Origin of the sequence: Paenibacillus sp. GCM10027628 (assembly GCF_042676385.1) — a bacterium.
Lineage (GTDB): Bacteria > Bacillota > Bacilli > Paenibacillales > NBRC-103111 > Paenibacillus_E.
In genome coordinates this window covers 115,344-173,014 of record NZ_JBHTHA010000046.1, presented here as the reverse complement: position 1 = coordinate 173,014, position 57,671 = coordinate 115,344, and the positions used below count along the sequence as shown (strand labels likewise).

At 46.2% G+C, this 57,671-nt stretch carries 40 protein-coding genes and 1 pseudogene (2 of these 41 cut by a window edge); 2 read left to right on the top strand and 39 right to left on the bottom strand.

Features of this window, described 5'->3' with window-relative positions:
- From ACFQZT_RS28935 to ACFQZT_RS28910, 6 genes are all read right to left on the bottom strand, one after another.
- A protein-coding gene (locus tag ACFQZT_RS28935; RefSeq protein WP_379305798.1) for a malate:quinone oxidoreductase crosses the window boundary here: on the bottom strand, nucleotides 1-1,470 show its 5' portion. Its footprint begins 48 nt before the window's first position; the window shows 1,470 of its 1,518 coding nt (coding positions 1-1,470); the start codon lies at nucleotides 1,468-1,470; its stop codon lies beyond the left edge, outside the window.
- Nucleotides 1,471-1,880: 410 nt separating this feature from the next.
- Nucleotides 1,881-3,347 carry a glycoside hydrolase family 32 protein gene (locus ACFQZT_RS28930; protein ID WP_379305826.1) on the bottom strand — a complete coding sequence of 489 codons (1,467 nt, stop codon included), beginning with the start codon at nucleotides 3,345-3,347 and terminating at the stop codon, nucleotides 1,881-1,883.
- Nucleotides 3,348-3,499: 152 nt separating this feature from the next.
- Entirely contained in the window at nucleotides 3,500-4,978 is a 1,479-nt protein-coding gene (locus ACFQZT_RS28925; RefSeq protein WP_379305796.1) for a glycoside hydrolase family 68 protein, read from the bottom strand.
- Nucleotides 4,979-5,182: 204 nt separating this feature from the next.
- Nucleotides 5,183-6,463 carry an ABC transporter substrate-binding protein gene (locus ACFQZT_RS28920; protein ID WP_379305792.1) on the bottom strand — a complete coding sequence of 427 codons (1,281 nt, stop codon included), beginning with the start codon at nucleotides 6,461-6,463 and terminating at the stop codon, nucleotides 5,183-5,185.
- A gap of 26 nt (nucleotides 6,464-6,489) precedes the next feature.
- The gene (locus tag ACFQZT_RS28915; RefSeq protein WP_379305790.1) at nucleotides 6,490-7,680 is read right to left on the bottom strand and encodes a response regulator transcription factor; all 1,191 of its coding nucleotides are present in this window, start codon (nucleotides 7,678-7,680) and stop codon (nucleotides 6,490-6,492) included.
- A complete protein-coding gene (locus ACFQZT_RS28910; protein WP_379305787.1) occupies nucleotides 7,658-9,466 on the bottom strand; it encodes a sensor histidine kinase in 1,809 nt (602 codons plus the stop codon). The genes ACFQZT_RS28915 and ACFQZT_RS28910 overlap by 23 nt, the downstream gene beginning before the upstream one ends.
- Before the next feature lie 273 nt (nucleotides 9,467-9,739).
- Between ACFQZT_RS28910 and ACFQZT_RS28905 the strand changes: the two genes are divergently transcribed.
- Complete coding sequence (locus tag ACFQZT_RS28905; protein WP_379305786.1) at nucleotides 9,740-10,168, top strand: hypothetical protein; 429 nt, start codon at nucleotides 9,740-9,742, stop codon at nucleotides 10,166-10,168.
- A 132-nt stretch (nucleotides 10,169-10,300) separates the two neighbouring features.
- Here the strand turns inward: ACFQZT_RS28905 and ACFQZT_RS28900 are convergent.
- The 19 genes and pseudogenes from ACFQZT_RS28900 to ACFQZT_RS28810 all read right to left on the bottom strand — a co-directional run.
- A pseudogene (locus tag ACFQZT_RS28900) lies at nucleotides 10,301-10,513 on the bottom strand (GNAT family N-acetyltransferase); the annotation flags it as partial.
- Nucleotides 10,510-11,067, bottom strand: a complete 558-nt coding sequence (locus ACFQZT_RS28895) for a GNAT family N-acetyltransferase (RefSeq protein ID WP_379305784.1) — start codon at nucleotides 11,065-11,067, stop codon at nucleotides 10,510-10,512. The gene ACFQZT_RS28895 and the pseudogene ACFQZT_RS28900, both read right to left, overlap by 4 nt.
- A gap of 33 nt (nucleotides 11,068-11,100) precedes the next feature.
- Complete coding sequence (locus tag ACFQZT_RS28890) at nucleotides 11,101-11,751, bottom strand: formylglycine-generating enzyme family protein (protein WP_379305824.1); 651 nt, start codon at nucleotides 11,749-11,751, stop codon at nucleotides 11,101-11,103.
- A 59-nt stretch (nucleotides 11,752-11,810) separates the two neighbouring features.
- Nucleotides 11,811-12,179 (bottom strand): DUF4180 domain-containing protein, encoded by a 369-nt coding sequence (locus tag ACFQZT_RS28885; RefSeq protein ID WP_379305782.1) that lies wholly within the window; start codon nucleotides 12,177-12,179, stop codon nucleotides 11,811-11,813.
- A 26-nt stretch (nucleotides 12,180-12,205) separates the two neighbouring features.
- Nucleotides 12,206-12,859: a TetR/AcrR family transcriptional regulator gene (locus tag ACFQZT_RS28880; protein ID WP_379305780.1), complete on the bottom strand. Its 654-nt coding sequence runs from the start codon at nucleotides 12,857-12,859 to the stop codon at nucleotides 12,206-12,208.
- A 171-nt stretch (nucleotides 12,860-13,030) separates the two neighbouring features.
- Nucleotides 13,031-13,222: a hypothetical protein gene (locus ACFQZT_RS28875; RefSeq protein WP_379305778.1), complete on the bottom strand. Its 192-nt coding sequence runs from the start codon at nucleotides 13,220-13,222 to the stop codon at nucleotides 13,031-13,033.
- Nucleotides 13,223-13,327: 105 nt separating this feature from the next.
- The gene (locus tag ACFQZT_RS28870; RefSeq protein ID WP_379305776.1) at nucleotides 13,328-14,152 is read right to left on the bottom strand and encodes a phosphotransferase family protein; all 825 of its coding nucleotides are present in this window, start codon (nucleotides 14,150-14,152) and stop codon (nucleotides 13,328-13,330) included.
- A 63-nt stretch (nucleotides 14,153-14,215) separates the two neighbouring features.
- Nucleotides 14,216-15,142: an NAD(P)-dependent alcohol dehydrogenase gene (locus tag ACFQZT_RS28865; protein WP_379305775.1), complete on the bottom strand. Its 927-nt coding sequence runs from the start codon at nucleotides 15,140-15,142 to the stop codon at nucleotides 14,216-14,218.
- 115 nt (nucleotides 15,143-15,257) lie between these two features.
- On the bottom strand, nucleotides 15,258-17,897 hold the full coding sequence (locus tag ACFQZT_RS28860) for a winged helix-turn-helix domain-containing protein (RefSeq protein ID WP_379305773.1): 2,640 nt from the start codon (nucleotides 17,895-17,897) through the stop codon (nucleotides 15,258-15,260).
- Nucleotides 17,890-18,297, bottom strand: a complete 408-nt coding sequence (locus ACFQZT_RS28855; RefSeq protein WP_379305771.1) for a GNAT family N-acetyltransferase — start codon at nucleotides 18,295-18,297, stop codon at nucleotides 17,890-17,892. Before ACFQZT_RS28855 ends, ACFQZT_RS28860 begins: the two co-directional genes overlap by 8 nt.
- Nucleotides 18,298-18,445: 148 nt before the next feature.
- Nucleotides 18,446-23,566, bottom strand: a complete 5,121-nt coding sequence (locus ACFQZT_RS28850) for a carbohydrate binding domain-containing protein (protein WP_379305769.1) — start codon at nucleotides 23,564-23,566, stop codon at nucleotides 18,446-18,448.
- Nucleotides 23,567-23,613: 47 nt separating this feature from the next.
- Nucleotides 23,614-26,613, bottom strand: a complete 3,000-nt coding sequence (locus tag ACFQZT_RS28845) for a carbohydrate binding domain-containing protein (RefSeq protein ID WP_379305767.1) — start codon at nucleotides 26,611-26,613, stop codon at nucleotides 23,614-23,616.
- 498 nt (nucleotides 26,614-27,111) lie between these two features.
- The gene (locus tag ACFQZT_RS28840; protein WP_379305765.1) at nucleotides 27,112-28,107 is read right to left on the bottom strand and encodes a Gfo/Idh/MocA family protein; all 996 of its coding nucleotides are present in this window, start codon (nucleotides 28,105-28,107) and stop codon (nucleotides 27,112-27,114) included.
- A 19-nt stretch (nucleotides 28,108-28,126) separates the two neighbouring features.
- Nucleotides 28,127-30,982 carry a glycoside hydrolase family 2 TIM barrel-domain containing protein gene (locus ACFQZT_RS28835; protein ID WP_379305763.1) on the bottom strand — a complete coding sequence of 952 codons (2,856 nt, stop codon included), beginning with the start codon at nucleotides 30,980-30,982 and terminating at the stop codon, nucleotides 28,127-28,129.
- A 178-nt stretch (nucleotides 30,983-31,160) separates the two neighbouring features.
- Nucleotides 31,161-32,777 carry a response regulator gene (locus ACFQZT_RS28830; protein WP_379305761.1) on the bottom strand — a complete coding sequence of 539 codons (1,617 nt, stop codon included), beginning with the start codon at nucleotides 32,775-32,777 and terminating at the stop codon, nucleotides 31,161-31,163.
- Nucleotides 32,778-32,793: 16 nt separating this feature from the next.
- Nucleotides 32,794-34,524 carry a cache domain-containing sensor histidine kinase gene (locus ACFQZT_RS28825; RefSeq protein WP_379305759.1) on the bottom strand — a complete coding sequence of 577 codons (1,731 nt, stop codon included), beginning with the start codon at nucleotides 34,522-34,524 and terminating at the stop codon, nucleotides 32,794-32,796.
- Nucleotides 34,525-34,628: 104 nt separating this feature from the next.
- The gene (locus tag ACFQZT_RS28820; protein WP_379305757.1) at nucleotides 34,629-35,516 is read right to left on the bottom strand and encodes a carbohydrate ABC transporter permease; all 888 of its coding nucleotides are present in this window, start codon (nucleotides 35,514-35,516) and stop codon (nucleotides 34,629-34,631) included.
- A gap of 30 nt (nucleotides 35,517-35,546) precedes the next feature.
- Nucleotides 35,547-36,506: an ABC transporter permease gene (locus tag ACFQZT_RS28815; protein WP_379305755.1), complete on the bottom strand. Its 960-nt coding sequence runs from the start codon at nucleotides 36,504-36,506 to the stop codon at nucleotides 35,547-35,549.
- A gap of 86 nt (nucleotides 36,507-36,592) precedes the next feature.
- Complete coding sequence (locus tag ACFQZT_RS28810; protein ID WP_379305753.1) at nucleotides 36,593-38,197, bottom strand: hypothetical protein; 1,605 nt, start codon at nucleotides 38,195-38,197, stop codon at nucleotides 36,593-36,595.
- Nucleotides 38,198-38,436: 239 nt separating this feature from the next.
- Between ACFQZT_RS28810 and ACFQZT_RS28805 the strand changes: the two genes are divergently transcribed.
- Nucleotides 38,437-39,813 carry an extracellular solute-binding protein gene (locus tag ACFQZT_RS28805; RefSeq protein WP_379305751.1) on the top strand — a complete coding sequence of 459 codons (1,377 nt, stop codon included), beginning with the start codon at nucleotides 38,437-38,439 and terminating at the stop codon, nucleotides 39,811-39,813.
- A 73-nt stretch (nucleotides 39,814-39,886) separates the two neighbouring features.
- Here ACFQZT_RS28805 and ACFQZT_RS28800 read toward each other — a convergent pair whose 3' ends face one another.
- The 14 genes from ACFQZT_RS28800 to ACFQZT_RS28735 form a co-directional block, all read right to left on the bottom strand.
- Complete coding sequence (locus ACFQZT_RS28800; protein WP_379305749.1) at nucleotides 39,887-40,486, bottom strand: hypothetical protein; 600 nt, start codon at nucleotides 40,484-40,486, stop codon at nucleotides 39,887-39,889.
- 118 nt (nucleotides 40,487-40,604) lie between these two features.
- Nucleotides 40,605-41,618, bottom strand: coding sequence for a zinc-dependent alcohol dehydrogenase (locus tag ACFQZT_RS28795; protein ID WP_379305747.1), 1,014 nt, complete (start codon nucleotides 41,616-41,618; stop codon nucleotides 40,605-40,607).
- A gap of 283 nt (nucleotides 41,619-41,901) precedes the next feature.
- Nucleotides 41,902-42,735: an FAD binding domain-containing protein gene (locus ACFQZT_RS28790; RefSeq protein WP_379305745.1), complete on the bottom strand. Its 834-nt coding sequence runs from the start codon at nucleotides 42,733-42,735 to the stop codon at nucleotides 41,902-41,904.
- A 189-nt stretch (nucleotides 42,736-42,924) separates the two neighbouring features.
- Nucleotides 42,925-44,439 carry a glycoside hydrolase family 32 protein gene (locus tag ACFQZT_RS28785; RefSeq protein WP_379305743.1) on the bottom strand — a complete coding sequence of 505 codons (1,515 nt, stop codon included), beginning with the start codon at nucleotides 44,437-44,439 and terminating at the stop codon, nucleotides 42,925-42,927.
- A gap of 16 nt (nucleotides 44,440-44,455) precedes the next feature.
- The gene (locus ACFQZT_RS28780) at nucleotides 44,456-45,439 is read right to left on the bottom strand and encodes a PfkB family carbohydrate kinase (protein WP_379305741.1); all 984 of its coding nucleotides are present in this window, start codon (nucleotides 45,437-45,439) and stop codon (nucleotides 44,456-44,458) included.
- A gap of 33 nt (nucleotides 45,440-45,472) precedes the next feature.
- Nucleotides 45,473-46,309 carry a carbohydrate ABC transporter permease gene (locus tag ACFQZT_RS28775; RefSeq protein WP_379305739.1) on the bottom strand — a complete coding sequence of 279 codons (837 nt, stop codon included), beginning with the start codon at nucleotides 46,307-46,309 and terminating at the stop codon, nucleotides 45,473-45,475.
- A 12-nt stretch (nucleotides 46,310-46,321) separates the two neighbouring features.
- The gene (locus tag ACFQZT_RS28770) at nucleotides 46,322-47,230 is read right to left on the bottom strand and encodes a carbohydrate ABC transporter permease (protein ID WP_379305737.1); all 909 of its coding nucleotides are present in this window, start codon (nucleotides 47,228-47,230) and stop codon (nucleotides 46,322-46,324) included.
- 40 nt (nucleotides 47,231-47,270) lie between these two features.
- Entirely contained in the window at nucleotides 47,271-49,109 is a 1,839-nt protein-coding gene (locus tag ACFQZT_RS28765; protein ID WP_379305735.1) for a GH32 C-terminal domain-containing protein, read from the bottom strand.
- A gap of 158 nt (nucleotides 49,110-49,267) precedes the next feature.
- Nucleotides 49,268-50,890 (bottom strand): response regulator transcription factor, encoded by a 1,623-nt coding sequence (locus ACFQZT_RS28760; protein WP_379305734.1) that lies wholly within the window; start codon nucleotides 50,888-50,890, stop codon nucleotides 49,268-49,270.
- Between the two features lie 4 nt (nucleotides 50,891-50,894).
- Nucleotides 50,895-52,676 (bottom strand): sensor histidine kinase, encoded by a 1,782-nt coding sequence (locus tag ACFQZT_RS28755; RefSeq protein ID WP_379305732.1) that lies wholly within the window; start codon nucleotides 52,674-52,676, stop codon nucleotides 50,895-50,897.
- Between the two features lie 124 nt (nucleotides 52,677-52,800).
- Nucleotides 52,801-54,150, bottom strand: coding sequence for an ABC transporter substrate-binding protein (locus ACFQZT_RS28750; protein WP_379305730.1), 1,350 nt, complete (start codon nucleotides 54,148-54,150; stop codon nucleotides 52,801-52,803).
- A 134-nt stretch (nucleotides 54,151-54,284) separates the two neighbouring features.
- A complete protein-coding gene (locus tag ACFQZT_RS28745; protein WP_379305822.1) occupies nucleotides 54,285-54,725 on the bottom strand; it encodes a DUF441 domain-containing protein in 441 nt (146 codons plus the stop codon).
- A 97-nt stretch (nucleotides 54,726-54,822) separates the two neighbouring features.
- On the bottom strand, nucleotides 54,823-55,455 hold the full coding sequence (gene cdaS / locus ACFQZT_RS28740; protein ID WP_379305728.1) for a sporulation-specific diadenylate cyclase CdaS: 633 nt from the start codon (nucleotides 55,453-55,455) through the stop codon (nucleotides 54,823-54,825).
- Between the two features lie 192 nt (nucleotides 55,456-55,647).
- A protein-coding gene (locus ACFQZT_RS28735; RefSeq protein ID WP_379305726.1) for a helix-turn-helix transcriptional regulator crosses the window boundary here: on the bottom strand, nucleotides 55,648-57,671 show its 3' portion. Its footprint extends 220 nt past the window's final position; the window shows 2,024 of its 2,244 coding nt (coding positions 221-2,244); its start codon lies off the right edge, out of view — the gene reads right to left on this strand; the stop codon is at nucleotides 55,648-55,650.

Below are 57,671 nucleotides of genomic sequence, written 5' to 3'. Positions count from 1 at the left end.
ACCAAGCGTCCGTGCTGTTGAAGTATGAATTTCGCGGATAAGCTCTGGATTTTTCAATAGTGACACGCCATAACAAGGAATCATTTCTTTTATTTTCGGTTCCCAAGCTTTCATATGTTGCGGGAAGCATTTATTAATTACCTCAAGCATAACGTGAACTGCAGTAGAAGCACCTGGAGAAGCACCTAGTAATGCTGCAATAGAGCCGTCCGCGGCGCTAATAACTTCCGTACCGAACTGAAGTGTGCCTTTGCCGCCATCTTCAGTATCTTTGATTACTTGCACGCGTTGGCCCGCTACTACTAAATCCCAATCCTCGCTTTTGGCGCTCGGGATAAACTCTCGTAACTCTTCCATGCGCTTTTCTTTCGATAACATAACTTGCTCGATCAAGTATTTGGTCAATGGCATGTTTTTGGCACCTGCCGACAACATCGTTACTAGATTATCCGGTTTTACGGAAGTTACCAAATCAAACATGGAACCTGTTTTTAAAAACTTTGGTGAGAAGCCGGCAAACGGTCCAAATAGCAACGATTTTTTATTGTCGATAAATCTTGTGTCAAGATGCGGTACAGACATTGGGGGAGCTCCAACCTTAGCTTTGCCGTATACTTTTGCATGATGCTGCTCCACCACATCCGGATTATTACACACCATAAATATCCCGCTTACCGGGAATCCACCAATATGTTTTCCTTCAGGAATTCCGGATTTTTGCAGTAAATGCAGGCTTCCTCCCCCGCCTCCGATAAAGACGAATTTTGCAGTATGGCGTTCGACGTTACCGCTGTCGTTTCGTACTTTCAATTCCCATGAGCCGCCGCTAGAACGTTTAATATTATCAACGCTATGTTTGTATTTGATATCGACGTTTTTACTCTTTAAGTGATCAAACAAAATGCGTGTTAAAGCGCCAAAGTTGACATCAGTTCCGGAGTCGATTTTTGTTGCCGCTATAGGCTCATTCGATGGACGATCTTGTATAATAAGCGGAATCCATTCCATCAGTTTCTCAGGGTCATCGGAAAATTCCATCCCTTGAAACAGAGGATTATTGGACATGGCTTCAAAACGTTTCTTTAAAAACGTTACATTTTGTTCTCCTTGCACCAAGCTCATATGAGGCAATGGCATAATAAAGTCCTGCGGATTCCGTATCAGCTTGCTGTTTACAAGATAAGACCAAAACTGCATGGAAAGCTGAAATTGTTCATTAATTTTGATAGCTTTGCTAATATCTATAGACCCGTCTGGTTTTTCGTCCGTATAGTTTAGCTCACACAGTGCCGCATGCCCTGTTCCCGCATTATTCCATTCGTTAGAGCTTTCTTCACCTGCATTTTCGAGTTTTTCAAACACTGTAATTTCCCATTCCGGTACTAATTCTTTCAGGAGTGTCCCTAAAGTCGCACTCATGATCCCGGCACCAATTAAGATTACGTCTGTTTTAGTTTCTCTGTTGCTCATTATTACCATCCTTATATGCTAAAATTTGCAGAAAGAAGTAGTCGCTCCCGTTTAGGCGCTACAGCAAGCCAAAATGAGACCAAGTCACACATCTTTTCTGGATCATTAATAACCCTATTAAAATAATTACTTACTATTATATGATAGTTATAAGCGATACGACAAGAAGTGCGGCGAATTGTTAGAGGTCATATTAATCCGTATCCGTCCATTTCAGACTCTGCATATGACATCTAGCTATTATCTCTAGCTTTTACTAGATCTCAACAATATTTTGTTCGCAGCTAAATCAACGCTGTATAGGCATCATTTGTACTTTCATGGGCATAATAAAAAAGCAGCAACCTATCGTATATAACGAAAGTCGCTGCTTCAGCTTTGCAATTAAGTGCTAATCCAACCCAATGATCTTAGTTGAAGTGCTTGATTACAACATTTTTAAAGATCGCGGTGCCGCCTTCCGAAAAAAGGGTAATTCCTCGATCGTTTAATTCCGGGAAAATTTCATTAGAGAAAACGATGGTTCCATCATCCATAAAGACTTCAATACTTGTTTTATCGACGAGAATCTTCAAGTGAACGTTTTTCTTACTCACATCAAATGGTGCCTTACTTTCAACATATTTACCACTCTTGTCGGGCTGTCCTGTAAAAGCTCTATTGACATAAGCATATTGGCCTTCTATAAAAACCCCGACATCTACATGACGGGTTTTGTCTGTTGATTCTCGAAGTCTTAATCCTAGATTCTTGATCTCTGACCACGATATATCTGTTTCGAGCTGGTAAGAATCGCCTGTTATATGTAGAGTTTTAGAGCCATTAACCTCTATTTGTTTCAACAAATCCATTGTATTGGCCAACTGACTTATAGCTTCAATGGGTTGTGAAACCAAACGATACTTATGATCGCTTTCTTTTTTTAAATGAATTTGACGAACAATCGAATCCGTTCCGTTATACCCTTCTTGCAGCGTTGGCGCTTGATGGGGATAATCCCAATTATTCATCCAAGCCAAAGCATACCGGTGATTGTATTTATCACTGTCTTTACCTTCTTCAAACGTGACAGCTCCATACCAATCAAAGCCGTAATCTAACCACTGAGGATCACGTTGATCAGGGAAAAATTCCTTTCCATTAAAGTTTCCCGTCCAATAGGCGTAAGTGTTTGGTAGCCCTGCCGACTTCCCATTTGCACTGACACCAAGAATCCATTTATAAGTACCGTCATTCGCACGCATTAAATAAAGATCCGGACACTCTACAATTCCGATATTTTCTGTCATAAAACCACTCATATATTGCCAATCTTTTAAGTTCGGCGAATCATAAAAACCAATCTTCGTCCCTTCCGCCATCGCCATCACCCATTTATTATTCTGATGATCCCAGATGATTTTCGGGTCTCTAAAGTCTTTGGTGCCCGGATTCGGAATAATGGGATCGTCACGATAAGAAGTAAACGTTTTTCCTTTGTCCGTACTGTACCATAAATATTGTTCCTGTTTCCCCCCATCACCAGAGGGCTGTGTCACGATCGCAACAATAGCCCCTTTTCCAAAGCCTGCTGTATTTGTATCGTCCACGACGACTGAGCCCGTCCATGGATCACCATTTCTGTTCGTATATTTAGGAATGGCCACCCCTTCATCTTTCCAATGCACCAAATCCGTTGATGTCGCATGCCGCCATTCGGTTCCATTTCCGTTCGGATAATCATGATTATAGAGATAATAATACTGATACTTTCCATCCAAATAAATCGGCCGCTGAGGGTCATTTTTCCATTTGTCGGGGGTAGTAAAATGATAGCTAGCTCGGTATGTTGGCATAACTGAATCGAAAGTTTCATTCACCGCTAATCCTATTGTCATCAAAATAATGAAATAAATCATAACTACACCTATTCGTTTTGCTGCTTTCTTATGATTTGTCGTAACGTTCAAGGAGACACCTTCTCGCTTTGCAAAAAAGAAAACGCCGATTTACATCGGCATTTTCTTTTGCTTTTTTGAGATTGCTTTTATTATTTTTTGTTTTTCTCATTCGTATCAACCGTTAATTGACCTTGCGCAAGGATACTATCTTTTACGACTGAAGTTTTTGATCCGTCAATGTTCAGCAAGAAGCTCGGAGCAAAAGTGGAATGGTGATCTGGATAGAAACCTCTGTTTGTCATATAGCTTGTGATCACCACATTTTTACCGTCAGCTTGCGGAACTGCAAAGTGAGAGTAAGTCCATGTAAGGTCTTTAGGATCAAGATTCATGTTCAAGACTAGGCCGGTACCATTTAACGGTTTAAACGGTCCGGTAATGGAATCAGATACAAATCCTAACATGTATACATCATTCGCGCCAATGCCATCAATCGTCATTTTGGCTCCGCGTGAATCTGTGAACAAGTACCATTTGCCATTCATTTTAAAGATATTGGCGCGTTCAATTTCATCCGTTACTGTGTTCGATGCAATCAACGGTTTCATAACTTTTTTCAACGTATAATCGTCGTTTAATTCAATCATGCCCAGTGCGCCGTTAGCTAACTCAGCTGTACGTTTTAGAGGGCTTTGGAGCAGTTTATTCTTTTCAGCCTCGAAAAATTTATCGCTGCCGCCATAGTAAGCTTTGTTATAAAGCGATTCCGGTCCTTGGTAGCCAGTTTCCGTACCTGTATTTGCCTCAAACACAAGGTATTTATGACCTTTGTCTTCCACATAGTGAGGATCTCTTAATGTATGATTATCTGAACAGTTCTCCGCTTCGATGCCTTGCATCACATTTTGATACATTTTACCGTCGCCGTCAAAGATAGATTTGAAATCTTCTACGCCATCAATTTTCAGAGAGCTAGTATCAGGTTGCGATACATTAACTTGAGCCGTAGTCAAGGTTTGTTTACCGTAAAACCCGTGATTGGGGTCCCAGCCCTGACGATCTGTATAAAACAGACGAACTTTTCCGTCAGATGTTAAGGTAGCCGAACCTGACCACTCTTCTGCTTGATATTTCAGGAATGGATCGTTTGGTACGAATTTATCGCTATCTTTAAATACTCTTCCGGCATTTTTCCAGCTATCAATGGAAGTGTCGCCTACTTTTTGATAGAACATGTAAATAAACGTGTCCCATCCTCTTTTAGGGTCTCCTGCTAGTGCAAATACGATATTGTATCCATGATAATTTGCTACGGTTCCATCAGCGTTTTGCAGCGGCCAGCTGTCCCAAACATCGATATCGATCAAGTTGCCCTGATCATCATAACCTTTTGCCGAAGGAATGTTTTTTATTGGTGATGCATCGAATTGAGGTGCTTGAAATTGTGCACTCTTTTGTTGTTCAGGTATTTTCAACATATCCGCACGAGTAATGTGGGAAAATCCATAATTTTCTTTGTTATCGCTAACGTCTTTTTCTTTGGCAAATGCTTGAGCGCCACCTCCTACCAGCATTGCTGTAGTCAAGCTTACTGTCGTTGCTTGTTTAACAAATTTTTTGATGTTCATTACCTAACAACTCCTCTTCTTTTTATGTTTTTTTCTCTCCACAATTTGTATTTTAAGACTTAGGAGAAGTTATGAACATGTCGTACATTGATAGATTTGCAGGCGTATATTGATTCAACCGACACTCGATCCCAAGCACAAAATAACCCTACCGCCTTGATACAAAGTATCAGAGGCGAAAGGGTTATGAAAATGAAGATCCAATTATTTCCGCTCACCTTTTTTCCAGGATTTTTGGAGCTCCTGGAGCAATTGATCGCGGTTAAGCTGTTTGCCTACATAAGCTTGCATCGCATATCCGAATTCTTCTCTAGCTCCCGGAGGAAATTTGAACCAGTTCCAGGACAACGTCTTCTTCTCCTCGGAGTAACGAATAATATCGTTCACGAGCGGTCCTGAACGGTCCGTCTCTATATTTTTAAACGCAGAAATAAAATGGAATTGCTCCTTCATAAACGTTTTACCTTGTTCCGATGAAACCATCCAGTTTAAAAACTTTTTTGCTTCTTTCTTTTTCTCCGGTGAAGCTTCTTTATTGACAACCCAGTTATTGGATACGCCCACCGGCAAGGCATCGTTTCTGGCATCATCATTAATCGGAATGGGCAAAAAACCGATATTCATATTCGGCGTTATTTGATCAATCTTAGATTGAGCCCAGTTCCCTTGTTTAAGGATCGCCGCTTTGCCGGTGGCAAACAAACTGACTTCGGTATTATAGTCGGTCGTCAGAAAATCTGTATTGCCGTATTGAACAGTCAAATCAACCATTCGAGTCAAATCTTCGAATTTTTTGTTCCCTTCGATGGATTGCGTCCCGTCGTTCAAAGCTTGAATAAAAGCGTCCGGATCGTCCTGCTGGGCAAAAGCAATATTTAACATGAGAACGAAAAACCAGCTATCTGAATACCCGACTGCAAAGGGGGTAATACCAGCGGAATGCAGCTTTTCCGCCGCCGCCTTTAATTCGGTATACGTTTTTGGCAGTGACCCGATATCGGCCTTTGCGAATAAATCCTTATTATACATAAAACCGTAGCCTTCCAAATTAAAGGGCATCCCGTAAATTTTCCCGTCCATCTTCATCGGCTCAAGGGCCTCATCAACCACATTTTTCACCCACGGCTGATCGGATAAATCCTCCAAGTACCTTTTCCATGCCTTCGCTTCTTCGTAACCGCCGTTAGGAAAAATATCGGGACCTTTATTGGCCGCAAATCTTGCTTTCAACTCGGCCAGGTAGTTTGCCCCTCCGCCAAAGGTTAAAATATCCAACTTAACGTTTGGATTTTCCCTCTCATATTCCTTTGCCATCTGCTCGAACTCCGTGGAAATTTCCACTTTGGGATTAAGCACCTCCAAAGTGATGTTCTGATCAGCGCTTATGGAATCCAATTCCTTCACAGAACGATTGTCCGCCCCGCATGCAGAAAGCGATAGGGTTAGCAACCCGGCTACAATGCAATGAAAAACCTTGATTATCATGATTCCCCCTCGTTATATGTACAAGCTTAATGAGTCAATCCCAGTTCCGTTATTTCCCGGTTTCCCTCCTTATTCCGATATTCAAGAGGCGTCATGCCAACCAATCTTTTAAACAATTTCGAAAAGTAAGTTTCATCCTGGTACCCGAGCTTTAAAGCAATCGAGTACATTTTCTCGTCCGTTTGGCTTAACCATCGTTTGGCTTGCTTTATTCTTAATTGAATCACGTAGTTGGATAGGGTCATCCCTATTTCTTGCTTGAATCGTCGCGAGATATGTTCACGGCTCAGGAAGAACCGGGTTGACAGTTTGTCCAAACTTAACTCTTGCATATAATGTTCATTCACAAATGCAACAATGTCATGCATGCGCCGGGCATCATCCAAATCCGTCAAACGATGTATGGCTCTGAATTTTTGCTCAGCCATCGCCCTTTGCGCAGATTGAAAAGATTGCGGGAGTTCTTCTAGTGAGGTCAGTGAAAGGCCGCTAACCAGACGAACTGGAATATGAATGTGCTGGGTAATCCATTCCTCTATCGGGAAGAATTGGCCGTGAACGGAAAGGATCACACAGACATTAGGGTCATTCTGAAGAGCATAGACATTCCCCCATTTCCGAGTAACCAGTTCATCTGTTAAATGCTGGAGATAGGGATCCGAATGATGGGTTTGGTAAAAATATATCAATGTAAAATCGTAAACGTCCGCTTGCGGAAGAGACGAGGCAATTTCTTCGTGATCATAAAGTTCCCCGTTACATGCTGAGGTAATCCCCCTGTTTAAGCGAAGCTTCATCACCTCTTCATAGAAGCCCGGCTCTATATTCCTACGTTCTTCCTCTTCTTTCTTCCAGGTTTCAACCGCTCCCGCAAGTGTTTCATTTAACATTTCATTTTCGATAGGCTTCAACAAATAATCGAAGCTCCCATGCTTAATCGCTTTACGCATGAAGGAATAGTCGTCAAACCCTGTAATCAAAATCACTTTTCCCGGATAGGAATTGGCATCCAGCCATTCGATCAACTCAATTCCGCTTTTTTTGGGCATTTTCACATCAGTCATAATGATTTCCGGACTTTCCCGATCAATCAAGGCTTTTGCCTCTTCACCATTTCTGGCTTCTAAAATATCGGTAATCCCATGTTTCTGCCACTGTCCCATAAAACGAATAATTTTCCTTACATTGGACTCATCATCCACGATAAGAGCTTTCATTACGTTGTTCCTCCTTGAGGTAGAGTGGAATCGTGAGCTGTACGGAAAACCCTTTTCCCTGCATCGTATCCAGTACAATCCCCGCTGTTTGATCATAATGAAGAACTAAACGGTCATGAATGTTTTTCAAGCCGATATGCTCAAGCGAGTAGTTTCCTTCGTAAGGCGGCGTATAGATTTTATTGGTTAATGCCTTCAGCTCATCATTCGTCATACTGCGCCCGTTATTTTGCACAACCAGATACAAATATTCGCCTCGTACTTCACCGTAAATACGCAAGCGGGCTTGTTCGAATCCCTCTTCATAACAGTGTTTAAAGAAGTTTTCAACGAGCGGCTGCAATATCATACTCGGCACAGAAATACCAAGAATGTCCTTAGGTATGTCGATGGTATAGCTAAAATCGGTTTGGAAACGCTCCTCTTGAAGATTCAAATATGCTCTTATATAATCCACTTCACTCCGAACTGTGGCGTTTTGATCGACACGAATGGAGTACCGCATCATTTTGGATAAGGAAACGACCAATTCGTATACTCTGGGTGATTCGCTCAATAAGGCAACCGCACCAATGGATTGGAGGGAATTGTATAAAAAGTGAGGATTAATTTGCGACTTTAGCGCCCTGTGCTGGTTCTTCCTGTTCTCAATTTCCAGCTTGTATTCACGGTCGATATGACGATTGATCCGATTCATCATGTCCTTGATATGTCTCTCCAGATTGCCGATTTCATCTTCCCTCTTATCGTCAAACGGTGCATTCATATTCCCTCCTTCAATGCTCAATACCTTTCGGCTAAGCTGCTTGATCGGACGAGTAACCTTGTATGAGATGATGGCTATCATGATTAAGCCCAGAATACCCACGATTACACCGACGATGATGTTCGTGTAGGCTGTTTTCCTCACGTCATTAAATAAGAATTTGCTTGATGTTATCTTAACAAAATGCCATTGATTTAACGGTTCCGACAACGTTCTGGAAAAGATAATATCGCCATTCGAAAACTGTGCGCCTGCAGCCGACTGATTGATTTTCTTTTGTAAGTCTGCCGGAACTGCCTTGCCAATCAAGGCTGCATCACTTGCATATATGACATAACCGTTCGAATCGGAAAGCAGTACGGATTCATTATTTTTTTGAATAAAATGATTAGATATACGGGCGAATTTGTCCAAATCGATGTCTATCGTGATGATACCGAGAAATTCTTTCGAAAGGGCGTCCAAGATTTTGTGATGAATCGTCAACACCATCGTCTTGTCCGATTGAGGCATAATGGATGTATCATTATAATTTTCAATTGGATGAGGCGGTTCAATTAAAAAATTCGAATCAGAGTTTAATAGCTTCTGAATAGAAGCTTGTCTCAATAAATCCGGCTGCCGCTTGCGGGCACTTATCATCGCATTATAAACCGTAAACGAATTGTTTCCTTCTTTTATGTATAACCGAACCTGCCTAATTTCGTTCCTCATCAGATAAAAGGTTGTCATGCCTTTATAGATTTCAAGCTGGTTGAAATAAAGGGAACTTTCGAAGCCTTTTTCGAAAATCATGAACAAGTCGGGATTTCTATATAAAATATACGGAAGATTGACGATGTCATCAAAGTACTGCTCCAAGTCTTCGGACGCCTGCCCAATTTGCTCGCGGCTGTTCTCAAGCTCATGCCGTTCCACATTCTCTTTCGTTTGCCGATAAATCAGCAGAATAGACAGAAAATACGGAATGATAATAAAAACAAGCAGCATGATTAATAAACGGCTTTGAATGCTTTTCACAAAAATACTCCTTTTATTAAAAATCACCTTGCTAGTATTCAAACCTCTTAGCACTGTGATTTCTTTCGCCAATATATGTAAAGGGATCCTTCGGCTGTTAAAGGATTCGGTTTTTGATAAAAAAATCAGTCCGTAGAAATTTTAAATAGTCAAGCCGCCATAGTGTTTTTAGTTGCCTATTTATGAATAAAAAGTAAATTTGCCTGCTCATGATGTCTTTTTGCGAATAATATGGGATAGTACTCTCCATTCTAATGGAAAGGGATCCTGACATTGAAAAAGAACATTCAAAAAATGACAAAAGGTAAAAAAGTCATCGGTTCAGGCTCTTCGCGTGTCGTATACAATTGGAATAATACCCAGGTGTTGAAAGTTGCCAAATCCAAACTTGGGATCAGGTGCAACCGTACAGAAGTTATTATCTACAACTCTGTTCCTTCCCGGGTGAAGAAATATCTTGCCGCCGTAATTAGACATGGGACAGGTTATAGGTGGCTGATCATGAGAAAGTATAGTCGGAAATTTCCCAAATCCCGCAGAATCGAAAGTAATGTTATCGATTTAAGAAATAAATTCGAGAGTTACGGTATCATTCCTCACGATACGAGAGTTTATAAATTCGGACATTATCAAAACTTGCGCTTAAATCGCAAAGGAAAGATTGTTGTTATCGATTACGGACATTTTATTAAAAATCTCTAGCTCTCTCTTTTTTAGGCGTGAAACGGCAAATGTTAGACACAAATAGGCTGCCGGGCGAATCACCGGCAGCCTGCTTAATATTGAGCGAGCAGTCTTCAAATTGCCCCATTCCCAGCATGTGTAACGCTTTTTTTATAGCTTTTTTATAAAATTTTTTTGGTCCTTTGTAAACATATAGCCACGTTGTTCGTAGAACCTGTGAGCATGTATTCGACTTGGGTGGGATAAGAGCTTAATCCCAGAAAATCCATTGTTCCTTCCCCACTGTTCGAGACGCTCAATTAACATGCTACCTACACCTTGATTTCTGTACTCTTCTTTAACTACAAATCCTAGGACATTTACATCCATTTTTGAACACCCTCAATTCGTAAACTCATTCTCCAGATCATATGGTCAAACCCTTGACCCCAATAATCCTTTAACAAATATACAGGTTCACCAAATTTCTTTTTCCAAATTTTTTGGGCACTTCTATAGCCACTATCTAAATAAAATTCTTCTATGCCTCTATTCAACATAGTAGAATATATTGAATTTAATAAGAGATTGCCAATCCCCTTATTCTGGTAATTAGGATGTACAAATACTGTGCCTACCTCTATTTGTTCTTTTATTGCAATGTTTGTACATTTACTTATGATCTCGCTAACTGGACCATATTCGATTGAACCAATGATTTTATCACCATCTACAGCAATCAAAAAATAACGTTTCTCTCCATTGCTTTCAAAATCATTTTCCAAGTATTTATTCTTAACTTCGATTTCATCTTTAATATCGTCTAACTTCTCACCTATACCTTCTTTAATAAACGTGTCTGTAATGACTATTCTAAAAAATTGTTTTAACTCTTGAATGTCCTCAGTTCTTGGTCTTCTTATCTCAACATCAAGCACTACGAACCCCCTCCAGCCTGGACGAATATTACTCTAAAGTGCTTTCCGAGCAAGACGAAAGCCGAGATCATCAATGCGAAATGTAGGGTGACTGCGGCGACGGCACGTCGCTCCACAGCCCCTAGCCGTTTCCGCCCAGCTCCCACCGCGGAAAACTCTGTAGGAGCCGTATACATTCACATCGTATAGATCCCAACACCACTCCCAAACATTACCTAACATATCGAAGAGCCCCCACGCGTTCGGCTTCTTAGCACCTACCTCATGGACTATGCCTTCGGAATTTTCATGATACCAAGCTATCTCATCAAGCTCGCCGTATCGATACCCGGTTGTTCCAGCTTTACACGCAAATTGCCATTCCGCTTCTGTGGGAAGACGATAGCCATCTGCTTCCCAGTTACAGACGACTCTCTCCTCAACTTCGTCATTTATCGAGTAGCATTCCTTTAGACCCGAGTGCTGGGATAGCAAATTACAGAAAAGAATAGCATCATTCCATGAGACATTCACAACCGGAGCTTGAGGATCGTCATTAGGTTCAACTGTCTTTTGCATTAGCGAAAAATATAACTCTTTCGTAACAGGAACCGGTGCAAGCCAAAAAGAATTCACCGATACCGTCCAAGTTGCCTTTTTTCGATCATCCCTTAATTCAATGTCACCTGCAGGAATTTTCACCATTGGATAATCTGTGTGATTACGCTGTGCTATTAACACCTATCTTCCTCCCCTTCAAACATCTACTTCAACATGCTTAGCTTTTCAATCGCTTGTTGTTCAGTTGGCAAGAAAAAGATATCTTTTCCGCTATTACATTCATAGATGAAATCTTGAAGGCTTTGACTTGAATACACAGAAAAATCTCCAATAATAGCAATCTTTACGCGATAATTGATAAACTTCTGAAGGATTTCTCCTGCAAGGCGTGTTTTCAAATCGAAAAAACGTTCGTTTAGTTGGGATTTGTTTAATACAATGCGATCGCAGCCTGTTTCATAATGTACGGTTGCAATTAGATCCAACGCAGACTGAACATCCCCAATTAGTATCTCACTGCTGCTCACAACTGCAATATCTCCCCCACTTAATTCTACCTTCGCTATATTCATAATCACCCTCCTAATTAGATGTATGCTCAACTATTTGTGAGCCTTCTGACATAATTCTCGCAAATGTATCGATTATCTTCGCCATTTATTGGCGGAATGTTCGCTACTCTAAAGAAGCTTAGACCGACTACCATAGCAAGCAGCCCATATGCAGCGCTTTCCGGATCCTCAACAGACATATGTCCCAACATGTTACCGTAATCAAAAATCTTTGCTATACCATGGAGATCAGCCATATAACTCTTCGATACGACTTCCTGCAAATTGGGATCCAACACAGCTTTTGAAAAAAACTGTACAAAGAGCCTTGCTTGATCTTTATACGGGATAGACATCTTTTCAATTCCATCAAGCTGCGAAACATTAATCTTTTTCTCCGTATCATCATGGTATGGAGGTAATATATGTTTCAATGTAACTTCAATCATTTCCCCGGCAGTCATTTTGTTTTCAATTTCTGATTCTATCTTTAGACCATAATAGGCCAAGAACGACCTGAAAGCTTCAATCATCAGATTATCCTTATTCTTAAAATAATAAACGACAACTCCCTTTGAGCAGTCCGCATACTCAGCAACCTTATCCAGAGTCATGCCATCAATCCCGTAAACACTAATGCAGGCTAACGTGGCGTTTATGATGTCAGCTCGGCGTGTTGGTTCCATCCCTAGTTTGGGCATTAGTTCACCTTGTTCTATTTTATTTATACTGAACGGTCAGAATAAATAAAGTGTACATAAGAATTTACCATTTTGTCAAACCTTGGGTCGAATGTAAGTGCTACCTGATCCAGACTAAGCACAAAAACGGCCAGCCCGCATATGCGAACTGACCGGCCTCAATATCTATACCTAACCCGATCTTACAACCACACCTCTGCAGTACTTGCATACAACCGCATCGACCTCAATTTCCTCGTTGCAGTAGGCACATGGTTTATGTGTTTGCAAATCAGTGGGAACTGCTGTTTTCCGCTTTTTCATACTTACCAGAATCAAACAAGCTAGCACGATAATGACAACGGCCACCAACCAATAAACCATACTTGAAACACCTCCTAGTTGATAAACAACTTTATGATGATTCCGTTTATGTATATTCGGCAACTTATGTCATTAGTCATGCAACTTCGAACCCCGAAGTATCGGTTAGCAATCCTGAGCTATTTGTTGTAGTCGTTTTCTGATCAACAAAATCAATGCATCTTTCTCTTTATCAGGAATCCATTCTGTTAGTCTGGCTGCTGCAATAGGCAATGTCCACTGATCGATATCGTCGATTTGAAGTTTTGAATAAGAAAGATAATGTTTTATATACACATCCCCTATTTTGTCCCTCATGAGACGAAGAGCTTCCATAATGTGGCTCGGAGTTTCCTCCGGAAGTGTTCCATAACGAAATAAGAGCATCGTACGCGCAATGTCCCCGGCGGGATTGCCAATCATTCCGGTCATCCAATCGATGATCCATTTTTCCTCTCCAACCATTACGTTATCCGGGTGAAAATCTCCATGACAAAGATAGTTACCGTTCGGCAACTTCTCCAAATAATGAATAATTGCATTCTTTTCATCTTTCGAAAGCGGAGCAGCATGATGTATGTTAACTGCCAATACTTCTTTTTGTTTACGAAAATGCTTGCCTACATCGTCTGTATTTATTTCATGTTTATGAATTTGGGAATGCATTTCAGCCAGCAACTTAGTGTAATAATTAAGCTCAAATGGATTCTGTACAATCTTTTGAAGGAGAGAATTACCTTCGATGTATTGAAATATAATTCCAACCCTTCCCTCGGACTCTATTAGCCCATAAACTTCAGGTACAGGAATGCCCAGAGAAGCAACACGTTTATTTATCTCAAACTCGTATATGATGGCGTCCTTCGGAATTCCGAGCCGATAAAGCTTTAGTACCTTATCATGACTGTGTGCGAATATCTCTGCCGTTCTACCCTCACCTATTTGTTTCATACATTTATTCCTCTTTTTTATTAATTTGTAATTATTCATTGAAGTGCGATACGCATACTTTAGCTAGAAATTGTTGTTATGTTCCACCGTGATGACTACATTTCCTTTTTTGTGCCCTTTTTCTACATATCTGTGTGCTTCAGGAATTTGTTCCAGAGTATAGTGTCTGTCGATAACCGATCGTATCTTTCCCGTCTCCATAAGCTCTTTGAGAAGTATTAAATCTTCCGTCCGTACTTTTGCTATCCCTTGCCCATCAACTGTCAAGAATGTCCCATTCGGCGTCAGTGCTTTCTTGCAATCGGATTTTGAGCTTTTCCCCACTGCATCGAAGATGATATCATAACGCTCTCCTTTTACCGTAAAATCCTCTTTCGTGTAATCAATGACTTTATCGGCTCCCAAAGATTTCACCAAAGCTATATTTGCGGTACTGCATACCCCGGTAACTTCTGCCCCAAAATACTTGGCAAGTTGTACCGCGGAAGTCCCTACCGCTCCCGAAGCTCCATAGATAAGAACTTTTTGTCCGTTCTGGATATTTCCTTTTCTAAAAAAATGCAAGGCTGTAGTTCCACCAAATGGAACAGCTGCGGCTTCCTCATAGGTCGCATTCCCAGGTTTTAAGGCCACGACTCCGTCTTCAGGCAGACATGTGTACTCGGCATAAGCACCACAACGCATCCCGCTTAATGCATAAACCTGGTCGCCTTCCTTGAATCGCTTTACATCTTTGCCTATTGCTTCAATTCTCCCGGCTAGCTCCACACCCAGAATAGGGTTTCTTGGTTTTCGGAGACCGAGCACAATTCGCATAGGAATCCAGTACAAGATGGGACTTCTGAAACCTCGAATTCTACAGTCTCCTGATGTAACTGTTGTCGCATAAATTTTTACCAGTACTTCATTATCCTTGGGCGTAGGTTTATCTACTTCTTTGAGCTCCAGGACATCCGGTGAACCGTATTTTGTGCATACAATCGCTTTCATGGGTTTCCTCCAAACCTCAACCTCATTTTGCAATTAGTATAGCTACAACACGGTATTGACGTATAGATACTAAAGTATTGTTTTAGAAATTGTTGAGCCGTTAAGCGGGTAAATCTTACAACAGCCCTAACTTGCGGGCATATGCAACAGCTTCAGTGCGCCGTTTTACCTGCAGTTTGTCAAAAATAACCCGATTATGCCCTTTAACCGTAGCCAACGTGATGTAAAGTCGCTCGCTAATCTCACGATTTGAAAGTCCTTGGGCTATGAGACTCAGTACTTCCAACTCGCGCGCACTCAGTGGTTCGATAAGAGGGTTGTCAAGCTGGACCAGGCGTTGATCAGTTTGGCCTTTATTTTCCAGTTCTTCAACTTCAAATTCATCCAGCAACTTACCTATATAGTCCGGCAGAAATGGATGAGTGGCTGCTTCGCACAACAATCTATACATCGGAATACCTTCGTCAACAAAGATCCGGATGAAGCCTCCAGGTTCAGCCATCCTCAGAACATCTACAAGTAGTTGCACGGCCTTGAACTTATCGCCATGCGCATGCAGAGCAACCGCTTGTAGAACCATTATCTTAAGCTGTTCATCCTCCCATCCCATTGTCTCCGCATGGACTCGCCATGGCCCAAACAACGCCAATGCCGAAGAGGTGTCTCCCAGAGCTAAGTATACCTGAGCCTGACTGATTGGAAGCTCGTGCTTCTGCGCAAGATGAGCGGCTGCCGCCAAATTGCCCTGTTGAATCAACGCAAAAATTTTTGTGGCAGCAACATGGGGCATCTGATTCATAAAATTTTGCTGGCGAGCGAAATGTTCAGCCTTAGCTAAAAGAGCGGTCGCGCCACGCAAATCTCCACGTGCAAGCTCCACTCGGGCGAGAAACACCTCGCCTGCAACGACTCTGTCCGTGTGTTCTAACTGGCGCGCTAGGTGGACTGCCTGTTGTCCATGGTGCTTAGCAGCGTCCAGGTCGTTCCATTCATAACAAATACGAGCTAACCCTAGGTGCGCTTCGCAAGCAACTGGCAGCGGCGGATCTCCTGCCAACCCCAGAACACGCCGGTAGGTATCTGCAGCTAAATATAGCTGGTTTTCTGCTTCTTGCATGTTCCCGAGGCCGAGTGTAGCCATAATGGTGATTATTACATGCCCGATCCTTTGACTGATTAATAAAGCTTCGGCATACGCCTTACTAGCCGCTGAACGTTCCCCCCGGAGCTGGTAAGCAAATCCCAGCGTCCATGTAGTAGCCGTACGGATAGGCAGGTTATCAGGGTGCAAATATTCCAAAGCGCGGTGCGACTGTTCCAGGATTTTCTCTACTTCCTGTTGGCTAACGGCTACCGTAGCCCTGATGGAGGCAATATGACCGATAAGGTCTCGAACTTTTCCGCCCTGGTTGATGCCTTGAAGGGATGTTTCGGCGGCCAAAAGTTGCTGTTCGATGCCGGTTATTTGGCCGACCATCAATAACGCCGAGGCATAGATCACCCGTAACGAAGGTCTCTTATCCAGCTCCATCTTTGGCAGCGACGAAAGCCAGTTCAATACGGGGGATATTACACCGCGAAAGTGCAAAGGTGTCCCCTCTCCTTCAGCCAGGCGCGCAGCGCGTTCGGTATCGCCTGAAGAGACCGCATGGAGAAAAGCTTCAATTTCCAGGCCATTCTGTTCATACCATATGCTGGCGCGCAAGTGTAACTCGGCTGTAATGCGCAGGTCCAATCTGCGCTTCAGCAAGTCCGCAAAGAGATGATGATAACGGTACCATCGCCGCTCGTTATCCAGCGGGAAGATGAAAAGGTTGGCGCGTTCGATATCTTCCAACATTTCTTGCCCGCTCGAAGGGGCGAGTTGCAGAACGGCATCGCAAAGAGGACCGCATATGCGATCGAGAATCGATGTGCTTAGCAAGAAATTCTGAACTTTTTCAGATTGCTGATTCAGAACTTCTTCTACCAAATATTCCAGCACGAAGCGGTGGCTGCCGCTGAAAGATTCGATAAAGCCTACGGTCTCTTTATGTCCCTGTATCGAAATCGCCGCTAATTGCAGACCTGCAATCCAGCCCTCGGTGCGGATTTCAAGCAGGTCGATCTCTTCAAATGAGAGATCTAGAGCCATCACACGCCGTAGAAAATCAGCAGCTTCGGAGCGGGTAAACCGCAAGTCCGCGACGCGCAGTTCGGTTAATTGGTCCCGGACACGAATCCGGGATATGGGTAATCGTGGATCTTTGCGGGTGGCGATCACTAGGTGTATCTGCGGCGGCAAGTTATCGAGCAGAAAAGCGAAAGCACGGTCAATCGATTTGACCTCGATTAAATGATAGTCGTCAAGGACAAGGATGAAGGGTTTCGGAAGGTTAGCGATTTCATTGATCAGATGCGTTAGAATCGATTCGATCGACGGAGGCTGAGGGGATTGGAGCGCACCGAACACGTCTTCCCCAATAGTCGCCCCGATTGTTCGTAAAGCGGCTAGAAGGTAAGTCAGAAAGCGAGCAGGATCGTTGTCCCCTTCGTCCAATGATAGCCAGGCAACCGGCCTTTCGCATCCGGCAAGCCATTCGCTGACCAGCGTCGTTTTGCCAAACCCGGCGGGGGCTGAGACAAGAGTCATTTTGCGATGCAAACCTTCGTTCAATCGCTCGGTTAGGCGTGACCTGTGGACCATAATTGTCCGTTGCGGGGGAATATTTAGTTTTGTGGATAAAATAGGTATGAAACGATCCCGGCTATTCATTAAATCTGCCCATAATTATGGTGTTATAATATTTACCATCAGAAAGGATTTTATCATTTTTTAATATGCCTTCTATTTCAAAGCCGAGCACACCTACTCCGAATTCTATTTTATGAGCGAATCTGTTTAATTGATTGCCTTCGCATCTTGAATACCCGACGATCCGATCATCAACTACCGCAACTAAAAATAAGTTCCTTCTATTTTCAGTATCTGTTTTAATTATTTGTTCAAACCCGGGTATATCTATGAACGCCTCCCCTTTTTCTCTGTCTAAATTTTCGGTCTCTCCATCAATTTGCAATCTTAATGCAGACAAATCTTTTGCATCTTTTTCGGTAGCAGATCTAATCGTATAACTTATCCCATTTACCAAAAAATCTTGTTTGTCAATGATCATAGGTTTACCTCATTTATATAAATTTGATTGAATGGCCGATCCCTGATCATTATTTTACATACGGCTTTCTATAAAAATCAATCGTTCAAAAAAAGAGATACAACCCGCAGGGTCATATCTCCAAATCATACCCCACTAAGGAATGGGCTTACTGGTTTCCTGATTGATCATGAGGCACGGTAATCGGCACGGAGCTCGTTACTTTATTGCCTGCTTTGTCGGTTGCCGTGTAAGTTATCGTATAGATACGTCCCGTTCCATTGCCTAGTCTTTCAGCACGCAGACTAAATGAATTGGCTTCCGTTCCGATGTTCGCCTCAATATCGCTTGTATCACTATCAGCCTCGTTGCTCGTTATGGAAGTTAACACGACCGATTCAATACCTGATCCGGTATCACTTGCATATACCGCCGCTGTAACAGTAACCATTTTATGATTCGCAGGCCATAGCGATGCTTTATCCAGTTGGACATTTAATATCGGTGCCGTCTTATCGATATTGCTGACCGAATAACTGGTTACATTGGATACCTTGCCTCCTGCATTCGTTCCTCGCGCATACACCGTATTATTCTCTGAAACGATGACGGGGGCCGTGTAAGCTGTCCATGCGGCATCAGCGCCTAACTTATATTCCTTCAGAGTTGCTTCAGCCGGAAAGGTAATCGTTACTTCAACATCCGAATTGGTTGGTGTCGTTTTATCAGCGACCATGATTGCATCTGCTGGAGGCGTTTGGTTGGCAGATCCGGCTTCGCTGTAGGTTAGCGGGATTCTGAATGACGCTCCGTTTCCAATATCGTAGACGAATCCTTTGCTGAAATCTTTCGGGTCCAAATAGGAACGAATCAGGGTGATATCACCGATATCAAGCTTCAGTCGTGAATCACTAAGTGCCGTCGCATTCAGGATCCGGTAAGTCCCATTCCGGATGCCGTCGTTTTGAATTACGATACTTTTACCGGTTAATTCTGATGGTGAAACGGCGAGTGCGGGTACATCAACGATAATCTCGTTATGGATCGATAAATTTTTCGTAAAATCAACCACGGTGCCAGTAACGGCCCCTTGACGGTTTTGTGGGCATTCATCATGCTTGCCGATGTACGAACCGTCGTGCACGAACGTTTGAAACCGTCCATCCTCCCACTCTGAATACACACCGAAAAATCCTTTGAAATCTAGTTTCTGCTCGTCTGCAAATCCATTGTCCGATTTTTCGAATGTGTATGGTTTGGTCGAGTCCAAGGCGCTGATGATATAATCGGTCCGGCCATTTACCAATTTCACGCGAACCGCACGTACTTCTCCGTCACCTACATCTTGTCCGTTAGATTGAACCTTAAGAGGCGTTATCGAGCTGATAAAACGTTCTCCCTTATACGGTTCAATGACCGATGTAAACAGACTGTCAATGTTCGAACCGCTACGGTGAGCAACCATATAACGCAGTTGCTGCGGATTCCCCGGTTTATTCTGCGGAGGCACTCCGTCGGCAAGCGCTACATCATTCGTCTGCCCAAGCATCGTCAAGCGCAAATGTACGTCGGTAGGAGTTCCAATACCTTGACCATATACGTTCCAAGTGTCTTTCACTTTCCAATCGACGCTGAATTGATCTTCCGGAGATGAGTCGCGTTTCACATTTTTCAAATAATGAAACCCGCTCCCCATATAACCTGCTCCTGCTACATCGTCGACCCGTTGCCCGTAAGGAACGTCAAGTCCGGCGTAGGTCCCCGTCTCCTGCTTCACCAAGTTCAGCCCTTCCGTCGTAACTGAACCATCCGCACTGTGGAAGCTAAAATAGTGGTCATTCCCTCCGTTTACCCGGAATAGATCCACGGCATAGCTATTCTCGTCATCCGCTTTGATCATCGCCGTCGTTCGTTTATACAGTGTTGTCTGCGGATATACTTTGGGCGCCTCCACATCGATTAACTTCACCAAGTCGGTATCGGCAAAATGTTCGGGACTCGCCGCCCAATTATTCGTTTCCTGCTTTCTCTTATCGACGACAACCGTATTATGGCTGATCGTATTGACAACCCATTGCGCACGGTGCATATCGACATTATCCGCAAATTCCGGATAACCCAAATCAGGTAATAGATCGAGGCCGAACGCGTGCATGCCGACATTCAGTGTATCTCGGTGTCCATGGCTCACGTTGCGTCCATAAAACATCCATAAGTCGCGAAGCGAGTTTTTGCCACCGTCTTTTAATCCCGCAAATCCGTACCCGCTAAGGTTCACACTATCCAAATCAAGTAACCCGCGGGTTTGAATGACGTCTTGAATGCGCTCGGCAATGGCGTTCGGATTCGCTGAGAATATGTCCGAATGAATGCCATCCGTCGAGTTGTTATTAAGGAAATACACGAGCTGAGCATAAATCGGGTCGCCGAATTTCTCAAAAGCTTTGACGAGATCTGACACACGCTCGATGATGAACGGATTTCCAGTCCTGCCTGTATCCCCTATCGTTGGCGTATACTTTTCGCTTAAAAGTAATGGGTAGGTGGCGGAGAACATTTTTCGAAATTTGACATTCTGATAAAGATCTGCCTCCGGGTATCTGTCGTATCCTTCGAGAATATCCGCCGTCATCCGATAATTGAGCAGCCAAAGCACATTGTAACCGGGCGCACTCTCGTCGCCGTTTCCATCCCGGTCTACGTTTGAAACAAGCGAGTTCAGCACATTGCCGCCGGTCAAGCGAACCGGATTGTTCATCACCGATCCCGTCTGAAAGGTGAAGTCGAGCCATTCTTTCGTATTCGGCATCGTATCGTATACGACAGCTGCCATCGCTAATGCGCTTTGATGCATGCCGTCGTTGCCAAGTATTTGGGTTTTCTTGACGGCCGGATAAATTTGCCGAATAATGCCATCCTCGATATTGCGGCGAATGTCTGCGCCTGAATGCTTGGCATTCGTAAACCGATATTGATTCGACTTCCCTTCCAGAAATTGGACAGTTTCAGCATCATCCATCGCTGGGAAGAAAGCGTCGTAAGCGCTGATGAACACTTTGACCAGATCCGTTTCCCAAATGCCGCCTAGTACTTTGCCATTGCCCCACGATTTGCCCCATGAATTTAAATATACGTTGATGTCATATTTACCCACGTCCATTTCCGGATAAACATCGGCCACGCGATCGAGTAAAATGGTTCCTGCACGCGCATACTTGATATCTCCCGTGTATAAGTAAGCATCGCGGAAAGCGTTCATCGCTTGATAAATCAGTGCATTATCCCTGCACCAAAGAAACCAATGCACGTAATAAGCGATAAATGTATAGCGATTGCCGTTCTCATCTTTCCAACCCGTCCCGTCGTCGACTCCCCAAGTTGGTCCTTTTTCGGGATAAAGCGTATTAACCAGCAAACTCCGGTCGGCGAGATCCTGCCGAAATATGCCGTGATCGTCCAAGCCGCTGCGATAGTAGGCGCCAAAGTCGTTGGTCGGAAACTTGTAGCCGCTTGAGGGATCGACGATTTTCCACGGTTCGTTCAGTGGATCCGCCCGGTACGGATAATTGCCGAACTTATTGATTTCCTTGCCTGTTACCGGACTTCCCAGCTCCTGATTAACGGCATAGCTTCGAGGAAGCGATTGTCCCGGGACGGCATTCCAGAGTGAGTCCAAGCCTTTGCTCATATAATTGTCGGCTTTAGTGACGGCATCATCCCGCAAGTTTTTAGCCCATTGAAGCTGCTGCACATTTAATCGGGCTGCAGCTACTTTTTCCGGGCTGTACAAAGTCGTCCGTGTCTTGCTGTTCATCACTTCGCCGGATCTGATGAATGTGGCATCATCCCAGTAGGCAGTCCCTCCCGATGATGCTTGGGTTCCTAACCGTAAGCTGCTGTAAACCGCCTTTGCCGGAGCAACGCATTTAACGGAAATAGGTTCCCAAACTTCTTGAGATGCGCTTATGGAGGATACAGACGATAATGCAACCCTGTCTTCATCCCAAAATTCCAGGATGAGCTCCGCATTTCCTGATTTAACGAGCCCATAGGCGCTTGCCGTATATTCGTTACCTGCTGATATCGAAATGAGATGGCTGCGCAGGCCCGCAGAAGAACCGGCATTATTCGTAACTTTGACGCTGCGGCTGCCGTTATGCGCTATCTCCGTAGCGACTTCTACGCTGCCATTGTCATTTCGCCAGTCCATAGGCCTGGTGCCATCCAACTTTTCAAACGTTCCGTTATTCAAGTTGGCGTTCGGCTCAGGAGGCGCTTCCCCAAATTTGGCATCGTCAAAATAGGTGGTTCCGACGTTGGCAGAACCTAAGTACAACCTGACCGATGCAGAGACCGCTCCGGCGGGTGCAATGCCGACTGCGCGAACCGGCTTCCATTCCTTGATCGTGCTGAGACCGACGTTCACGGTTAAGAGATTGTTGTTCTGCCCATCCCAAAACTCCAAAAATACGTTGGATGAACCTGACTCGTTGTAGGCGAACGCTTCCGCTTCATACTTCAAACCGGGCGTTACATTCATTTTGTTGCTTCGCAAGCCGATTCCACCGGACGGGTTCGCATCTGTGATTTTGACGCTACGTTCGCCGGATCGTTTGATATCCGTGGAAGTTTCGATCGTGCTGCCGAACACTGTCTCCCAATAGCGGGGTATTCCATTCAGAACATTCTCCATGCCCCCATTCTTCAGCGGCGTATTCGGGTCTTGCACCACTTCCCGGAAATCGGCATCATCAAAATAAGCGGAGCCGATATTTCCCGAATTCGAGTAAAGTCGCAAACTCGCGTACACCGCCCCTGCCGGCGCAACCTGATTGATCATCAACTGCTTCCATTCCCCCAAGGTGGCATTCTTGGCGGTCGGGATCACCAGGAAGTTGTTATTTGCATCCCAAAACTCAAAGTAAAGATCCGAAGAGCCCTGCACATTATACAAAAATACCGATGCTTCATACTCTTTCCCAGCCGTAACCGGCATCTTCTGGCTGCGGAGCGAAGTGGAAGCTGTACTGCTGGAATCGCTGATCAGGACACTATAGCTTCCGCTATGCACTTGATAGGTTGACGAGGTTACCGTTCCACTGAGTACGGACCAACTTGCCGGCTTTCCATTGATGACTTGCTCGAATCCGTTATTAGGAAGCTGGGTCGGGGTCGTTAGCGTTTCTGTCGCATGTACAGACCCGGTCTCATAGGGTAAAGGAAATCCGGCGAGTACCATACACAACGATAAAATAATAGAAAGATATCGAAATACCCTGATTCGATTCAATTTTCATCCGTCCCTTCGGTATGCACCTATTTCAAAATTGTATCCTGCTATTTATCGTATTTGTACAGATTAAGCTCGTTCTTTACGTAGTATAGATCTCCGTACTTATCCGAGGTCAGAAGCCATACACCGCTTGATATCAATTCTTTCACTTCTTTGTCTGACGGGTTAACGGAATATAGTTTTCCCCCGATGCTCACATAAACTTGGCCGTCATTGCCGACTACCATCTTCCCGCCTACCCAATTTACAGAAGAGAGCGAGTTGAATTTTTTTCCATAAACAACCTTATTGCCATTACTAGGATCTATAGTAAACAAATCGGCGTTCTGGTTGTAATCGGCGTAGCCGGGATCACTGGCGGTGAGTGAGTTCCCTTCCGCTAATCCCCATATCAAACCGTCGGGACCTTCAATGAGGTCGGAAATGACCGTTCTATTGGGGGCTGGGACCGATTGGGGAACAGGATTAGGAATCATTGACGGATTGGTGTTCCAATTCGTATCCCAAACGAATACTTTCCCCTCCGTCCCTGGAGGAACAGGATTCGTCGATCCAAGCCCGCCATAAATGGAGGTTCCACCATAAACTTTATTCCCTTTAAAAGCCAGTGAGATGACGCTTTGATTGGAAACAATCCCTTTTTGGATCAAGGGTGGACTTGGATTGGTATCGTTCAAATCGTACACCGTAAAGGCACCTTGCTGAGAGCCGGTGCTCGCGACAGTACCTACATAAAGACGCTGCTGTGACGGTACCGCCAACATGCCGAACGGTCGGTCCTGCAGGTTTGCACCGGGACTCTGAAACAGAAGACTTGGATTGGTGGTTCCATTCCAACCCGCCAGTGTATCAAACCTTTTGATCAAAGCTCCAGGATATATGCCCATGTACAGGTTGGCGCCCGATGTTGTCATATTTTCCGCTTGACCCGCTCCTGCTTTAGATTCTAGAAGCCCTTTGTCCGGATCATAGATGCCTAGTCCCCCATGCAAATAGCCTCCGGTGTAGATCTTGTCACTAGGTCCCTTAACGAGCGAACGAATTTTCGTCTGCGTCTTAGGAACGGAAAACGTCGTTGTCGTATCTTTCGTTGAAGTATTCTTATCATATTTCAAAATTTTACCTGTAGAGAGTGCGGCGTAGAGGCGGGTGGTACCATTTTCGGTCAAATACGCATAACCTATGGCGCTGCCTCCTGCGTCGCCTAAATTCACTTCTAATTTATCCGCAATATCATAGCTGTACAGATTCGCCCCTTTCGTGTAGTACACTTTGGAAGTTCCGGGGTAAATCATCGATACGCCTGTCGCATCGATTCCAGATAAAGTTTTTTCGATCACGCCAGTCGGTGTCGGCGTCGTGGTGTCCTTTCGCACTACAAGTATCCTGTCGTCACCTAGTTTGGCGAATAGTCTCGGCTCCGATCCGTTCTGAATATAATCCAGCCCGAGAACAAATTTACTGTCTACGTTCGTTAGATAGTCAGAAGGAGCAGCGCCACTCGGATTCGTAAGCATGATTTTAGCAGGAGTTCCCATTCCCATGAATAGTTCAGTGTCGCTTGCATAAGCAACGGATCTGACATACTTTGGATTCGCATTTTGGCCATTTAGGGTCGTTACCCCACTGTTCGGATCGTACTGAAACGCTTTGCCCGCGGTTGCGGTATCGGCTAAACCGGAGGTTCCGCCGTAGATCTTACCCCCGCTTCCCGCTGATACATCCCAGATAATGTCCATATCACTCGGAAATGTGATCGGTGTTAACGCACTGCTCGTTATTATTTTTGTTCCATCTTGTTGGGTAGAAACCGTACCTGGTACGTATCGAAAAAGCAATTTTTTGTTGGCCGTACCGATATAAACGGACTTATCGGTCGCCACAGTCATTCCCCACACCCCCTCTGTATTGTCCAGATTCCGCTCTTCCAACTGTTTGCCCGTTCGCGCATCGTAGACGGCAAGTTTGGATGGATATCCATTTGAACCGACATAAAGTAAGTCTGTCCCTCCGCTTGCATCCTTACCGAATACTGCAGCGTCTACAGAATTGTTCCAAATCTGCGTGCCTAGATTGTACTCGTACGGGCGGTCCAGCGTCACATCGTCAACATAGGCACCAGCTGTTGTCGTCAAATATAGGGAGACAGATATAGTGCCTGGCGGGGAGGTACCGGAAACAGAAACTGTGTTCCAACTTGTCGATGCAGCGCCTTCGAAAGCGTTTGTCATATAGACAGTCCCAGCTGTCGTTTCAAAACGAAGTTGAATGCTCAACTTGGAGCTGCCGGTTAGGTATACTTGCGCGGTAGCGCCAACTCTAACACCGGATGAAACCGGAACATCTGAACTTCTCGCGCTGCCGGAGGTGTTCAGTCGAAGACTGCTGCTGCCTCCATGCTTCAGCGTTGTGGATACGGTTGCGTCCGGAGACACGTTCCAACCGGTTAACGCATTTTCGAAGCCTGCATTATTAACGGTCTGACCGATTGAAACCGCGTCAACATAGGCTTTGGAAGTAATATCCCTGCCGCTGTAGATCATGACGGCAACTTGCTTCGCTCCAACCGGAGCTTCAGCTGTATTGGAGATTTTCGTCCATTGATTTGTGGGAGGATTTGAGTTCGTGGATGGTATAACCGTTGCAACTCCATTTTGGTCATAGAAGATTAGAAAGACGCCAATTGAGCCGCTTTCAATAAAAGCGAATGCTGAAGCGGTATACGTCGCAAGCTCCGTTACATCAAGCTTTTCGCTTATTCGTGCTAATGATTTGTCAGTATAATTATCCTCCATTAATAGACTGTTCTTGCCGTCGTAGGCTCTCACATTAGAGACGGATGCCGTCTCACTGCCGTATGTGGAATTTGTGTTCCAATTTGTAAGACTGTCATTAGATGCTTCGAATGAATTGTTGGGGATATTCATCGTGAAGTTGCCCGCTGCATGAACGTCGAGATTTTGGAATAAACAGGCGACCAGTAAACAACTCATCACCATACAACCGAGGCGAACCCAAAAAGGGTGAAACTTGACTGCGCTCATAATTTACCACCACTCCTCACAATAAGTTTGGTTGCGGTTCATCGTAAAAGCTGTCGTTATCGGGTTGCGTTCACGAACTCCTTTCAAATCTGAGGGGCTTATTTCATCATGCTCACCTCCATTAATCTCAAAGTGGAGAAATCAATCCCCCTCCTATCCATTTAAGCCCAATACAAGCGATTAAAATATGTCTGCAATTCAAAATTGTGTATACGTTTTCAAGAATGTGTTGAAAAGTATCCGAAAATAAAAAGAACTCGCTTCTCAAGGCGAGTTTAAGAATTTTATGCTTCCTATACATGGGTCATTAGCAATTACTTTACTAAATATAATATACAGGCTAATCCAATATACGGAATGATGAACAATACTAAGATGATTTCATCTCATCCCTCCCTTGAAAAAGAAACCTTTATCATGACTACGATTTCCCTGTATAATATTACCATATAGTGTTTTGCACAACCAATGCTTGGACTTAGCTTTTAAATATTCGGCTTAATCATTCCCGTCGAGTGTCATCTCCAAACCTGTTTCAGCGGATCGGTACGCGGCCTCGAGTGCGGCTATGACGCTTCGGGCATACACCGGAGAGCAGCTTGTTTCAACGTTGTTCCGAATGGCCGTGAGCAAGTCGGCATATTGCAAATCAAATGGATGAGCCGAGTTTAATATTTCCAGCTTCTCATAACGACCTCCCCGGCTGGTCCATAAACTTTCACCGGTTACAAGTTTAAGCATCCCTTTCGTAAAAATAATCTCAGTCTCATTGCGGGCAGCTCCTAGGTATCCGGATTGAACAATCGTTGCTGGAATCCCGGCCTCCAGTTCCAGATAAATCATACCGCTTCCTTCTACATTGCCCCTGCTTCCATAATAACTGACCGAAGCACTTAATTTACGGACAGCACTCTCTGTGAGCCACTGAATTTTATCGATCGAATGCGTGCCTAAATTAGCCAGAATGCCTCCGCCTGATTTCTCTTTCTCGAGAAACCATTGAGGTCGCGAATCTTGGAAATAGTTTGTATGTCTAACATCATGAATCATCACGAGCTTCCCTAATTCACCGCTTCGGATGATCCTTTTGGCTTGAATATTTTCTGCTATGTAATGCTGTGTATGTCCAACCAAAATACGGATATCCGCCTGAATTCCCGCTTGGATGATCTCATCACATTCTGCTACAGACAAAGCCATTGGTTTCTCCAGCATCAAATGACAGCCGTGTCGGGCGGCAAAAACAGCCGCTTCCTTATGCAAATAGTGCGGTAAAGCGATAACCGCCACATCCGGTCTTTCCTGTTCAATCATTTCCCGATAATCGTTATAGGCCTTTATGCCATATAAACCGGCGATTTCACTCGCTTTTTCCATATTGACATCTGCCACCGCACATGCCGCAAAACCTCTCGTTGCCCGGATCGCATCAAAATGTTGATTGGCAATAATCCCTGCGCCTAGCACCGCTACCCTTAAATCTGTAAGATGCATGGAAATTCCTCCTTCCCGACTACATGGCTTTCCCGAAAATCATAACCACATAAAAGCTGGGCAGGCCTTTTGATACATCACTCACAATAATGCGCACAAACCTGATCCCAGTTTCATGATATTCATCTAAACCCGCTTCTTGTCCGGTTTGCCTTTGAGAAGCCACCGTTTTCCAATGGATATCATCGGATGAAACTTCAACTTGATATTCGTATACCGTATTATCACTTTCCCAATAGATCTTACTGCCATCCAACTCATAGAACCCTTCCAGATCTACCTTCCACCATTGAGGCAGCTCATTGCTTCCAGCACTCCACCGTTCACTCCACCGATCCGCGATAACATCACTCGTTGCCTGATTAGAGGTGCATCCAGGAAGCTCCGAGCTCGCAGATGTCGGTTTATTGAGCGCAATATCGGTCCACTTTTCCCAATATCTAGATGGCGGCGGAGAAAATAATTCCGGGAGGTCTGCCTGATAGTCCGGTTTTTGAACGGGCGGTACTTGTAACATACCCGGTACAAATGGCGTAGAGCTCGGCTTCGACGTGATAACGGCTGACGCAGATTTCAATCCGTCAGACTCCGCCAACAAGGTAATGACTCCAGGTTCTTTCGTTGCACGAATTAAAACCCCGATCGCTCCCGCTTCGGCTTTAATGGGGTTTGCCCCCACTCTACGGTCTCCATCGCCGACAATTACAGCGGGTCCGCTCAAGTGAAAATTTATTTGATTGTAAGCATCCGGAACCACAGTTCCATTAGCATCTCGCACATAAACATGAACCATTATAAGATCAGAACCATCGGCTCTAAGATCCACGCCGCAATCATCTACAGATAAAGTTAAATAATCCGGACGCTCCGGTGTCATGATGGAATGCTTCGCTACGATAACGCCTCCTAGCAGCGCCTCTGCCATTAATTTCCCAGGTTCCCACGGCACCCCTTCAAATATAAAAGGAGCATGAGGCAAACTTGCATAAGTTGGATCCGCTTCTCTAACATCAATAGCCTTCCCATTCAAATAAAGCTTGACGATTTCACAGTTACTATAGATCGTTACATTTCTTGTTGAAGATGATGTCCAATCATTCGCAATGAAGACCATGGGTCCTGAATGGATGCCTGGAAGAATCAAATGAGGATCTCGTTGGCTTTGTAATAAATAATAACTGTACTTCGGTAAACGGTATAAATCCAGCGCGCCACATGCGGCAAAATGGTCATAATAACCCCTATTCGAATCAATGCCTGTCCACAGCGCTCCCCCGCTAAGACCTTTTGTAGAAAGAATTTGGTTTAAAATATCGGCACGTTCTTTCGAAGATTGAAGCATTCCCGACTCGCCGCCCGGATAAAAACCTCGAATACCTCTTGAGCATCGGAGATGAGTATGTCTTGGTCCTTCCTGTTCAAGCCAGTGATCACCCCATTCCCTTATAAAAGATCCCTGACCAGCACGAACCGGCTGACCGTAAACGACATCATACAAAGATGCTGCAATTTTATAATGATCGCATGCGGCATAACATTGATCACCCGGATACTCGGCATGTGTAATCTCATAGGTTGTTCTTGCATACTGCTCACTATAATCGGTTTCATTCAAAATGGGCTCCCATAAGACGACACTGGGGCGGTTCCTATGGTACCGAATCATCTCACGCACATTTTGATAGGATCTTTCGGTAAACGTATCGTTATCCCTGAACCATTGCCATCCGGGGGTCGGCACGATGCACATTAAGCCTAATTCGTCACAAGCGTCCATGAAAGCTGCAGATTGCGGGTAATGCCCAGTACGCACGATCGTGAATCCGCCCTCTTTCAGCTTGACAGCATCCCTTCGATGTAGGGAATCAGGCAACGCATCTCCCACATAGACATATTCTTGATGCCGGTTTGCGCCGATTAATTTCAACAATGTTCCATTGATATGAAAGCCTTCGTCATCAAATCGGATGTGCCGGATGCCAATTTTTGTTGTATAGGCATCAACTTTTATACCGCTATCGTTAACAACAGTGTATAAGGTGTATAGGTATGGATGTTCAGGATGCCATAGCTTAGGATCTGATACTGTAACCGTCTGGACACACATATGGTCTTTTTGAGGATCCATGCTATGCAACCTCGATGATACCTGGCTGACAACTTCTTGATTGGCATTTACGATGTAATGAGTCACCGTGCAGACCTTAGGTATATCGTACTCGTTGATCACATGCGTTTTTATGGTGATTTGAGCCTTAAGCGAGCTTACATCCGAGTAGGTGACAAAAATCCCTCCGCCCGCTTGTTGATTCGCATAAATGGCGTCCGTAATATGCAATTTATCCGTCGTATGCATCCATACATTCCGGTATAGCCCTCCGAAGTAGCAAAAATCCAATTCTCCTTGCGGCTTGCCTGGCGGAACATCAGGCATATCGGAGTTGTCTACCTTAACCGCGATAACATAATCCGTATCACCGTCGGCGGCGACGTAATCCGTAATATCTAAAGTGAAAGGCAGGTAACCGCCATCATGTGTGCCTAGATGGATCCCGTTGATCCAAACGTCTGCAGTATGTTTTGCTCCTTCGAATTCAACAAATATTTTTTGACCGTCATAAGCCTTATCTACATAAAAATGCCTCCGATACCAAACGATGCCCAAATAGTTTCGGCCTCCGCTGCAGTCGGCAGGTTCAACTCTCACCGTATGCGGCAGGTGAACAAGCTCCCAGGCCGAATCATCAAAATCAGCCTCTTCTGAACCTCGTGGATTCCCCCGAAAAAATCTCCAATCCTGGTTAAAGCTTAATTTTCTGCGCAGAACCTCTTTTTCAAGCACATGGGAGATCCCTAATTCATGAATGGTTTTCATTCCTTACACCTCTCGAATTCAAGTCTTTAGACCAGCTGTAAGCGTAATCAATACAGTGATTAACTTGCATTCAGTATAGTTCTGCTGCATTTGCAAAACTAGCAGTCGATTACAAGAAATAGTGGTCATAATACAGAAGAAGGCCGACAGGAAATTTATCCTGTCAGCCCTTGGTCCGTTACACATGTTTACTTTTGTATTGCGTAGGCGTAAAACCGGTATAGCTTTTGAACAATTTGCAAAAATAGCGGTAATCGGAGATGCCGACTGCCCCGGATACTTCGTATATTTTCATCGTCGTCCGCTCTAACAGCTCACTCGCTTTTTCCATACGTACCCGGTTCAAATAATCGGAGAAATTCTCGCCGACCTCCTGCTTAAACATCTGACCCGCGTAAGATGGATGAAGGTGGACGAGCTTCGCGAGCTCTGCCACCTGCACATCTTCCTGATAATGCTCGCGAATATAACGGCACATCAGCTGTATTTCCAAACGCACCGTAGCAGGCGGATGAAAGCGATTGTTCAACCATTCGGTAATAGCGCGAATCGTTTCCGTCCACCAAGCGCAGTAATCCGTCCACGTCTCCAGCCGCTCGATTTCGCTTAAACGGGCGATGACCGAGTCAGGCAGATTCACCAGCTCAGGAAGGAACATTTGTCTTGTCACGCGCAACCGATCTGCCGGATGAATAGGGGGCTCGGAGAGCTGGGTCATGACGGCCACGCTTTCCTCAAAAGCTTCCGCATTACCACGCTGAAGCGCTTTGACGACAGCTGCAATCCACTCCCTGGTCAGATCCGTATCGAGCCGCCGGAAGGCCGGCGCATGTTTATGAACAATAACCGAATCTTGCTTATAGAAGTAAGCTGCCAGTCCATCCAGTCCTTCGCGCAAACCATCGGCAATATGCTTTCCCGTCAGCGGCTGCTTACCTAATTCCCGTATCAGGCCAACATGAATAAAGCTCTTCACGGAGTCAAAAGCATGAATAGCCTCCAAAGCAATCAAAGCTAACTGGTTTAAATGAAAGGTGTGTAGCGGTTGCTTGGAACCGATCAGCAAATACAATCGGCTTTGCTGTATGGGCAGAATCACCAGCAGGCAGCCATCGCCTATCGTCTGGGCATCCATTTTCTCTTCCAGCACTTCGCCAACTTGTCTCTGTAACTGAACAAGCTCCTCCTCCGATGGCACGGCTTGCCCTGATGCAACAGGTTTACTCCAGCCGATTGTCAATCCTGTCAAATATCCGGTGTGACTCCATCCTTCGAACCAGTCGCCGCCAAGAATCGCCCGGGTATTGACGCTTCCATCATCGTCCATTAGGCGTTCCACCCACTGGCGCTTTCTCGTCCATTCCATCTCGCTCTGCAGTTTTAGACGCATCTCCAGCTTTTGATCGACGTCCATCTCCTGCTCAATCTCTTCGGCCACCTTGCGGCATACATCGAGAATTTGCTCGGGTGTCTGCGCCAGCTTGATCAAATAATTGTCCACGCCAAGCGCAATCGCTTGACGTGCGTATTCGAACTCGCCATAAGCGGTCAGGATGACAATCCGGATACGAGGCCACCTCTTTCGCACATACCCGGCCAGTTCCAGCCCGTTCATATTGGGCATCGTAATATCCGTCAGCAGCAAATGCGGCATATCCCGCTCGATCATTCTGATCGCTTCTTCGGCTCCGGATGCGGCTCCCATAAACGTAAACCCCGCATCCGTCCATGGTATCCGCTCGGAAAAACGCTCACGAATCCATTGTTCGTCATCCACCATCAACAGTTTCAGCATGAAATCCCCCTCTTTTCTACATCCATGCTCTCAATTCACCTTCCGGAAGATGAATCGTTACCGTAAACCCCTCATCCGGATCGTTCTGAAAATGCAAACCATACTCGTTGCCAAATGTCATGCGAAGCCGTTCCAGCACATTTCGCAGCCCCAAATTGTTCAAGCCTTTATGCGATTTGGCCGATTCCGTTTCTACCGTCAGCAAGGCCAGTTTATCCGGGTCTATCCCCGGCCCCGTATCGGAAACTTCCAGCAGTACGCTATCCGACTCGCCGGCTCTCCCCGAAACAATGATATGATTAACCCCTTTTTTGCTTAGTCCGTAAAAAATGCTGTTCTCAACCAAAGTTATCAATGTCAACTTCGGGATTGGCGTGCCGTAGAGATTATCGGGTACTGCAATGTCCATCTCAAACACATCCCCATACCTGAGGCCCATAATCTGAACATAGGATTCCAATTGCCTCAATTCGTCCTCAACAGTCACGATATCGCCGATCTTGTCCGTTGAATACTGCAGCAAACCCATCAGCGAGCGAAGCATCTCGCACATCTTCTCGGTTTGTCCCGTTTCCCCCAAGCAATAAATGGCATTGAGCGTATTGTTAAGAAAATGTGGATGAATTTGCGATTGCAATACTTTCAGCTCATGATGCCGCTTTTTTTCTTCCACCGCCCGCAAGTCGTCAAACAACGTTTGGATATTGCCCATCATGCGGTTGAAGCCTTCCGCGATATGCGTAAACTCATCGCTGCGTTTCAATTTGATCCGAGCCTCAAGATCGCCTCGCGCCGCAGCCTTGAATTGCCGCGTAATCGCGGTCACTGGCTTGCGAATGTAGTTGGTAATCCATACGGATACGATAACCGCAAGGATGATAGCTATCAAAAGAACTAACACCAATTGTCGCTTAATCGAGTCGAGCAAAGGAAACGCTTCCGACTCTTCGATAACGGAGAAAACAACCCAATCCCAGCGATTCTGATTGCTGCTGAGCACTGCATAATTGCCGAACGACGTATGAATCGTGTTGTACGAAGTTCCGCTCGTTTTCGTCAGCGCTTGTAAAGCATCCTTCATTTCCAGATGATCTTGAAACGTCTTAGGGTAAGCCAGATAGGTATTCGTCGACAAATATTCGCCTTGGCCTGTAAACAAATAGATCCGGCGCTGCTCGCCTTGGACGATCTGCGGGCCGGTTAGCGCACTCAAATTCAAATCCAGCGCAATGATCCGGTTACTGTCAATCTGTTTGGAAACCGTAATAACGGAACGTTCGCTGACGGCATGGGGAGGACTCCACCAGAAGCCCGATTTAGCGGTCTGGCTTTGTATTTCCTCGATTCGCTCGGTGGTGATGTAAAATCGGTAACCATAAGGTGAGCTGATCCGCACCTTGTCATTTTCGATCAGATAGATACTATGGATCTGGTCTTGATGATAAGTCATGATATTTTCAATAAGCTGCGTATAATCGGCATCGTCCATTTTATCGTAAAGAACCGGATTCGAGAGGAAGATCAGCTGACTTTGTAAGGAATTCATTAAGGTTTTGATATAATTTTCAATCTGCACGACAGAGCCTTGCAGCTCTTTTTCGTTGTTTTGCCTGATCGGATCGAACAGTCGCTGGTAACCGAACAAGGCCACGACAACAAACAATACGATGACGGACAAAAAAGTAAGGATAAACAGTTTGGTGCTGACACTGGAAGTGAAGCGTGTTCCAGCTAGTCGACGAATCATGCAAGACCTCCCATCGGCATCAAGGTATGACCACTCCCATAGGACACCTATACAAGCAAGCCCCCGATTGTCGAGGGCTTGTCGTTTCAATTATAACACGTTCATTATCCCTTGACCGAACCTAACAATGCGCCTTTAACAAAATATTTTTGCAGGAATGGATAGACGATCAAGAGCGGCAAAGTTGCTACGACGACTACGGCCATTTTGATCGTTTCCGGAGGCAGTGCGTCCAGAATAAACGAACTGACCGACAGCTCGGAGCTGACATTCGGTGATTGAATCATGCTTCTTAGCACGACCTGCATCGGCATAAGCGTTTTATCGGATAAATAGAAAATGCCTTTGAAGTATTCGTTCCAATGCGTAACTCCGTAGAACAGGCCAATCGTAGCCATAATGGGGGCCGATAAAGGAAGCACAATACGAAATAGGGTCGTAATATCACCGCATCCGTCCACCTTGGCCGCTTCCTCCACTTCCGACGGCAGGTTTTCAAAATACGTTTTCACAATCAATAAATTAAAGGTAGATACCATGCCGGGAATCACGAGCGCCCAGACGGAGTCGTATAATCCGAGGCTGCGCACCATAATGTAAAGCGGAATCATACCGCCGCTAAAAATCATCGTAAAAACGAGCGCCATCAATATAAAATTACGGCCCGGAACAAATTTCTTGGACAGCGGGTACGCCAGTAGCGTCGTAACCACAAGATTCAAAGTCGTACCTACAACCGTGATGAAGATGGTAATTTTCAACGCCTGAGGGATTCTCGGGCTTCCGAATATTTCTTTATAAGCTTGTAAGGTAAAATGCTCAGGCCAAATTACGAAGCCGCCATTTTTCATGACTTCTATATAAGGTGTCACAGAAACGATAACGACATAGTATAACGGAAATAACGTTACCAGAGCAAACACGGCCAGAACTGTATAAATGACCGTATCGGCAACCTTATCCCCTTTTGACTTATGGAGAACAAATGACATCTGATTTCCCCTCCTTTTCAAACATGCAGCCTACCATATGCCGGAACCCCCGACTTTCTTAGTCAGCTTGTTGGCACCGATTACCAAAATAAGCCCTACCAAGGATTTGAAAACCCCCATAGCAGCCGCAACGCCAAACTCCAAACGCTCGAAGCCGTAACGGTAAACCCATGTATCCACGATGTCCCCCACATCATACACCCGGGCGTTCAAGAAAATGAAAACCTGATCGAAACCCGCATCCAAAATGCCGCCGATTCTAATAATCAGCATAAGTACGAATACATCACGGATACCCGGCAACGTAATATGCCAAAGCTGACGCCAACGTCCTGCACCATCTACGACGGCAGCTTCATAGAGTTCCTGGTTGATGGATGCCAGAGCCGCCAAATAAATGATCGCTCCGAATCCGGTATTTTTCCAAATTTCCGTTAGTACCAGCATCGGCCTGAAGAAATCTTTGTTTGTTAATAAATCCAACTGCCCCCAGCCCATATCGCGTACATATGTACTGATCAATCCGGAGCCCGGAGCGAGGAAAGAAAATGCTAATCCATACACAATGACCCAGGATAGAAAATATGGCCCGTAGGTAATGGTTTGAACCGCTCGTTTGAACCAAAGCAACCTGACTTCATTCAGCATGAGAGCAAGAATTACATCCGGCACCATGCTGCCGATAATTTTGTAAACACTGATTAGCAGCGTATTTCTCATAATTTGCAAAAATTCGGGATTGTCGAAAATAACCTTGAAATTATCGAAGCCGACCCAGGGACTTCCCCAGATGCCCTTCATCAAGTTGAAGTTTTGAAAAGCAATCAAGGTGCCTACCATGGGCGCATAATGGAACAAAATATAATAGACCAATCCGGGTATCATCATCAGGTAGAACCATCTGCTGCGATAAATGCTGCGCAGTTTGCCTTGCCTCACCGGGCGTACAATTGCAGGTTTTTCTTGCCTTGCAGCTATGGTTTCGGCCATCTCCATCTCCTCCTTGCCGTATCTGGGGTGGAAGGCAGAAGGAAACCCATGAACAACCCAGGGTTCCCCTCACAGCCTTAACACGCTTATTTAAAATCGTTGAGCTTCTTATCCTTCAAAACACTATTCAGTTGCTTCGTGTATTCGGTGAAAATGTCTCTGCCTTTGAACTTGGTCATCAGCTCTTCACGGTATTGCGGCCAGTTTTTGCCGCTCTTATCCTCAAGAACAGCTTTGATATGGTATTTACTCATCTCTTTGCGGAAATCCCCGATATTGATACCTGCGGGAGGAACCAAGCTCACTGGAGGCAATGCGTTATGTTTCGGGAAGCCTTCAACTGTCTTCAAGATTGCACGGTCATGCTCGGAAACGCGTGAGTCAATCAGTTCAAATCCAAGTACATTCGGTTCATCCGGTGTAAATGCGCCGTACACATTCAGCCAGTTGCCTGCCTTGGCAATATCACTTTCAAAAGCGGCAACGTTCAGTGTAATTTTCTTGCCGTCTCTGGTATAGTGCTTTCCTTCTTGTCCGTAGTGGGTCAACAAGAAGCCCTCTTCGCTAGTCAGCCAGTTGACGATATCCAGGGAACGCTTCACTTTGTCCGGGCTCTTATCGGCTGTCGCCTTGCTTATCAGGATTGTGTCCGTAGGCACGTTATATTTCCACATGATCGGCTTATCGAGCGGATAGATAGGCTGCCAATTGGCCTTAGGATCCAGTGCTTTGCTGCGATTTTGCACACTGGTCGCCACGCTGTCCAGAGCCACCGTCTTATCGCCTGCAGTGAAGAACATGCCTACCTTGCCTTGTGCGGCTTTGTCGAATTGGGCCGGCGGCTTGTTAAGGAACCAGTCTGGATCTACGATTCCCGCTTGATTCCATTCCACAACTTGATCGATAACGCCCTGCACCTTGGGGTCCGTCCGGTTATCCACGTAGTTGTTATCAACAATCATGAAATCGGCAACGAAGCCGTTATTCAACCACTGAGGGAAGTCAAGTGGCAAGTTCTGTCCACTGCCTGCTGCTGTGAAGCCATAAGTATCTTGCTTTCCATTGCCGTCAGGATCACCTTTGGTGAATTGTGTCATGACATTAGTCAATTCGGCAAAATTTTTCGGCGCTTTCAGTCCAAGCTTATCGAGCCAGTCTTGACGGATATACCACGAAGCATAAGCATTGCGCGAGAAAGGTACGATCGCGCGGGAGAATTCACCCTGCTTAAGCTGGAATGCGTCGTTTTCCTCATTGCTGACCCACTTGAAATAATTAGGCAACGCTTCTTTGGTGAAAAATTTGCTTAGATTAGCGGTAATTCCGTCGTTGATGTACTTCTGGGACTCGGCGCCGCCGGCAATGAACAAATCAGGAGCGCTTCCGCCCGCTAATGTGGCATTTAACTTGTCATGGTACTCTTTGCCAGTCACCATATAATCAATTTTCAAGTCTACGTTAAATTTTTCTTCAATCGTTTTTTTGACGAAATCCTTTTCTGCGGATGGCAATGTCACATTTCCCAAATTTCCATTCATAACGGACCAGTAAAGTGAGAGCTTGGCCGGTTTAGCGCCTACAGGCGCCGTGGGCGATCCGTTTGCCGTTCCTGGAGCTTCCGACGCTTTGTCGTTTGAACACGCTGTAAGCGCAAACAATGCTGCGAGTCCAACTGCCACTAATTTTTTCATTTGAATAACCCCCTCCTGCTTCTGTGATGTTCGTAATCGCTTACCCCTATGTAGTTGCTGCTATGATGACGTTTACTTGAATTTAGTATAATTCCGTTGAAGGAACGAAACTAGCAGACGATTATAAGAAATAGTGGTCAAAATACAGAAATAGCATCTACAATTCGTTTGTAATATAATATAACCCAGTTAGATACCAACGACATCACACATAAATATGCTTGGAGGTTCATTGATACATGGCGGGCAAGCCCAAACGCACGACATTCCGAACCCGATTGGAAGATATGGTCGCAACATTGCGCAAAGACATTTTAACCGGTAAACTTCAGCCCGGTGATTATTTACCTTCCGAATCCATGCTTACCGAACAGTTTCAGCTTAGCAAAAACTCGGTTCGCAAAGGACTTCAAGTACTGCTTGACCAGGAAATGATTGAAAAAGCGCCACGAATCGGGACGCGTGTAATTGGACCGGGGCTGACAAACAAGCTAACTCTGAAATTCGGATATTACCCTACGCTCTCCCTGGAAGCTAATTTATTGCAACTGGTCGAAAAGTTTCAACAGAACCATCCGCATATTGCCGTCCAGATGATACCTCTTTCAAATTCGTACTTTTCCCAGAACATGAAAGAAGCGTTGGAAAGGGATGCACTCGATCTTATTACGTTCAATACCCAGAACTACGAAACCGTTGCTGAAACTGAAGCTGTCTGGGATTTCCTGGAACCGCTAGATCGGAAGGACAGCACCTATAGTTTTTTGTTAGATCCGTTCACCAAAGGCGGCCGTTTGTACGTGCAGCCGTTTATTTTTTCGCCGATCGTCTTGGGTTACAACCGCGATCATTTCAAGGAAGCGGCTTTGCCCGAACCGGACAGCAGCTGGAAGTGGAGCGATGTACAGAAAGCAGCGTTGACCTTAACGCAGAAACATGACCGAATCGGCATCTTGTTCCATTTGCAATCGATCAACCGTTGGCCGCTTTTTATGCTGCAAAACAAGGTCGTTTTTAATCGCGACGCTGGGGGCAAGCTGATTTTGGACAACGACCAATTCCGCGAAGCCATGCGAATAAGCCTCGGGCTGTTCGAAGGCATGAACCCGGAAACCGCCTATATGTCGGAGAATGATTCCGATGCCGAACGGTTTTTCTTGCAGCAAAAAGCTTCGATGATCGTCACCAGCTATTACAGCTTGAACCATTTGCGTAATGCTGAGTTCGACTATGACATCTCGCCGCTTCCCTATTCGCTGGAAGCGAAGACTCAGCTTTTAATCATTGGTCTTGCGCTCATAAAGTCGAGCAAGCACAAGGAAGCAGCTCAAGCTTTGCTCGAATTTCTGCTTTCCAACGAAGCACAGCTGCATATATGTAAAACCACCTTTAGCATTCCCAGTGTCAAAACGGCGGCTGAATGGATCGGCGAAGAAACGTTGCCTAGACCTTCCCGGTTTTTCATGTACCGGGACATCATCCCGACATTTAGCTTTTATAAAGACATGAACGTGACTTTCCGCGAACTGGAAACCATGCGACACATGCTTAAGCTGTACTGGGCACGGCTAGACGATTTCGAGACGGTTTGCCGGCAGCTGAAGGCCACCCTCTAAGGGAAGCGCAAGCATAAGGGCAAATATTCATCCGATGAGGATGAGCATTTGCCCTTTCTACAGATGATTATGATCATTTAAATTTGATGCTGCCAGACCATTCCTGACCCATCGCCTGATACAAGGGGACGCCTTGATCATTCAAGCCCTGCCATATTTGTAAGGAAACGACTTTCTGTTGTTTACTTATCATCAGCCTTACGGTGAAGGATGCTCCTTCATGATCCATGGCATGTCCTTGGACATAGGCGCTGTTCAAGGGTTGCCCCGCAGCGTTATACCAGCGAATCCAGAGTGCCGGAGTTCCGGTAAAGCTTTCAACATACAGCTTGACTGCCGCTTCGTAAGATTGACCGGGCGTGACGGCCAGCTTCATACTTTCGGCTCCAAGAGCGCCTGTCACCTTTTTATCGATCATTAGGCTTCTATTACCTGCAAATTTGATTGATTCTGACAACGAAAGACCAGTTTGTATGCCGCTGGTAAAATAACCCCAGTTCGGAATTTTACCGGAGACCAGATCTTGTTCGAATCCGGAGTTGGGTACCGTAATGATCTCTGCGGCGTTGGCGGCGCGGAGATTCGAAGGCATGAGAAAAGATAGGAATAGTACAACCAACACTCCGAACAGCACTTTTGAAAATGCGCTTTTATCAACCCTTGATATAACCATCCTCATCACCCTTTTTCAAATTTCTACCCGACTGGCAGCGCAGTGAGAGCGTCTGATGATATGCATTTTTGCAACCGCTTACACATAGAAGGCGTATGATTTAGTTGTCTGCTTCACCTCAATCTCTTTCCTTCCCGTAATCAACAAGAACGCCGAGTGTGTCTCTCGGGGACTCTCGAAGCAATTGATAAGCGTCCGTCATAGATGGTAAAGACATCTCATGCGTGATTAGCGATTCGATGGAAATCCGTTTTTCTTCGAGCAAACGAATAAATTCCCCCATGTTGCGACCTTCTGTCCACCGTACGTAACCGATCGGATAGTCGATCCCCTTGCTTTCGTACACTTCGTCATAACGCCCTGGACCGCCGGCACGTGAGATGAGCAGCTTTGCCTCTTTGGCAAACATCAGCTCCCTGTTAAAGTCCATCTTCACATCACCGACAATAACGATCATTCCCCTGTCGCGAATCCACCGGAGCGCTTGGTCGATGATGCCCGAATTCGCACCGCTTGCACAGATGACGACCGCATCGACTCCTTGCTGTTGATCTAAAGAATCGATGGCCCTACTAACTTCATGCTCACTCGCACATACTTGCGCGGCACATGCTTCCGCAAGTTTGGTGCAGCGTTCCGCCAACAAATCCAGCCCTATGACCCTATAACCGGATACGTCCGCAATCCGTCCCACAATTTGCCCCAGTATGCCAAGGCCGACCACGATTACCGATTCTCCAAAACGCAAATCCGCCTGACGAAGCGCGTGAATGGCGATCGCACCGAGACCGACGAAGGCCGCTTCTTTGGAACTGCACGCATCTGGAAGCGGTACAACCAAATGTTTCGGCACTGCAAGAAATTCCGCATGGTTGACATAAGGAGCGCCGTAGCATGCAACGCGCTGTCCAATTCTCACATGGGACACACCTTCGCCGATTGCCCGCACAATCCCCATCGCACTGTAACCAAGGCGAATGGGATTCTCCATGTTCATGTTTTTCAAAAGCAGCTCAGTGCCTGAACTAATAGCGGAGTAGCAGGTTTGCACACCTACATGGTTGATCCCGACAGAAGGTTCCGCCATGTCTAGAATATCCACCATGCCATTCAATGAAACGGCAGCTTTCATCTTAAACCTCCTTTTGTTGGTATTTATCTGGTTCATATGTTTATCTTAAGCGATTGAAAAAGCACTTGTCAAACCTTTTTCAGGGAAAAAAGTCGTCTTTTCATCAGTGGAATTCTTGCATAAGAATCAAATAAAAACCAAAAGCGACTTCAAGCACTTATTTACAAAAAGCTGCAAAAACAAAGGCGCTTGAGCCGGTTTAACCCGACTTAAGCGCCTTTGTGTGTATAGGTCGACCCCAAAAATGCTACAATACAATCCATTCGAATGATGTCAAGCCATTTCACCCCCCTTTCAGCGTTTTTAACGCTTCAGCTAACGTATTCTTGAGTACGAACTTCCGATAGTCTGCAGAACCTTCCGTATTATTCAGAACCGCACCCGGAAGCTTGCCGACGGCCTGATCAATTCTTTCACCCAATGACACTGCCGAGTTGTTTAATGCTTGATCGATTTCAATGGATCGAAAAGGGAATGCGCAAACGCCGCTATATGCTGTACGAATCCGACTTTCTTTTATAAGGGCAGCCACTGTTACGAGTGGATAACCGACGTTGCCGATTTGCCGTTTTTTGAAATGAACAAATGGCATCGATAAATATTCGCGGGCTGTAATGATTTGTACGAGAAATTCCCCTTTCTCCAATCTCATTCTCTGCAAGAAGACATGATGAATTGACATTTCTTTTAACCCTTGAGGTCCTGCTATGACCATACGACTATCTGACAACAAAAGTGGAAGCACGGCCTCCCTATAATATATTTCGCCGCAAATATTTCCCCCAAGCGTAATTTTATTGCGCGCCGTTTGGTCTGCTGCACCTTGTGCCGTTATACCAAGCAGCGGGAATAGTTGCGATGCGGATATGGACGATAACGGGACGCAAGCTCCGATAACCAACTTATCATTTTGAACTTCAAAAATAGTACACTCCGGAATGGACTTCAAATCAATGACGGCCCCTGGTCGAATAGCATTCATCCGGGCAAAAGTGATCATTTCCGTACCACCTGAAAAATACATTGGATTTTTCCCTTGTGTTTGCAGCTGCTGAAACATTTCCACGGCCTTTTGAATAGAAGGAGGTTTATAATATTCGAAGTTAAACGGAATCATGGATCGTCCTCCAGTCCAATTTTCGCGAAATCATCCGTATATTGGGCAGTTCCGGTTACCCACCTATAGCCCATATATATTACGGTACGATTTGTCCCTATTATCCAGCCAAATGAATCTTTTCTTGTAAGCGCTTAACATTTTGTGGTTAAAACAAGCGCATGCTTCGCGCTTGTTCAACAACTTTGGCTACTCCTGGCTGCGGACTTGCAACTCCCACACATCCAGCGATTCGACTACACCTTCGCCTTTTCTGGCAAACAACCGAATCCCGAGACTCGTAGGGTCCGGATAAATCCGGTTTGTGATCGTCTTCGCCCCGTCATTCGCGAACAACTCCACGGATGAGCAGTCCAGAAAGATATGGAGCGAAATCCGCCCGTCCGACATTGGCGACAACTCTGCTTCGCTGATACTCGGCTCGCCCTGACCGGAGCGGCTGCGGTCCATCTTTAGCTTGCCTTCGGCCTCTGCATACACAACTTCTGTATACTGTCTGCCATCCTCCGAGCTGCGAAGCTGCAGGCCGTACTCGGCATTTGCCGCTGATTCGGCTGTATTAAATATCACGACGATTTCTAACACGTCGCTTTGCAGACCGGCAAGCGGCACGACCGTATCGGCGCTTACTTTTTGCGTGCCAAATGTATGATGTTCACCCCGCAATGCCTTCAGCTCTTCAACCGGCTTCATACGAATCGTACCATCCGCCGCCATCGTCAGCTCACGTGGCAATGTAAAAGCACCCATCCAACCTCTTTTCTGCTCAGGCATCTGTGCACCCCAAATATTCATCCAGCCGATCAGAATGCGTCTGCCCCGCGCATCCTCTAACGTTTGCGGTGCATAGAAATCAAAACCGTAATCCAACCGTTCCTGATAGCGAACATCCAGCTTGCCTGTCTCGTAGCTGAATTTGCCGGACAGATACAACGTTTTCGTTGCCCCCATATTCATGGGAGAACAGATCAGGACATGATCGCCGCTATCCCCAACCGGAAACAAGTCCGGGCATTCCCACATATTGCCCATCGTTCCATCGCTTTCAGCAGCAATTCCGATATAGGTCCAATGTTGCAAGTCAGGCGAAGTATATAGCAACGCCTTGCCCAATCCGTCTTTGCCGTAGCCAATTACCGTATACCAGACGTCTTCATGCTGCCACACCTTCGGATCGCGGAAACCGAACCCGCCCTCTTCCGGCGGATTCGCAATTACCGGATTGTGCGCCGCTTTATTAAAGGTTACGCCATCGGCGCTGGTCGCGACGCATTGTACCTCTTCAGGCACACGTCCATCGACATGCCCGGTATAAATCAGCGTCAACACGCCGTTATGATCAACGGCGCTGCCTGACCAGCAGCCGTAGCCCCCTGTTTCGCCTAAATCATATACTTCAGATGGCGCTAATGCGATAGGCAGATGCTCCCAGGTTATTAAATCCTTCGTTTTGGCATGTCCCCAGTACATCGGTCCGTGGTTGGGCTCATAAGGGTTGTGCTGATAAAACACGTGGTATTCGTTTTTATAAAAAATTAAACCATTTGGGTCATTCATCCATGCCGCCACCGGCATGAAATGGTAGCGAAGTCTGAAACTATCGTCCTTCGGCAGCTCTGCCACAGCCCGCTTCAATGCCTCATTAGCGTGCTCAAGCCGCTGTGTATGAGCCATGTTCATTTTCATGTCAGTTTGTTTGCTCATTCTCTATCACTCATCCTCATTTAAAATTCATGCTTGCTTTATTCGCTGCCACTAAAGTTTCAATCTCATCCAACGAGCCCAAGGCCGGAATCGCTCCCTTGCGTGTTGTGGCCAACGCACCTGCCGCATTTGCAAAAAACAGCGCTTCGCGCAGCTCTGATTCACTCCATGCTTGCAAGGGCTTCTCCTGCTCCAGAACACGGAACAGAAACGCGCCCAAAAAACCGTCCCCCGCGCCGGTCGTATCAACCGACGCTACAGAGCAGCTGCCCACCTGCCCCCAAATGCCGTTCATTCGGTAGAAGGAACCTTTCGATCCGGCAGTCACCAGCAAAAGTTGCAGTTGATTCTGTTCCATCAACTGCATGGAAGCTGCTTCCATATCCGGTTCTCCAGTCAAGAAGACGAGTTCTTCTTCGGAAACCTTGACGATATCGGCAAAACCCAAACCTATATGAATCGCCTCCAGCGCCCGCCACTCGCTCTCCCAAAGCAATGGCCGCCAATTCGGATCGTAGGAGATGAGAGCACCATTCTCCTTGGCGAACTGCACGGCCTTGATCGTAGCCTGAGCTGAAGGCTCTGCGGTCATCGAGATGGAGCCAAAATGGAAAATCTTTGTACCTGACAACAGCTCCGTGTTCAGTTCATCTTCCCTTAACAATTGATCGGCGCCGGGCTTGCGGGCAAAATGAAAGGAACGTTCCCCTCTCTCATCCAACTGTACAAAGGCCAACGTCGTATGCGCCTCATCCGAAGCGACAAGCCCTGCACCCGACACGCCCTGCTCCAGCAGAGCTTGCCGTAAATACACACCAAAAGGATCCATGCCTACCTTGCCGATAAATGCTGTTTTTTTCCCCAGCTTGGCTGCGGCTACCGCTACATTCACCGGTGCGCCGCCCGGGTTGCGTTCGAACAAAGGCTGTCCGGCCGCTGACGTGCCGTATGGCGTAAAATCAATTAAGTATTCACCTAGTGTCACTACATCGTATTTCATTGCAAGCTTCCTTTCCTTATCCATCAAATGGTATTAACCTTTGATTCCCGACATCGTTATTCCCTGAATATAGTACCGTTGCAAAAACAAAAAGAGCAGCAGAATCGGAGCCGTAGATATCGTGTTTGCCGCCAACACTTTAGACCAGTCCGTTCCTTCATTCGAGGAAAAAGCGGAAATGGCGACCTGAATCATTTGCATTTTCTGATCGTTGATGACGATCAAGGGCCACAGATACGAATCCCAGTTGCCCAAGAAGGTCATCAGACCGAGGGTAATGAGCGCAGGAACCGCCGCAGGCAGCACGATCGCTACGAACGTTCGAGGCAGACTGGCCCCGTCGATACGGGCTGCCTCCATCATTTCGTTAGGCACCTCAGTGAAAAACTGCCGCAGCATAAAGATGCCAAAAACGGACAGCATCGAAGGCACGATGAGCGCTTTGTAGGAATTCAGCCAGCCCAAATCATGCATCAGCAAATAGTTCGGCACAAGCGTCACCTCGCCGGGAATGATCATCGCTGACATAAATAGCGCAAATACAACCGGCTTGAAACGAAACCGCAACTTCGCAAATGCGAATGCAGCCATCGAATTAATGATCAGCACCAGCAGCGTCACCGTCGAAGCCACGAACAGCGTGTTCCAGATGTAGCGCAAAAATGGATTGCGCGGATTGAAAATTACATTATGAAAATTGCGGGTCGTCCATTCGACCGGAACCAGCAGATGAAGGTTAATCGACGTATATTTGAACAGCTCCTGATAGGGCCGGAAGGAACCGGCGACCATCCAGAGAATCGGCGCGATCGAAATCAGCGCGATAATGATCATCACGATCATTCTTAGCCAGTTGTAAACTCTTGTCATCTTGATCGTCTCCTATTGTTCGGCATCTTGATTGAATAGCTTCATTTGAATCAGGGAAATCGTCAGCACAATGGCGAAAAGCACAAAAGCCGCCGCCGTTGCATATCCCATTCTCATTTGCGTAAAAGCTTGCTTGTAAATATAGAAAACGACGGTCTCTGTGGAGCTGTTCGGTCCCCCGTTGGTTAAGACGAACACTAGTCCTGACAACTTGATCGCATCGATCGTGGTCATGATAACAACAAAGGCCATCGTGCGGTTCAGCAGAGGCAGCGTTATCCGGAAAAACTGTTGGAGTCTCGTTGCGCCGTCTACGCGTGCTGCTTCGTATAGATCCGGCGAAATATTGTTAAGCCCGGCGAGGAAAATGATCATAAAAAAACCCGCACCTTTCCAGATGCCCAGCAAAATGATCCCGTTCATCGCCGTATCCGGGTTGGACAAGAAATTCGTGACCGGCAGGTGCAGGGCTTTTAGCACACTGTTCAGCAAACCGAACTCTTTGTTGTAAATGAGTTTAAAAACGGTTGCAGCGACCGCGGTCGAAACAATGACCGGAATAAAATACAGGGTCCGGAAGAGCCCGGATGCGGCTGTTTTCTTCTGAATCAGCAAAGCAAGTCCCAGCGCGATGCTGGTTTGAACCGGAATGACAATCAAGGCAAAATAAAACGAATGCTTCAAACTGTTAAAGAAGGAACGATCCTTCAATAAGTGATTGTAATTGTCAAGTCCGACGAACACATCGCCGGCGCCGACCAGCGAATAGTTTTTGAAGCTGATCACGAACGCCTGAAGCATAGGGTAGAAAACAAAGACAAGCAGTAGGGCAAGTGCAGGAAAAATAAACCAGAATGCGGTTGTCTGCTCATGTTTGCTGAAGTTTTGCGACGTTTTTTTTCTTTGTATCGCAGAATCCATGGTTCATCTCTCCGTTTCTTACTTTCAAAATTTTAAAATCTCATTTCTTGTCGAAAACAAATACGTTCAGCGTTGAAACGACGCGGCCATCCTCGCTCATGGCTTTGATCTCCGTTTGCCCCGCATTTAAGCCCCTCACAGTCGCACCGCCTTCTGAAGCCGTCACTGAGACTACCGTGTTATCGCTCGATAGCCATTTCAACGCCTGCGAAGCGCTTAGAGGAATTACATCAGCATCCACCTGCAGCGTGCCTCCAACAGGTATATCTAGCGAGCTCTTACTAAGCGCAATCCGCAGCGGCTTCCCGGCATCCGGATCTTCATCGCGCCATACCGTTCTCAGCGGATAATAATGCCCAACGTCCAGTGCGACGCCGTCTTCGGCCGACAGCTCCATACCGCTGCTCGTCGGATCAGGGAAGATAATCGCCGACAGAACGGCTTCGCCATCGGCCGCAAACACTTCCAGACTGGATGCATCGACGAAAAAGCGCAGCTTGAGTTTACCGTCCCTCAGTTTCAGCGGAGCCGCCATCACCTCCGCAAAGCCTTTCTCAAAGTTGGTAATCCCCGACTTTGTACGATCGATACTTAGCTTCTCCACTCCCGCATCGTAGCTTACGATTGTCTCCTGATCTCTTCCTTTGCGCAGATTAAAATTGACCTTCGCACCCGGCTGAACGGTCAGTTCCGTTTCAAGCTCATAGGACGTCCCTTTGATGCCGCCCAGCGGATTCTTACCGGCGACCAGCTCCTGCTTGGGCAGCGCGATTTCTTTGCCGCGCAGTGTCTGCAGCTCTTTCACCGGCACTTGAACCAGCCTTATGCCTTGTTCCGGAATCTGCCGAAGCCGCAGCTCGCGGGGGATGGACATATTCCCCTTCCAGGCGCCGGTCGGCATAGCGAACGGATACCGCCAATTCGACATCCAGCCGAGCCAGATGCGGCGTCCGTCTTTCGCGGGAATATCCGAATAAGATACCGCTGCATAGAAGTCTTTACCGTAATCAGTCCAGAGCACGTCCGACGCCTTGTTGTCGTTATGGAACGTTAAGCCGTCAAAGGCGCCTACAAAATATTGTGCCGTTGAACCTTTCGTTGTGTTGTTGCTGCCGACGCTCACCGTCAACACCCACTTTTTCGTATTCGAGCCTTCCACAGGCAGTTCAAATAAATCGGGACACTCCCACACCGCTGCATGCGAACCTTGGTCACTGCCGAACTCGCCGGTCATCGTCCATGTTTTCAAATCCGGTGACGAATAGAAGCGCACCCGGTTATCAACGGAGACAATCATCACCCATGTATGCGTCGGCTCGTGCCAAATGACCTTGGGATCGCGGAAATCCTTGAGCCCGGGATTTGGAATGACCGGATTACCCTCGTATTTCGTCCACGTCCGTCCCTTATCCGAACTGTAGGCAATACTCTGTGACTGAACACCGCCTTTGAAATGGGTAAAAATCGCCACCAAACCCGCTTTGCCGCCAAAAAAGCCGCTAGTATCCTTAGCATCCACGACTGCGCTGCCGGACCAGATTTCACCTAAGGAATCCCGTGTCAGTGCGACAGGCAGATGTTCCCAATGAATCAAATCCCGGCTGACGGCGTGGCCCCATTGACCGCTGTTCTGGTAAAATTGATGATACTCTCCTTCAAAATAAACCATCCCGTTCGGATCGCTCATGTTGCCCGCTACGGGTGACAAATGGTATTGGGGACGGTAAGGTTCCGTGTAGTAATTGGGATCACTCGAATAGGCAAATGAATGATCACTGGCTGATCTCATCGAAGAATGAATTTCCAATATGATTCCTCCTAATCCTGCACATAAAGCCGCGACAGCGCCTGCCGTCCAAATCCAAGTTTTCTTTTTCATGCTTCCTCCGTGTGAACAGCATCTTACCCAGTACCGTCATTGTACCGGAACCTCCGCCTGAAAGATTGCAATATGATCGGATGTTGTCTTTCAATTTCTTCGTCATGCAAATAAAGCCCGCTGCGTTAGCAGGGGCTTGAAAGATGGATTTGATTGTTTTAATGCGTTTCCTTGTTTAACAGTTCGTCCCGGTACTCCTTGGGGCCTTTCCCATAGTACTTTTTAAAAGCCGTGCTGAAATAGCTGGAACTGGAATAACCGACGAGCGTCGCGATGTCCGTCAACTTGAGCTCATTTTCCATGATCAAATTCAGCGCCTTGCTAAGCCGAAGTTTTGTCACGTAATCGCTGAAAGTCACGCCGACGCTTTGCTTAAAAAGCCCGGACAAATAGGTTTCATTCAAGTGAAACATGTCGGCAAGCGAAGATAGCGTAAGGTCGTAGGAGAAATTCTCGTCCACATATTTACGAATGGCTTCCACCATCTGCTGACCGCTGGAATACCGTGTTTTTTGCACTTCATTCATGACCAGCTGCGCCATCTTGCGCAATTGCTCCAGTACCTGCTCCCTCGACGAATAATCTCGCACCGTCAGCTGGCAATTCCACAAATAGCTTTGCAGTGACGTGTCGCCAAGCTCGAACTTTTTGGCGATCGACGTAAAGAGCAAAATGATGCGCAGCGTCAAAAATGTGAACACAAACATCGGGGTATCCTGCCCGCCCGAAAAGATCGCCTCCACCTGCTTGGTGAAAGCTTTCATATCCAGATTTTCGATTGTTTGCATCAGCTTCCGCTCCGCCTCGGGCGAGAATGCATGCGTCAGCTCCAGCAGATGGCTGCCGGATGGCGACTTGTCCGTAAGGACCGTGCTCCGGCTCCAGGCAAGCATGCTGGACGCATAGCCGTCCTTTAACTGTTTTAAGCCATGAATCGGCTCACCGATGCCAACTACACTTTCAACCTTTAAATAGCTCTTGATATTACGTTTTAGCTCGCGCACAAAGCTTTCCATGAAGCTCTCATGCTTCAACGGGTCACGGACCAGCACTAAAAAATACATCATAGAAGGATGACTGATGTCATAAAAAGGTATCACCTGCTTCCACTTCTCCACCGACTCGCGACAAAGCATCTGGAACGCGAGGTGAAGCAAATCCTTGCGCTCGCTCCAATCATCCAGCCTTCCAATTGGGATCCGCATCTCTACCGTAACGAACTGTGCAAGTACGTCATCAATGGCAAGCGATGCAAGCTGTAGCTGCTGCATACGCTCTTTCATGGCTGAAATGCTGAACCATTCGTCCTTGACCAACTGCCAAATCAACTGCTCCTGCATCATTTGCAGCACCTGATGATTTTTCATCTCTTCCTGCGCCTGCTCTAGCACCCGACTGCGATCCGCTTCCAGTTCCTCCGTCAGCCGGGAAAGCAGAGCAAGCACTTCACTGCGGACAATGGGCTTTAACAGATAATCTTTTACACCAAACTGAATGGCTGCTTTCATGTATTCAAAATCCGAATAGCCGGAAAGCACGATCATGCGCAAGCCTGGATATCGATCTTTGCAAGCCTTAATAAATGCAATGCCGTCCATTTGCGGCATCCGGATATCGGTCAAAACGATATCCGGCAGCGGGCCTTCGCTGAGAATTTGCATGGCTTCAACACCATTCGACGCCTCCAAAGCGATGTGATAGCCTGCGGATTGCCAATCGATTTTGGCTTTAATACTGTTACGAACGCCGACTTCATCGTCAACTAGCATCAACTTGTACATGCGGTCAGCTCCTTAACATCGGAAGACGCAGGGTTATGGACGTTCCCTCGCCTAACCTGGATTGTAACTCCAATTCAAACTGCTCGCCGTAATTCAATCGGCAGCGCGACAGCACATTGCGAAGTCCGATGCTCTGACCTTCACTGCTAAGAATAGCGACCGAATCGCCTTTTTTCATTTCGGCAAGCAGATCTTGCACCAGCTCCGGCGTCATGCCGATACCGTTATCTTTGACCGTAAGCAGAAGACGGTCTTCGTGAACCTGCGTCTTCAAGAACACTTGTGCGACGCCTTCTTTTTCCAAACTGTACTTAACGGCATTCTCGACCAAGGGCTGCAATATAAATTTGGCGATCATCAGCGGACCGGCCGCCGGGTCCTCCGAGATCATCAAGCTCAGGCGCTCTTCATGCCGAAGCTGCAGGATAAACAAATAGTCGCGGATATAAGCCATCTCCTCGCTGACTCGCACCAAATCGCTGTTCAAGTTCAGCGAATACCGCATCATTTTACCGAGCGCTTCGGTAGCGTCCATGACGAGGTCCTCGCGTTTCATCGCAGCCAGTCCACTGATGATTTCCAGTGTATTATTGTAGAAATGCGGATTGATTTGCAAGAGCAGTGCTTTATATTCGGCATTTTTCCTGCGTAAATTCGTTTCAAACTCCGTTTCGATCAAATATCGCAGTCTATACGTCATCTGCTCGAAAACACCGGACACATAATCGACCTCGCTGTGCCCTCTGCGAACCTTCGGCATGAACTGCAGCGCCTGGCTGAACTCGCCCCGTTTGACATGCTTCATCGCTTTGGCCATCACGCTGAGCGGTCGCGTTATACCGGCGGATAGCCAATAAGCGGCAATCATCGCGAGAACGAGTAATACAGCGCTGGCGAACAATATCGTCTGGCGAATTTGCGAGATTTTTTCATATAATTCCCCTTCCGGCACAGTACCGACAATCATCCAATCCTGGGCAGGCAGCTTGCGGAAAAAAAGCAAATTCGTCACGCCGTTCCGTTGTATCGGGAAAATGCCGCTCGCTTCCTGCCCGAACGTGTCGTCGATTTGCTGCAGTGCTCCTTTCAAGATTTCGGACTCAGCCGAAATATCCTGATTGAGCACGCTTTTGCCCTCATGCGTCAGCAACATAACTTTCCCCGTCTTTCCCACGCGAATTTTCTCAATGGCGTCGCGCAGCAAAGAGGTCGGATAGTTGACCTTGATGAACCCGGCATTCCTTAAAGATTGGAGGTGAACCAGCGGTAAAATCAAGCTGTTGACCGGACGAGATCTCAATATTTCATCCGATTGGTCGATATCTTTATGAGCTGTTGTCCATCGCTTGTTCGCCGTCTGGTAGGCATGGAACCAGTCACTTTTTTTATATGTCAAATCCTGCGTCCAGAGCCCCCCTGTTTCTTCTGTAAACACACTGATAGAAATGCCGTTGGAATTGTTGACTGCATAGGATGAGAAATATTCCCTCAGCCGCTGCTTGCTCAACACCCGATCCTGGATCGTATGATCCGGGTTCAGTTGAACGGTGAGCCAATCCTGCGTCGCTCGGCTGCTTAACACCTGATTGCCCGTATCCTCGACCTGCATCAATAGCGTGCTTACATGGGAGGCAAATTGCTCAATCGTCTGTGTGGTCGATGATTCAATCGAAGCCTTAATAATTTGCGTCGCTTCAGCACTCAAAATATAAGCAAGCGCAGCGAAGGGAAGGATCAGCAAGATCGAAAAAACAGCCATCAAACGGCTCCGCAATGAAAAAAACATGAAATCCCTCCGTGATGATCAAGCCATTGGTCTACCGCTTTTACTATACAACGCAGCGTTCTAATCACACAACGACAAAGAGACGATCACCCGGAATGAATGAATCGCCTCAATCTCGCCAAGCTTACTTTTTCTTCTGCGCTTCTACATCAGCGTAAGCCTTATCAATCGTCGTGATCGCTTCCGCAATGGACGCATCGATATTTCTTTTGCCAATCGTAACGTCTTCGAACATTTTGTTGACTGCATCCGCCATCTGCGGGAAGATCGGCGTAATCGGACGCGGTCGACCGTACTTCTGATTTTGGATCACGAAAATGTTTTTCGGATATTCGTTCAGCTCCGGAAAATCTTTCGCAGCAGAGTAACGGGACGGCGTGTCTTTGGTCATTTCACAATAAGTCTTCTGCCCGTCATGCCCGGTTACCCAGTTAACGAATTTCCATGCTTCGTCCGGGTGACTGCTCTTCACCGAGATGCCGAGCGCCCAGCTTCCGTTCGCTACAGCTTGCTTCGTGCCTTTCGGCAGAGGTGCAATGTCGTAATCTTCGCCAAGCTTGAAGTTCGGGAATTTATCCTTCAAATTCGCAAGCGACCAGGAGCCATCGATCGTAATACCCAGCTTGCCGTTCGGGAATGGATCCGGCGGATACTCCAGCGCGGAAACTTTATCCTTGTTATACAGATCCGAGAAGAATTGGATCGCTTTTTTCGTTTCCGGAGAATCCAAGTAACCTTTGGCCGTTTTTCCGTCCGGGCTCATGATTTCGCCGCCAAATTGCCAAACGATCGGATATTTGAAATAAGCCGTACCGCCCGCATTGCCAAATCCCTGCGCGGGGTCGATACCGAAGATGCCATTAGCCGGATCGTTGATTTTTTTCGCTGCATCCAGCACCTGATCCCATGTCCAGGGCTCGTCTGGATTTTTGGAAGGCAGCGGAATGCCCTTGGCTTGGAACATTTTCTTATTGTAGAACATGGCAATGGAAGACTCGGTTAAAGGCGCCATATAGATTTCGTTCTGGTACGTGTAAGTTGCCAGTGTGGATTTAGGAATATCGTCCATATTCCCATCCGCCTTGAAATATGAAGTCAGCGGCTTCAACGCACCCGCATTGGCGTAAGAACCAACCGTCGGCGCATCCAGCGCCATAATATCCGGCGGGCTGCTGGAGGCAATGGACACTCTTAATTTCGTATCGTAATCGGAATACGGAATCGGTGTCATTTCTACAGAAATATTCGGGTATTTCTGCATAAAGGAAGCGACTAGCTTATCGTAAGCTGCATTTTCCGTGTCGTTCCCCGAGTTGCGCCAGAACGTCAGCTTTACTTTCTCTTCCTTCTTCACAGCTGTGTCTGTCTGCTTCGGCCCGGCCGAGGATTTCACGCTTTCTCCTTGACTGGAACAGCCGGCAAGTAAACTACCGATTAATACAAAGCTGCATACCATTTGACTTTGCTTTTTCAAAATCTTCTACCCCTCTCGTGTGTACCTGTTGTTATTTCATGTCCTTATCGTAACAAAGGAAGGGGGATAATAAATTCAATATTCTCTGCTTTGGACTTGCAAAATGATCATGATGTATGTATATGGCTTCACTCTTATTTCCCTATCAGCAGAGATAAAAGTCCTGCAGCGATTAATGGCCCGACTGGCACACCCTTAAGAAAGGCAACACCTATAATCGTACCGATGACAAGACTGGTCACGATCATAGGGTTGCCTGACATCAAGTCAGCCCCGCGTCCGCCTAGATACGCGACTAACACGCCGATGGCTACGGCGGCAATTGATTTCCAATGCACGAATGACTGGTACAGGTCCTTCATGTTGATCGATCCGCTTGCCAGAGGCGATAGAATGCCAATCGTCAGGATAATGATGCCAAGCGAAAGACCGTTCTTCTCAATCCACGGGAAAGCTTGGTGCAAATTAACGGCACGTAATAGCAAAAGTACTACGGCAGCAATCGTAATCGAATTATTGCGGCTGATGACACCGAGCAAAGCCAGCAGAATCAGCATGAACGACGGCATATCCAGTTGTGGCAAATCGGCCTACCTCCTTCTCGCTTTTTAGAATGGTTTAATTATAAATCTTATCATTTCACGATATCAATGTCGCATCCTCGGGAAGGATTCAATTTCTCTTGCTTTCCTGAAACAGATCATAAATCGGGTGGAGCTGTCCTTGATAGGCAAATGAAGTGCTGCCTGTTTCTTCAGAGACGACAAGCACGAGCGCATCCGTATTTTCCGTTAACCCGATAGCAGCGCGATGCCGAGTACCGATTTTTTTGCGGGACACCGTTGTTTGAGACACCGGCAAAATATTCGCTGCGGATACAATCCGATCCGATTGAATCAGCACGGCTCCGTCATGCAGCGGGTTGCCAGGATAAAAAATCGACTCTAATAAGGAGTAGGTCAATGCCGCTTCCAGGGGGATCCCTGAATGCATGAAGTTTTCGAGCGCTTGGTCTCTTTGAATAACAATCAACGCGCCGTAACGGCGTTTCGCCAGATACTGAATGGTGGTCGATATGTCTGAAAATTTTGACGTAAATGGCGACAAATAGCATTGCAAATAAAAAGAGGCCGACATGGATTCCATTTGTTGAAAAGATTCCCGAATTCGATCAAAATTGCTTAATAAACAACAATCTTCGTTATCCATTGAATGAAGACTGTCTTGAATACGATCCGAGATTTGACGAAGTTGCTCTTTAATCTGTTCTTTCATTGGGGATTCATCACAAACATCTGATTGCAACAACAACACCTCCATATGATCCTCACGTTTTTTTGCTTTAAAACTGATCTTATTATTACCGTTTACTCCCAAAAATAATGATTCTACATGACGAATCCGGTGCCAGACAGAACAAAAAACCTCCATTCCTCAAATGTTGATAGAGTCGGAGGTCGTTAATCTTTAATCTTCCTAAGGAAAGAGGAAAATCGCTTATTCTTGTACGGCCTGATGCCGTCTATACTCACTCGGCGTAACGCCGGTAAGATTCTTAAATGTTCGATTGAAGGATCTCATGGTCTGATAGCCGACTGCCTCAGCGATATCCTGGATCTTCATCTCCTGTTGCAACAGCAAATTCATTGCTTGCTTGATCCGGAATTCGTTGACGAAGTCCACGAAATTCGTCCCCGTTTTTTCCTTGAAATACGTGGATAAGTACCCACCGGTTATGCTCAACTTGCTTGCAACAAGTTCGAGTGTAATATCCTCGGCGTAATGTGCCATCATATAGCTCATAACGAAGCTAACGATCGGATCGGATTCCTCTTTCTTCAGCCGGACCTGCCGGCCCGCCTCACGGATCAGCGTTTCGAAAAAATGCTCGATCTCATTGGTCGTGTGAATGTGCGGAATCGAGCCCAGCATCCCAGATACGACCTCAGTATCAAGCTGCAGTCCGTGCAGCACCCGCATGACTTTGCGCGCGATCTCCTCAGCGAAGCGATGAAATTGCGCAGTATTGCAGCTCTTTTTCTTCATGTTCGCAACTATGCGCCGCAACGCGTGCAGCGCCTGCGTATCGCTACCTTCCTGAAGGTTCGCTCGCAGTTCCTGCTCCATTGAGCCGGGCAGCAGAAACGGCTCTTCCTTCCCTCCGGACTCCAGAAGAATATGCGTCTCATCGTCAAAGGGCCGATGCTTGACCATGGTAAGCGCTTCCTCATAACAAGCGGTCATCTGCGAAGAATGCTCATAGGTCGAGCTGACAGCAATGGTGAGAAAGCAGTATTGGCTGTCCGCAGCCAGCACGTTTTTGATGTTATGAAGCACTTCGCGCCAACGTTCGTCTCCCTCTTCCTGATACAGGATCGATAAGATTTGGTTCGCCTCGACCTGAAACGTCTGCGCGTCCTTCATCTCAAGCCGCATGGCCTGATTAACATACTCCCGGAAAAAATAAGTCGCCCGCTCTTCTTCACCATGCATTTCCTCCCAAAACCGCATTTTAAACGTCAGCTGGAACAGCACGAAACGATACTTCCGCTCCAGTTCAGGATTATGCGTCTCTTGGAAACCATTCCGAATGCGTTTTAGCCGGTTCATTAGTGAATAGTAGCGCAGCAGACTCTTTTTTTCTTCGAGATCCGTTAGTGTATCCCGGTTCAGCTGCATCATCCGTCCGATATTTTCGCTGATCAGCTCGAACTCGTTGACCGGTCCTCCGGAAAGTTCCTTCTTCTCGTTCAAATGACGGATGGACTCTACGATCTTTTTCACCGGATTGTTGAAGCGCATGCTGGAAAATACCGAAACCATCACGCTGACGAGTACCGAAATGACGAGTAATACGAGCAGCGTAACGTTCAATCGGACTAGCTGGGCGCTAATTCTCCCATCCGGCACGATGTTGACATACGTCAGCCCGGAAATTGCCCCTTTTTTATAAAAATAATAGTTTCCGCGATATTTCACCCAATCTTTCCCCGGCTCCAGGGCAGGAAGTTCGTGCTTGCCGGTCATGTCGGAGGAAAATAGCGTCTCTCCTTGCGGACTTATCATATAAAAATTATCGTTAATCGATTGATGATAGGCTCTGTACAACTTATTCGCATCAATAAAAGCAAGCATGATGAAGTCGGGGTAGACCGGACTTTTGACCATGTAGGGAATAACGAGACCTGTCTGCGAACCGCTGATATCTCCCTGTGATTCCGTAAATGTGGCTGCGGGATAGAACTTATTATTGAAAGGCTCCGCGAATTCCCGGTTCCAAAACCCATAAGAGTAACTCGGGTTTGAATAATGCTCGGAGAACATAATTTCCGGACTGCTGCTCCCCCTTATTTTTTCTAAAACGAGCGAAAGCTTGGCATCATAAATGAACAAATTGTTCAAATAAAGCTGTGAATTGGCAGTCGTATGCTGCAAGTCATTCATGACTTGACCGGCCGCCACATAATCGATCGAGGAACGATTCAATTTTTCGAGGTTGTCGCTGAGGTACATGTTCACGA

What these genes read in the sequence shown, in the direction of transcription:
- ACFQZT_RS28870 (WP_379305776.1), bottom strand. Translation starts at nt 14,152, where the DNA reads ATGAAACAAATAGGTGAGGGTAGAACGGCAGAGATATTCGCACACAGT.
- ACFQZT_RS28865 (WP_379305775.1), bottom strand. Translation starts at nt 15,142, where the DNA reads ATGAAAGCGATTGTATGCACAAAATACGGTTCACCGGATGTCCTGGAG.
- ACFQZT_RS28840 (WP_379305765.1), bottom strand. Translation starts at nt 28,107, where the DNA reads ATGCATCTTACAGATTTAAGGGTAGCGGTGCTAGGCGCAGGGATTATT.
- ACFQZT_RS28770 (WP_379305737.1), bottom strand. Translation starts at nt 47,230, where the DNA reads ATGGATTCTGCGATACAAAGAAAAAAAACGTCGCAAAACTTCAGCAAA.
- ACFQZT_RS28920 (WP_379305792.1), bottom strand. Translation starts at nt 6,463, where the DNA reads ATGATAATCAAGGTTTTTCATTGCATTGTAGCCGGGTTGCTAACCCTA.
- ACFQZT_RS28835 (WP_379305763.1), bottom strand. Translation starts at nt 30,982, where the DNA reads ATGAAAACCATTCATGAATTAGGGATCTCCCATGTGCTTGAAAAAGAG.
- ACFQZT_RS28800 (WP_379305749.1), bottom strand. Translation starts at nt 40,486, where the DNA reads ATGGTTATATCAAGGGTTGATAAAAGCGCATTTTCAAAAGTGCTGTTC.
- ACFQZT_RS28765 (WP_379305735.1), bottom strand. Translation starts at nt 49,109, where the DNA reads ATGAAAAAGAAAACTTGGATTTGGACGGCAGGCGCTGTCGCGGCTTTA.
- ACFQZT_RS28915 (WP_379305790.1), bottom strand. Translation starts at nt 7,680, where the DNA reads ATGAAAGCTCTTATCGTGGATGATGAGTCCAATGTAAGGAAAATTATT.
- ACFQZT_RS28855 (WP_379305771.1), bottom strand. Translation starts at nt 18,297, where the DNA reads ATGATCATTGACAAACAAGATTTTTTGGTAAATGGGATAAGTTATACG.
- ACFQZT_RS28845 (WP_379305767.1), bottom strand. Translation starts at nt 26,613, where the DNA reads ATGAGCGCAGTCAAGTTTCACCCTTTTTGGGTTCGCCTCGGTTGTATG.
- ACFQZT_RS28860 (WP_379305773.1), bottom strand. Translation starts at nt 17,897, where the DNA reads ATGAATAGCCGGGATCGTTTCATACCTATTTTATCCACAAAACTAAAT.
- ACFQZT_RS28820 (WP_379305757.1), bottom strand. Translation starts at nt 35,516, where the DNA reads ATGTCATTTGTTCTCCATAAGTCAAAAGGGGATAAGGTTGCCGATACG.
- ACFQZT_RS28885 (WP_379305782.1), bottom strand. Translation starts at nt 12,179, where the DNA reads ATGAATATAGCGAAGGTAGAATTAAGTGGGGGAGATATTGCAGTTGTG.
- ACFQZT_RS28815 (WP_379305755.1), bottom strand. Translation starts at nt 36,506, where the DNA reads ATGGCCGAAACCATAGCTGCAAGGCAAGAAAAACCTGCAATTGTACGC.
- ACFQZT_RS28825 (WP_379305759.1), bottom strand. Translation starts at nt 34,524, where the DNA reads ATGATTCGTCGACTAGCTGGAACACGCTTCACTTCCAGTGTCAGCACC.
- ACFQZT_RS28880 (WP_379305780.1), bottom strand. Translation starts at nt 12,859, where the DNA reads ATGCCCAAACTAGGGATGGAACCAACACGCCGAGCTGACATCATAAAC.
- ACFQZT_RS28795 (WP_379305747.1), bottom strand. Translation starts at nt 41,618, where the DNA reads ATGAAAGCTGCCGTTTCATTGAATGGCATGGTGGATATTCTAGACATG.
- ACFQZT_RS28890 (WP_379305824.1), bottom strand. Translation starts at nt 11,751, where the DNA reads ATGGTGAAAATTCCTGCAGGTGACATTGAATTAAGGGATGATCGAAAA.
- ACFQZT_RS28805 (WP_379305751.1), top strand. Translation starts at nt 38,437, where the DNA reads ATGGCGGGCAAGCCCAAACGCACGACATTCCGAACCCGATTGGAAGAT.
- ACFQZT_RS28755 (WP_379305732.1), bottom strand. Translation starts at nt 52,676, where the DNA reads ATGTTTTTTTCATTGCGGAGCCGTTTGATGGCTGTTTTTTCGATCTTG.
- ACFQZT_RS28790 (WP_379305745.1), bottom strand. Translation starts at nt 42,735, where the DNA reads ATGATTCCGTTTAACTTCGAATATTATAAACCTCCTTCTATTCAAAAG.
- ACFQZT_RS28785 (WP_379305743.1), bottom strand. Translation starts at nt 44,439, where the DNA reads ATGAGCAAACAAACTGACATGAAAATGAACATGGCTCATACACAGCGG.
- ACFQZT_RS28830 (WP_379305761.1), bottom strand. Translation starts at nt 32,777, where the DNA reads ATGCTGAAACTGTTGATGGTGGATGACGAACAATGGATTCGTGAGCGT.
- ACFQZT_RS28930 (WP_379305826.1), bottom strand. Translation starts at nt 3,347, where the DNA reads ATGACAATAGGATTAGCGGTGAATGAAACTTTCGATTCAGTTATGCCA.
- ACFQZT_RS28775 (WP_379305739.1), bottom strand. Translation starts at nt 46,309, where the DNA reads ATGACAAGAGTTTACAACTGGCTAAGAATGATCGTGATGATCATTATC.
- ACFQZT_RS28875 (WP_379305778.1), bottom strand. Translation starts at nt 13,222, where the DNA reads ATGGTTTATTGGTTGGTGGCCGTTGTCATTATCGTGCTAGCTTGTTTG.
- ACFQZT_RS28810 (WP_379305753.1), bottom strand. Translation starts at nt 38,197, where the DNA reads ATGAAAAAATTAGTGGCAGTTGGACTCGCAGCATTGTTTGCGCTTACA.
- ACFQZT_RS28760 (WP_379305734.1), bottom strand. Translation starts at nt 50,890, where the DNA reads ATGTACAAGTTGATGCTAGTTGACGATGAAGTCGGCGTTCGTAACAGT.
- ACFQZT_RS28780 (WP_379305741.1), bottom strand. Translation starts at nt 45,439, where the DNA reads ATGAAATACGATGTAGTGACACTAGGTGAATACTTAATTGATTTTACG.
- ACFQZT_RS28925 (WP_379305796.1), bottom strand. Translation starts at nt 4,978, where the DNA reads ATGAACATCAAAAAATTTGTTAAACAAGCAACGACAGTAAGCTTGACT.